Origin of the sequence: Pisciglobus halotolerans (genome assembly GCF_900113675.1) — a bacterium.
In the GTDB taxonomy this organism is placed as follows: Bacteria; Bacillota; Bacilli; order Lactobacillales; family Carnobacteriaceae; genus Pisciglobus; species Pisciglobus halotolerans.
Genome location: NZ_FOQE01000019.1, coordinates 1 through 44,224 on the forward strand (window position 1 = coordinate 1; position 44,224 = coordinate 44,224).

At 38.3% G+C, this 44,224-nt stretch carries 36 protein-coding genes and 2 other annotated features; of the genes, 9 read left to right on the forward strand and 27 right to left on the reverse strand.

Annotated elements, in window-relative coordinates:
- The first annotated feature begins 229 nt into the window (after positions 1–229).
- Positions 230–1,198 (forward strand): oxygen-dependent tRNA uridine(34) hydroxylase TrhO, encoded by a 969-nt coding sequence (trhO, locus tag BM057_RS07185; protein WP_092092520.1) that lies wholly within the window; start codon positions 230–232, stop codon positions 1,196–1,198.
- A gap of 166 nt (positions 1,199–1,364) precedes the next feature.
- A complete protein-coding gene (locus tag BM057_RS07190) occupies positions 1,365–4,190 on the forward strand; it encodes a transglycosylase domain-containing protein (RefSeq protein ID WP_092092522.1) in 2,826 nt (941 codons plus the stop codon).
- A 93-nt stretch (positions 4,191–4,283) separates the two neighbouring features.
- Here the strand turns inward: BM057_RS07190 and ccpA are convergent, their stop codons facing one another.
- Positions 4,284–5,291, reverse strand: coding sequence for a catabolite control protein A (gene ccpA / locus BM057_RS07195; protein ID WP_092092524.1), 1,008 nt, complete (start codon positions 5,289–5,291; stop codon positions 4,284–4,286).
- A gap of 217 nt (positions 5,292–5,508) precedes the next feature.
- Between ccpA and BM057_RS07200 the strand changes: the two genes are divergently transcribed.
- Entirely contained in the window at positions 5,509–6,606 is a 1,098-nt protein-coding gene (locus tag BM057_RS07200) for a M24 family metallopeptidase (protein ID WP_092092526.1), read from the forward strand.
- A gap of 57 nt (positions 6,607–6,663) precedes the next feature.
- Here the strand turns inward: BM057_RS07200 and BM057_RS07205 are convergent, their stop codons facing one another.
- Positions 6,664–7,239, reverse strand: a complete 576-nt coding sequence (locus BM057_RS07205) for a YtxH domain-containing protein (protein WP_047390380.1) — start codon at positions 7,237–7,239, stop codon at positions 6,664–6,666.
- 65 nt (positions 7,240–7,304) lie between these two features.
- Complete coding sequence (locus tag BM057_RS07210; protein ID WP_092092528.1) at positions 7,305–7,727, reverse strand: DUF948 domain-containing protein; 423 nt, start codon at positions 7,725–7,727, stop codon at positions 7,305–7,307.
- A gap of 308 nt (positions 7,728–8,035) precedes the next feature.
- Between BM057_RS07210 and BM057_RS07215 the strand changes: the two genes are divergently transcribed.
- Positions 8,036–8,938, forward strand: coding sequence for a mechanosensitive ion channel family protein (locus BM057_RS07215; protein WP_092092530.1), 903 nt, complete (start codon positions 8,036–8,038; stop codon positions 8,936–8,938).
- 527 nt (positions 8,939–9,465) lie between these two features.
- On the opposite strand, the gene cbpB is transcribed toward BM057_RS07215, so the two are convergent.
- The 6 genes from cbpB to BM057_RS07245 all read right to left on the reverse strand — a co-directional run bounded on the left by cbpB (position 9,466) and on the right by BM057_RS07245 (position 15,294).
- Positions 9,466–9,942 carry a cyclic-di-AMP-binding protein CbpB gene (gene cbpB / locus BM057_RS07220; RefSeq protein ID WP_092092532.1) on the reverse strand — a complete coding sequence of 159 codons (477 nt, stop codon included), beginning with the start codon at positions 9,940–9,942 and terminating at the stop codon, positions 9,466–9,468.
- Positions 9,943–10,065: 123 nt separating this feature from the next.
- A complete protein-coding gene (locus BM057_RS07225; RefSeq protein WP_047390375.1) occupies positions 10,066–10,581 on the reverse strand; it encodes a metallophosphoesterase in 516 nt (171 codons plus the stop codon).
- 31 nt (positions 10,582–10,612) lie between these two features.
- Positions 10,613–11,977: a ribonuclease PH gene (rph, locus tag BM057_RS07230; RefSeq protein ID WP_092092534.1), complete on the reverse strand. Its 1,365-nt coding sequence runs from the start codon at positions 11,975–11,977 to the stop codon at positions 10,613–10,615.
- A gap of 31 nt (positions 11,978–12,008) precedes the next feature.
- Positions 12,009–12,824, reverse strand: a complete 816-nt coding sequence (gene racE / locus BM057_RS07235) for a glutamate racemase (protein ID WP_047390372.1) — start codon at positions 12,822–12,824, stop codon at positions 12,009–12,011.
- 333 nt (positions 12,825–13,157) lie between these two features.
- The gene (locus BM057_RS07240) at positions 13,158–14,402 is read right to left on the reverse strand and encodes an ABC transporter permease (RefSeq protein ID WP_092092536.1); all 1,245 of its coding nucleotides are present in this window, start codon (positions 14,400–14,402) and stop codon (positions 13,158–13,160) included.
- Positions 14,395–15,294: an ABC transporter ATP-binding protein gene (locus BM057_RS07245; protein ID WP_092092538.1), complete on the reverse strand. Its 900-nt coding sequence runs from the start codon at positions 15,292–15,294 to the stop codon at positions 14,395–14,397. The genes BM057_RS07240 and BM057_RS07245 overlap by 8 nt, the downstream gene beginning before the upstream one ends.
- A 176-nt stretch (positions 15,295–15,470) precedes the next feature.
- Between BM057_RS07245 and BM057_RS07250 the strand changes: the two genes are divergently transcribed.
- Positions 15,471–16,193 (forward strand): Bax inhibitor-1/YccA family protein, encoded by a 723-nt coding sequence (locus tag BM057_RS07250; protein WP_092092540.1) that lies wholly within the window; start codon positions 15,471–15,473, stop codon positions 16,191–16,193.
- 61 nt (positions 16,194–16,254) lie between these two features.
- Here the strand turns inward: BM057_RS07250 and BM057_RS07255 are convergent, their stop codons facing one another.
- From BM057_RS07255 to BM057_RS07280, 6 genes are all read right to left on the reverse strand, one after another.
- Positions 16,255–16,521, reverse strand: a complete 267-nt coding sequence (locus tag BM057_RS07255) for a hypothetical protein (protein WP_047390364.1) — start codon at positions 16,519–16,521, stop codon at positions 16,255–16,257.
- Between the two features lie 308 nt (positions 16,522–16,829).
- Positions 16,830–17,141 (reverse strand): thioredoxin, encoded by a 312-nt coding sequence (gene trxA, locus BM057_RS07260; RefSeq protein ID WP_047390361.1) that lies wholly within the window; start codon positions 17,139–17,141, stop codon positions 16,830–16,832.
- 106 nt (positions 17,142–17,247) lie between these two features.
- The gene (locus BM057_RS07265; protein WP_092092542.1) at positions 17,248–19,620 is read right to left on the reverse strand and encodes an endonuclease MutS2; all 2,373 of its coding nucleotides are present in this window, start codon (positions 19,618–19,620) and stop codon (positions 17,248–17,250) included.
- A 75-nt stretch (positions 19,621–19,695) separates the two neighbouring features.
- The gene (locus tag BM057_RS07270) at positions 19,696–20,244 is read right to left on the reverse strand and encodes a CvpA family protein (protein ID WP_245741870.1); all 549 of its coding nucleotides are present in this window, start codon (positions 20,242–20,244) and stop codon (positions 19,696–19,698) included.
- A gap of 24 nt (positions 20,245–20,268) precedes the next feature.
- Entirely contained in the window at positions 20,269–20,559 is a 291-nt protein-coding gene (gene zapA, locus BM057_RS07275; RefSeq protein ID WP_047390358.1) for a cell division protein ZapA, read from the reverse strand.
- Positions 20,560–20,725: 166 nt separating this feature from the next.
- Complete coding sequence (locus tag BM057_RS07280) at positions 20,726–22,180, reverse strand: AcpB/EbpR/MafR family transcriptional regulator (RefSeq protein ID WP_092092546.1); 1,455 nt, start codon at positions 22,178–22,180, stop codon at positions 20,726–20,728.
- A gap of 634 nt (positions 22,181–22,814) precedes the next feature.
- On the opposite strand from BM057_RS07280, the gene rnhC reads away from it, so the two are divergent.
- Complete coding sequence (gene rnhC, locus BM057_RS07285) at positions 22,815–23,741, forward strand: ribonuclease HIII (protein WP_047390355.1); 927 nt, start codon at positions 22,815–22,817, stop codon at positions 23,739–23,741.
- Between the two features lie 211 nt (positions 23,742–23,952).
- On the opposite strand, the gene pheT is transcribed toward rnhC, so the two are convergent.
- The 7 genes from pheT to BM057_RS07320 all read right to left on the reverse strand — a co-directional run bounded on the left by pheT (position 23,953) and on the right by BM057_RS07320 (position 32,263).
- Positions 23,953–26,367: a phenylalanine--tRNA ligase subunit beta gene (gene pheT, locus BM057_RS07290; protein ID WP_092092548.1), complete on the reverse strand. Its 2,415-nt coding sequence runs from the start codon at positions 26,365–26,367 to the stop codon at positions 23,953–23,955.
- 4 nt (positions 26,368–26,371) lie between these two features.
- Positions 26,372–27,418, reverse strand: a complete 1,047-nt coding sequence (gene pheS, locus BM057_RS07295; RefSeq protein WP_092092550.1) for a phenylalanine--tRNA ligase subunit alpha — start codon at positions 27,416–27,418, stop codon at positions 26,372–26,374.
- A 135-nt stretch (positions 27,419–27,553) separates the two neighbouring features.
- Positions 27,554–27,780 (reverse strand) — a binding site (T-box leader).
- Between the two features lie 43 nt (positions 27,781–27,823).
- Positions 27,824–28,174, reverse strand: coding sequence for a winged helix-turn-helix transcriptional regulator (locus tag BM057_RS07300; RefSeq protein WP_047390418.1), 351 nt, complete (start codon positions 28,172–28,174; stop codon positions 27,824–27,826).
- 157 nt (positions 28,175–28,331) lie between these two features.
- On the reverse strand, positions 28,332–28,871 hold the full coding sequence (locus tag BM057_RS07305) for an HD domain-containing protein (RefSeq protein WP_047390352.1): 540 nt from the start codon (positions 28,869–28,871) through the stop codon (positions 28,332–28,334).
- 187 nt (positions 28,872–29,058) lie between these two features.
- Positions 29,059–29,823 carry a TrmH family RNA methyltransferase gene (locus tag BM057_RS07310; RefSeq protein ID WP_092092552.1) on the reverse strand — a complete coding sequence of 255 codons (765 nt, stop codon included), beginning with the start codon at positions 29,821–29,823 and terminating at the stop codon, positions 29,059–29,061.
- Positions 29,824–29,908: 85 nt separating this feature from the next.
- Positions 29,909–31,273 (reverse strand): peptidoglycan DD-metalloendopeptidase family protein, encoded by a 1,365-nt coding sequence (locus BM057_RS07315; protein WP_092092554.1) that lies wholly within the window; start codon positions 31,271–31,273, stop codon positions 29,909–29,911.
- A gap of 582 nt (positions 31,274–31,855) precedes the next feature.
- On the reverse strand, positions 31,856–32,263 hold the full coding sequence (locus tag BM057_RS07320) for a secondary thiamine-phosphate synthase enzyme YjbQ (RefSeq protein WP_092092556.1): 408 nt from the start codon (positions 32,261–32,263) through the stop codon (positions 31,856–31,858).
- Positions 32,264–32,666: 403 nt separating this feature from the next.
- On the opposite strand from BM057_RS07320, the gene BM057_RS07325 reads away from it, so the two are divergent.
- Positions 32,667–33,890 carry a carboxylate--amine ligase gene (locus BM057_RS07325; protein ID WP_092092558.1) on the forward strand — a complete coding sequence of 408 codons (1,224 nt, stop codon included), beginning with the start codon at positions 32,667–32,669 and terminating at the stop codon, positions 33,888–33,890.
- A 56-nt stretch (positions 33,891–33,946) separates the two neighbouring features.
- Positions 33,947–34,660, forward strand: coding sequence for an aspartate/glutamate racemase family protein (locus tag BM057_RS07330; RefSeq protein WP_092092560.1), 714 nt, complete (start codon positions 33,947–33,949; stop codon positions 34,658–34,660).
- Between the two features lie 327 nt (positions 34,661–34,987).
- Here BM057_RS07330 and pepV read toward each other — a convergent pair whose 3' ends face one another.
- Entirely contained in the window at positions 34,988–36,388 is a 1,401-nt protein-coding gene (gene pepV / locus BM057_RS07335) for a dipeptidase PepV (RefSeq protein ID WP_092092562.1), read from the reverse strand.
- 258 nt (positions 36,389–36,646) lie between these two features.
- Here pepV and BM057_RS07340 point away from each other — a divergent pair, with 258 nt between their 5' ends.
- Positions 36,647–37,480: an NAD(P)H-hydrate dehydratase gene (locus BM057_RS07340; protein WP_047390345.1), complete on the forward strand. Its 834-nt coding sequence runs from the start codon at positions 36,647–36,649 to the stop codon at positions 37,478–37,480.
- Positions 37,481–37,586: 106 nt separating this feature from the next.
- Here the strand turns inward: BM057_RS07340 and BM057_RS07345 are convergent, their stop codons facing one another.
- The 4 genes from BM057_RS07345 to BM057_RS07360 all read right to left on the reverse strand — a co-directional run.
- Positions 37,587–38,306, reverse strand: a complete 720-nt coding sequence (locus BM057_RS07345) for a pseudouridine synthase (protein WP_092092564.1) — start codon at positions 38,304–38,306, stop codon at positions 37,587–37,589.
- Between the two features lie 97 nt (positions 38,307–38,403).
- Positions 38,404–40,047 (reverse strand): putative polysaccharide biosynthesis protein, encoded by a 1,644-nt coding sequence (locus tag BM057_RS07350; protein ID WP_245741871.1) that lies wholly within the window; start codon positions 40,045–40,047, stop codon positions 38,404–38,406.
- A gap of 635 nt (positions 40,048–40,682) precedes the next feature.
- Complete coding sequence (gene leuS, locus BM057_RS07355) at positions 40,683–43,100, reverse strand: leucine--tRNA ligase (protein WP_092092566.1); 2,418 nt, start codon at positions 43,098–43,100, stop codon at positions 40,683–40,685.
- A gap of 70 nt (positions 43,101–43,170) precedes the next feature.
- Positions 43,171–43,404 (reverse strand) — a binding site (T-box leader).
- Between the two features lie 253 nt (positions 43,405–43,657).
- Positions 43,658–44,224: LysM peptidoglycan-binding domain-containing protein (locus BM057_RS07360; RefSeq protein ID WP_143074491.1), on the reverse strand; the 567-nt coding region annotated here is incomplete at its 5' end.

The window sequence follows — 44,224 nt, forward strand, 5'->3', positions numbered from 1 at the left end:
CTCATTGTCAAATCGTAGCACGTTTTAACCATACGTTAGCTGGAACAAAATTAAACAGGGTTCTATTCGTGTAACAAATGTTTGTGGTTTCTAGAAATTTTTATTGTCATTTTTCTTGACTTTACTTGCGTTCATTTCCATCTTTCGTTATAATTTACTGTTAGTATCACTATAGTAAATAGGTGAATGCATCACTTATTTTTAAGTTCGTATGTAGGAGGATTTAGAAATGTCTAAAGACTATCGAGTATTACTTTATTATAAATATGTCGCAATTGAAAACCCAGAAGCTTTTAGAGATGAGCATTTGGCATTCTGTAAAAGTCTAAATTTGAAAGGCAGAATTTTAGTTTCTGAAGAAGGACTAAATGGTACTCTTTCAGGAACAATAGCAGAAACGCAACAGTATATGGACGCTATGCATGAAGACCCTCGCTTTGCAGATATGATGTTTAAGATCGACGAAGCTGACGGCCATGCTTTTAAAAAAATGTTTGTTCGCTACCGTCCGGAAATCGTTTCTCTTAACCTTGAAGATGACGTCGATCCAAACAAAGTAACAGGTAAGTATCTGGAGCCTAATGAGTTCCGCGAAGCAATTTTAGATGAAGATACGATCGTGATCGATGCACGTAACGATTATGAATATGATTTAGGCCACTTTAGAGGCGCTGTTCGTCCTGATATTCGCAACTTCCGTGATTTGCCACAATGGATCAAAGACAACAAAGAAAAATTCATGGATAAAAAAGTGGTTACTTATTGTACAGGTGGTATACGCTGTGAAAAATTCTCAGGCTGGTTGCTAAAAGAAGGTTTTGAAGATGTAGGCCAACTACATGGCGGTATCCACCGTTATGGTACTGACCCTGAAGTCCAAGGCGATTTATGGGACGGTAAAATGTATGTTTTTGACGAACGCATCAGTGTACCGATCAATCGCAAAGAACATGTTGTGATTGGAAAAGATTGGTTTGATGGTACTCCTTGTGAGCGTTATGTTAATTGTGCTGATCCAACCTGCAATCGCCAGTTCTTAACATCTGAAGAAAATGAATACAAATATATGCGCAGCTGCTCTCATGAGTGTCGCATTTCTCCAGAAAACCGCTATGTCAAAGAACATCACCTCAGCCGTGAAGAAGTTGCTGAACGTTTGACAGCCATCGGTGAAAAATTGCCTGAAACAGTTGAATAATGGATAAAGCATGCTTTTGATGTTGATTTAAGCAAGGAAACGGTTTTTCCGTCTCCTTGCTTTTTTCGTTTTTCAGCAACAACTATTTTTTTAATGAATTTTATTTCCTTTTGATATTTGATATAATAAGCGGAGCTACATAATAATCAAATGGGGTGAACTGAATTTGAAAGATCCACAAAAAAATAAAGGCTTAGCCTTCTTAAAAAATGTTTCTAACACTGTTCATTCTTTTTTTCGAGAAAGTGGTCATCTTCTAAAAAGAGATTGGAATTTTCTCAAGCTGCATTGGAAACAATCCGTAGTTCCTTTCCTTCATCGTTTCTTTAGTAAAGTAGATGAAAGTACAAGACATCTCTTTCATCGGTTGCAAGATAACGTCATGCAATGGAAACAGCGCAGAAACAGTTCTTCATCAACGAAACCTGAACCTGAGTCTACGGAAGAATCTCTAGTTCTAGCTGAAGAAGAGAAGATAGACAAGGAGCCAAATAACCAAGAAGAAGCGAACGTACAAGAAGAAAAAGGGAAGTTCTCCTCTTCTCTCTGGCACTCATTTATATTTGGATTCAACGTGACTTATAATGTGATTCGAAACCTTATTCTGATCATCGCGATATTCTTGATCATCGGCGGCGCTTTTGCTGCTGGAACAGGCGCAGGATTATTTGCATCACTTGTTTCAGGTCAAGAGCCTCCTTCATATGAAGAGATGAAAACGGCTATCGGAGATGTGTCGCAAACCTCTAGCATGTATTATGCAAGCGGTGAAATGATCAGCGACTTTAGATCTGATTTAAAGCGGACATCCATTCCGCTCGATCAAATGTCGGATTACATCGTCAATGGAATCATTGCCACAGAGGACGAATACTTCCGTGAACATAAAGGTGTGGTACCAAAAGCGATCATGCGTGCGCTTGTTCAGCAAGTTATGGGCTCTAGTGTGACTTCTGGCGGTTCAACGTTGACCCAACAATTGGTCAAACAGCAAATTTTATCTTCTGAAGTAACCTTTGAGCGAAAGGTAAATGAAATCTTGATCGCTTACCGGCTTGAAAATTATTTTTCAAAAGACGAGATTTTACAATCTTATTTAAACATCTCTCCATTTGGAAGAAATAACCATGGAAACAACATTGCCGGTGTTCATGAAGCAGCTACAGGAATCTTTGGCGTTGAAGCAAGTGAACTTTCGCTTCCGCAAGCTGCCTTTATCGCTGGTCTTCCGCAAAATCCAATCGTTTATAGCCCTTATACCAATTCTGGACAAATAAAAGAAGATGTTACTGCAGGTTTATCTCGTAAAAATGAAGTTTTATTCAGAATGTATCGAGAGGGATATATCTCTGAGGATGAGTATAAAGAAGCTAAAGCCTATGATCTGACTCAAGATTTTCTTTCACGTGAAGATACAGACGCAAAAAACAAATCTTACTTGTATGATGAAGTTGAAAAACAAGCAAGAGAAATCGTCATGGAACAACTTTATACAGCAGATGGAAAAACAGCAGAAGACATCAGTAAGAACAAAGATCTATATGATAAGTATTATGAAATGGCTGATGATGATATGCGATTAAACGGTTATCAGGTGTACTCAACCATTGATAAACCGATTTACGATGCTTTCCAACAAGTTGCGGCTAACTATGGCTATACGTTAGGCAGAGACAAAACCGTTACTTATAAAGATAAAAATGGACGAACAAAAGTGAGATATGAAGAAGATCCTGAAACAGGGGAAAAAGTAGCCATGAAACGACCAGCCGAAACAGGCGTACAGCTGCTAGATAACACTACTGGTGCCATTATCGCTTTTGTCGGCGGTAGAGACTACGAATCGAATATGTATAATCATGCTTTTACGGCTCATCGTCAACCGGGATCCACCATCAAGCCGTTAGTTGTTTACGCTCCAGCGATTGAAGAAGGCATTCTTACACCAGCTTCAATCATTCCAGATACACGATTGTTTGTCAAAAATGGTAATGAATATAAAGAAATCACAAACGTTGGCAAGCGGGTTTCTGGAACAAATGTAGACGCTAGAACAGCTTTATCTAAATCTATGAATATTCCTACGACACGTATCTTTTTAGCAGCTCAAGAGTCAGGCGATCCAACAAAATATCTGCCTCTAATGGGAATCGGCACAGACTCCATACCAGAGAGTGATTATCAAAATGCTTCTCTTGCTCTAGGTGGTACGAGCAATGGTCCAACGATACTAGAACAAACGAGCGCATTCACGACTTTTGCTAATGGCGGTGTTCATACTGATCCTTACTTGATTGAAAAAATCGAAAATGGCAAAGGCGAAGTTATTTATCAGCACGAAACCAAACAAACCAAAGTCTTTTCTCCAGAAACTGCTTACTTAACACTGGATATGATGCGTGATGCAATGAATTCTGGAACGGGTAAAGGGACAAAAGATTGGCTAAACTTTAATGCTGATATCTATGGTAAAACAGGTACGACCTCAAGTCAGCGAGATATTTGGTTTATCGGCAGTACACCGAATATTACCCTCTCTTCTTGGACAGGCTATGATGATAATATGAGTATCGATACAGAAGGCGGTACAAGTGCAAGTATCCGCAACAGAAGATATTGGGCTCGTTTGATGAACGCAATCTATGAAACCAACCCTACTGTTTTAGGCACAGATCTGACTTTCAAACAACCTGAAGGAATCAAAACAGAGACCGTCTTGACTGAAACTGGTATGAAACCAGGAGAAGTAACTGTACCAAGTGGATCAGTTGCTGCAGCACAAAAATATGCTGAGCAGCGGAAAAAATCTCAGCCAGGTGCGCCTGATACTTCTGCCGGAACGTGGTTGCCGGATGGCACAAAGATCACGATCAACGGAGACACTAAACAAGACATCTTTTCTAGTCATCATCTGCCGGGGGTAACAAAATACAATTTCTTGATCCATGGACCAGCTGATGAACAAAATCTTTTCTGGAAAAATAAACGTTAAAACAAAAAAATAGGCAAAAAAAGGAGCTGGGATATTTCCCAACTCCTTTTTTTCATTTCATTGAATCATTATTTTTTCATTCTAAAAACTGATTTATTCGCCCTTAGTTGTTCCTCTATTGGCAATGTTATATGGCAAGACGATTGTTTTTTCATCTGTTTCTTCTTTGTTCATCAACTTGGTCAACAAACGCATCGCAACTGCTCCAATATCATATAAAGGTTGTGTGATCGTGCTGAGTTTAGGACGAACCATTTCAGTTAACTTAGAATTATTGGCTGTAAAAATCTCAAATTCTTCTGGTACTTGAACGCCTCGATCCAATGCACCGTTCATTAGACCAACAGCTAATTCATCATCTCCGACAAAAGCAGCTGTCGCTCCAGCTTCTTCTACTTTTTCGTAAATGGCTTCTCCAGAAATAAAGCTGTAGTCAGCTTCAAATACTAGACTCTCATCAAATGGAATATGTGCTTTTTCAAGAGCAGCTTTGTAACCATTCAAACGGTAAATGCCATTGATCGGTTCCATTCGGCTTCCTGAAACAAAAGCAACTCTTTCATTTCCAGCAGCAATTAAGTTTGTCACACTTTGTTCAGTTGCACTTTCATAATCGATATTCACACTACCGACCTGTTCATCTGGATCAACTGTTCCAGCCAAAACGACAGGCGTCTTCGAGCGTGAAAATTCTGCTCTCAATTCATCCGTGATTTTGTGTCCCATATAGATAATACCATCTACTTGTTTAGCAAGAAGTGTATTCAATACTTGAACTTCTTTTGGATCATTTTGGTCAGAATTTGCTAAAATAATGTTGTATTTATACATACTTGCAATATCATCTATCCCACGAGCCAAAGAAGAAAAATATAGATTCGTTACATCAGGAATGATCACACCGACTGTTGTTGTTTTTTTGCTGGCCAATCCACGTGCTACTGCATTGGGACGGTAATCTAAGCGATCAATCACTTCCAAAACTTTTTTTCTTGTGGTTGGTTTTACATTCGGGTTGCCATTTACTACACGGGAAACGGTAGCCATTGAAACATTCGCTTCTCTAGCCACGTCATAGATCGTAATTGTTTGTTTTTCCATTTATTCGTGCTCCTCTTTTTTTATTCTTTATCTTATTCTTGATAGTAACAATCTATCAAAATCAAAGGATAAATGCAAGCGTTTTATTTAAGTTTTCATGAAATTTTCACATATTTTTTCAAAAAGCGCTTCCTTTTTTTCTCCTTCTACATAGGTTTCTAGTCAGTGAAGTGGTACAATAAAGGAGTAAAAAAAGTAGGAAAGAAGGAATGTCCTGATGAAAAAACAATTACAACAATTTAAAACGTGGTTGATAGAGCAAAATATTGATGGAGCTTTTTTAAATGATCCGGCCACTGTTGCTTACTTAACAGGTTACCAGAGTGATCCACATGAACGCATTCTAGCTCTGCTGGTTTTCCCTCATGAAGCACCTTTTTTATTCACACCAGCATTAGAAATAGAAGATGCTAAAAACAGTGAATGGGATCAAGATGTTTTTGGATACTTAGACAATGAAAATCCTTGGGCTGTGATCGCCTCTCATATTAATGAGCGCGTTTCCGATTTTAAAAAGATGGCAGTTGAAAAAAACTTTCTTACACTTGATCGATTTGAAGCACTAAAAAATCTTTACCCTTCCGTTGAGGTTCAAGACGCTTCTTCTATTATTCAACAAATGCAGCTGATTAAAACGGAAGACGAAATCAAGAAAATGGTTGAAGCCGGCGAATGGGCTGACAAAGCTTTGGAAATCGGTTTTCAGTCCCTTGAGGCAGGAAAATCAGAACAAGAAATTGTTGCTGAGATCGAGTATCAATTGAAAAAGATGGGTATCCGCGAAATGAGTTTTGAAACGATGGTCTTGACTGGTGACAATGCAGCTAGCCCGCACGGTGTTCCAGGAGAAAGAAAAATTCAAAAAGGCGATTTGGTTTTATTTGACTTAGGTGTTGTTTGGAAAGGATATACAAGCGATGTTACCCGTACGGTCAGTTATGGTATGGCCTCTGAAGAAGCTGCACACATCTATGAAATCGTGTTAAAAGCTCATGAAGAAGCCCTTGCTGCAGTCAAACCGGGCGTCAAAGCCAGTACTTTAGACAAAATTGCTCGTGATATCATCACTGAAGCTGGTTATGGGGAATATTTCAATCATCGCTTAGGGCATGGATTAGGCAGCTCTGTCCATGAGTTTCCTTCTATCATGGAGGGAAATGATATGCTGATCCAAGAAGGCATGTGCTTTTCGATCGAACCTGGTATTTATGTACCAGGAGTTGCCGGTGTACGCATCGAAGACTGTTTGTATGTGACATCAGATGGCTGTGAAGTCTTTACCCATACACCAAAAACTTTTACAGTTATTGACTGATCAAGAAGATAAAAAAAGAAGCTGAATCACATCAGCTTCTTTTTTCGTTTTCGCTCCTTAGATACCAACATTTGTATTCGTTGTTTTCTTGTCTGTATCTTTATCTGCATTTTCAGTTGTTTGTTCAGAGCTTGTATTTTCTGTGCTATATTTTGGCTCTTCCCCTGCTTTTTTTAAGTCGTAATCAAAATCCATTGTTTTTTCTTCGGCTTCTTTTTTCATTTTATCTGTATTGAAGTCAGATTTAGAAGAAGATTTGTCATCTTTCATTTTTGATGCAGCTTCATCTTTCATATCTTTAGCCATATCTTTTTCGCCTTCATAAACTTTGCCGGCTGCATCTTTTACATCGTCAGTTGTAGAAGACAATTGTGACTTCATATTATTGGCTGTTTCTTTCAAGCTGTCTACTACATCGTCTTTTGCATCTTTAGCTGTTTCTTTTAAATCAGAACCTTTGTCACGAGCGACATTAGAATAATCTTGTACAGAGCCTTTTGCTCGTTCAACTTCTTGGTTTAAGTCTTTACGTAATTCTTTTCCTGATTTAGGAGCAAATAGTAATGCTGTTACACTTGCTGCAGCAGCTCCAATAACTGCACCTAACAGAAATCCGCTATTTTTTTTGTTCATTAAAAATCTTCCTTTCTATTATTTTGTTTCTTTATTCAACCCAGATTTAACATAAGCACTTTTTGTTATCTATCTTTACGTTTGCGATTCATATTCAAAGCAGTCTTCCCTACTTTTGTGACCACGCCAGTTTGTGCCGATCTTTTTGTCACTGTCGCAACACGATCCGTTAGATTACGCGTAGAAGCATTCAAACTAGAAACTGTATCTCCAAGATCTCCTATTGCTTGGAATAAAGGATCTGTCTTGCCCAATTTTCCGTTAACATCATCTAATGTTGTATTGGATTTATTTAACAATCCTTCCACTTCGATCAGCAAATTATCTGCATCTTTAGTGATGACGCGTAAACTTGAATTGGCTTCCTTAATGGTTTTAGAAACTTCCCCAACCGTTTTAGAAACTTTCATCAGCACGATCACCAGAAAGACAACCAGCACTGCAAAAGCGATCGCGGCAATTAATGCTGCAATTTCTCCACCTGTCATAACAATTCCTCACTTCCATTGATTTTTTTATTTTTAGAATAGGGTTTCACGCTACTCTAAATGCTTTCTTTGTTTTGCTCATTTCTAGAATACCATTAAAAAAAATGAACATCAAACAATATGAAATCGTTTGTCCTTTATTTTTTTATCATTTTTTCGCAAACTTTTCTCTATAACTTCCTTAACGTTTTTTTCTGTTTCAGCTCAATACGTTAAAAAAATTTTAAATCAGCCTTTTTCTATTTATTTTTTTCATTATTTTGTTACACTTGAAAAGATGAGTTAAATTGTTTAAAGAGGTGTTTTTTATGGATAGTTCTACTATGGACAGTTCTATTACAAATAGTGTTGTACAAGGCGTAGAAGAACAAACAAGTCTTTTTGCCAAGTTTTGGCACACGATCAATTGGAATCAAATCATTAAAATGACGATTTCAGCAGCAATTCAGATTATCTTCTTTTTGGCTTTATTTTTTATTGTTCGTAAGTTGGGAAACTTATTTATTGAGCGTACATTTAAAAAATATCGTGCGAAAAAGTCGATTTCTCCTAATCGTCTGAATACATTGAATTACCTTACGCAAAATCTCTTTCAAGGTATTCTAGGTTTCTTGGTGGTTTATGCTATTCTTTCGATCCTAGGTGTTCCAGTCGGATCCTTGTTAGCTGGTGCTGGTGTGATCGGGTTAGCTTTGTCTCTGGGCGCACAAGGTTTTGTCAGTGATATTGTGAACGGCTTTTTTATTTTGCTAGAAAAGCAGATCGATATCGGGGATGTAGTCGAATTGGATGAAGTCTCTGGAACTGTAGTGGACGTTAACTTAAAAACAACGCAAGTTAAAAGTTTTGATGGGACTTTAAATTTTATTCCCAATCGCTATATTACGATTGTCAGCAATAAATCTCGCGAAGATATGAGAGTCATGATCGAGATTCGTTTATACCCAAACTCAGATATGGAAGTTGTCAATCAGGTCATACAGTCTGTCAATGCGCGAATGGTTCCAGAATATCCTCAAATTACTGAAGAACCAACAAATAGTGGTCTTATTGATCTAGGGAGTGGACAAACAGGCATTCGTATTATCATGTATACATTAAATGGTCAACAATATGCCGTACAATATGCCTTTTTCCAAGAATATTTGAATGAACTGACAAAGGCTGGTATTAAGATACCGATCCACCAATTCAATATCACCCAGCCTTAATCTATCCTTTTAAAAGAAGGTTCTTCATCTTTTAATGTTGGTAAAGAAATTTCCCCTGACCGATGGAGCTACTGACGGAAAACCATGAAAACGCCTTGAGCCAAAAATCGCAGTTCAAGGCTTGCAAGTTTCAAACTTAATATAAATGGCTAAAACCTAACGCGATGATCATTCACATCGCATCTTTTTTCATAACTAGTAGTAGCCCTATACGCCTCCTGAGATTTCTATAAATGGGATTTTAACAGGTTGAGTTATGTAAAAGACATCATTTTTTACTGACCAACGTTAAATATTGTAAAATCTAAAAAAGAGCCAAATTTGTCTATTTCTACAAATTAGCTCTTTTTTAAGTTGTTCTATATTCACTTGTTTATCAAAGCTTACTTCTGAATGAAAAGGATTAGCTCATTCATTTTTCGCTGATAGACTCATACCTGTCATCATAAAAATGCTGTTTCAAACTGGCTAAACAACGATTTACCTTAACAATGGAATACAGCTGCTTAATATGCAGATTCCATTGTTTAATTAAGTTGTTCTGCCTTTTCATGAACTTCATACAGATTTTCAAATTCATGAGCCAAGCGATTAGTGGCTGCTAAAACAACTTTTCTCGTAATGATCCCTTTAAAGCTTCCACTGTCATCTGTGACACATACAAAAGGGTTGTCTACGAGCAGATGTAAGACATCTTCCAGTTCATAATCTTCTTCTACTTGAGCAAAGTCTGTTTTCATCACTTCAGAAACAGACAAGTCGCTTAATTGATCAAAATGGATATCCTTCAAACCCGTAATAGCTTTCATGATCACCGGCATCGAAATCAATCCTTTAATATTACCATGATGATCTAAAACCGGAATAATCGTATAACCAATATTGGTCAATACGAGCAATGCATGATCTAAGTTATTGTCTACTTGCACATTAGCAACCCGATCTGCCGGAATCAAAAAGTCCCCGTTATCCTCAAGCATTGCTTTAATTTTATTTCCAATCATCTCTACTTTCCTCCTTGATGCCACGCACGATAACCATCTTACTTTATTCTACTTTAAGTCGCAAATGATTAAAATGGTAATGAAGAAATTTTAGAAAAACGTTAGAAACTTACTTAAGGTTCTTTATGAACGCGTAAAATGTGCTTGCAATCCAGGAACAGGATCAAAACGGCGATTGTAGTAAGTGATATTGACTTCTTTACCTTCCGTTTCAACGATCACATACGTTGGAATTGGATATTTGCCACGCGGTAACAAGATACTTCCTGGATTAAGCAACACAATCCCCTCTTGCATTTCTGTCCCAAGTTCATGAGAATGTCCAAAGAAGGCAAAGCTGGCGCCTGCTTCAGAAGCAGCTGTCAGTAAAGGCTCCATAGTCATTTTAACTTGATGTTGGTGCCCGTGAATCATAAAAATACGTTCATTTCCTATATCCACTGTTTGGCTAAGCGGCAAATCAGGATCAAAGTCCATGTTGCCTTGCACAGTTTTAAATACATCCCAGACTGTATCTGTGGCTTCAAGTTCAGAATCGCCACAATGAAATAGACCATCGACTTTATCTTGGTACTCTTTGATCAAAGCAGTTAATATGTCACGGTCTCCGTGACTATCGCTGACAACTAATACTTTCACTTTTCCCACTCCTTACCGATCACATGGAAGATTAATGGTTGATCCATTCATCCCATGCAGTTTCCAGTTTCTCTAATGCTTTAGCACGATGACTCATTGTGTTTTTCTCTTCTTTTGTCATTTCAGCTAACGTTTTTCCTTTAGTTTCTATATAAAACAACGGATCATAGCCAAAACCATTTTCGCCTTTTGGAATCGATAAAATTCTTCCAGGAATCTCTCCACTCACAGTTAAGCTTTTCTTACCTGGATAAGCCAAGGCTAATGTACAATGAAATTGTGCCGTTCGTTTTTCTGGCGGAATATCTGTTAACTCATGTAATAACTTGGCATTGTTGGCCGCATCACTCTTCATTTTTCCAGCATAACGAGCTGAATAAACACCGGGATTTCCGTCCAATGCGTCGACTTTTAATCCTGAATCGTCTGCTAAAACCATTAACTGAAACGTACGAGCAATGGTTTCAGCCTTTAACAGTGCATTTTCCTCAAATGTTGTACCTGTTTCTTCCACATCAGGAATCTCAGGATAATCAAGTAAAGTCTTGACGGTGACCCCTTTTTTAGCAAACATCGCCTCAAATTCTTTCGCTTTACCTGCATTGCGTGTTGCGATCAAGATTTCATTTGTGGGATGTGTATCATTGATAACCGATTGTTCTTGCTCTAATATCGTTCCTTCAACAATCGCTGCATGTTGTACATCCATCAGCTCATCGATTCCTTTTTTTCCTAATGCAAGCAGTACATTCAACTGCTCAGGTGAAAAAGTTGCTTCTTCACCTGTTCCTTGTATTTCAGAAAACTGTCCATCAGAAGTCATGACGATATTCATATCAACTGCTGCAGCACTGTCTTCAATATAATCTAAATCTAAAACAGCTTCTCCATCCTCTAATATACCTACACTGACAGCAGCTACATTTTCTCTGATGGGATTTTCTGTCAGCATTCCTCCTTGCAGCAGTTTATCCACTGCTAGACGCAAAGCAACAAATGCACCTGTAATACTAGCTGTTCGCGTTCCTCCATCTGCTTGGATCACGTCACAATCTACTGTGATCGCTCGTTCACCAAGTTTTTCTAAGTCTACGACTGAACGCAAGGACCGAGCGATCAAGCGTTGAATCTCCATTGTTCGACCGCTGACCTTTCCTTTTGCCGCTTCCCTTACTTTGCGCGTATGGGTCGCACGCGGCAGCATACTATATTCCGCATGTACCCAGCCCTTTCCTGTACCTTTAACGAACCGAGGAACTTGCGCTTCAATCGTGGCCGTACAAATGACCCGCGTATTCCCAAATGAAATCAGTGCTGACCCTTCAGGATGGATCAAATAATTCGGCTCAATCGTGATTTTTCTTAATTCATCGTTTTTTCTATTGTTTCTACGCAAGTTATTTTCCTCCCTTTGTTATAGCCTCTTCTCATAATCCCGTTCCTAATCGAATCTGTTCTACTTCTAGGTGATCCATATTCAACCATTCAGAAGCAATACCATGAAACATTTGTTTAGAACCAGTTGTGTAAAATTTACGCTCTGCCTTTGTTTTTGACTCGCTAGATTCAGCTAAGTGGAAGTAATCTAATAAAGTGCTGACTTCACTGACTGTTTCTGCACCGGAATCGATCAATTTGACATGATCTCCCATTACGTTTTGAATAATTGGTCTGAGCAGAGGATAATGTGTGCACCCCATGATCAATGTATCCATATGGTTGTTTTTTAGTGGCGTCAGCGTCTCAGCTACTACTTTTTTTGCGATAGCACTTTGATATTCGTTACTTTCCACTAATGAAACAAACTTAGGACAAGCTAATGGCGTTACTTGTACTTCTCGATCTTTTTCATGCATCATTTTTTCATACATACGGCTTTTAATGGTTCCTTCTGTTCCAATGATCCCCACTTGATTATTTTGTGTAGCTTTAATAGCTGCACGGCTGCCGGGCAGAATCACACCGACGACAGGGATACGTAATTTTTTTCTAATATCTTCTAATGCTACAGCAGTAGCTGTATTGCACGCAATCACAAGCATTTTTATGTCTTTATGCAGCAAAAAATTGGTCATTTCCCATGTAAATTGTAAAACTTGTTCAGCTGGTCTGGGACCATATGGACATCTTGCAGTATCTCCTACATAATAAAACGATTCATTCGGCAATTGGCGCATCGCCTCTTTGACGACTGTCAATCCACCTACTCCTGAATCGATAAAACCTATTGCTTGTTTTTCCATCTCTTTAACAACCTTTATTTAGTCTATGATTAATGAACAGTTCTATTTTCCCTTTTTTTCAACAAAAATTCAAGGAAATTTGCCTTATTCTTTCGGTCAGTGTCTCCCTTATTCTTTTTTCTGTAATGATAAAAAAAGAATAAGCTTCTTGGAAGAAACCATGTATAATAGTTAGCGAATTAAATGAGATGAAGAAGCGGAACATAACTACAACCATTGAGTCTTGGTGCTGATATTAGCAGAAATAAAGTCTCTTTTTGCAAACAAAATAAAGAGGAATCGATTTAACGGTTCCTCTTTATTTTTTTGCTCGCGCAAACTTTAGGTGACTATTTAGGTCTTTTTCAGCCCTTTCAATGACGTTTTCATCGTTTTGAACATTCCCGAGTCAGAATAAATCAATACGTTCGATCGATAAAGGACAGCGGAAACGCCTGTGGTGATAAGCGTAAACAATAACAGGACTAAAACAGAGACCATAATGCCTGCAGTCGAAACAGTATCACTAGCGATTCTAAAAGGCATCACAAATGGAGTGAACAAGGGGATATAAGAAGCGACTTTAACGACAAGATGATTCGGACTGTAAAAAGCAAATAGCCCAGCATAGAAACCGCCTAATGCAATAAAGACGATTGGTGAAACTGCCTTAGAAACATCTTCGATCTTTGTCACTAATGAACCTAGAAAAGCGGCAATAACAGCATAAAGAATCACTCCAAATAGGAAGTAAACCAAAGAAGTTCCTGCTAGACCTTTAAGCAGAGCTATTACGTCCACCCCGGCAAGCAACTCTTTAACAAAAGGAAATTGAAAAGCAATCAATCCTATGACGGCGTAAATCCCGATCTGCGTCAAACAAATCAGGAAGATACCTGTTAACTTTCCAAAAAAATGAACGGTTGAAGATACACTGGACAAAATGACTTCCATGATTCTTGTTCCTTTTTCAGATGCAATCTCTTCTGCAATAATACTAGAATAGGTCATGATAAAAACAAATACCGCGATTCCAACTGCATATGCACTTCCCATTTTTATTGCATCTTCTACGTTGTCCGTCGTGGTGATCCCACCGCCGCCTCTGAATTCAATACGCGTTTTTTTCAACTGCGCTGGGGTTAGTAAGGTCTCTACCGCTTCTTGAGACAAATTCAACTCCTCTGTTTGCTGCTCAAGCTGAATCTTGCTGAGCAAGTTGGTCAATTGCTCGATATCTACATCAGCACTTTGTGGAGTGTAAACATATTCTCCTGTATACAGCCCATTTTCTTCAGTCAATTGCAGATAACCATCGAGTTTTTCTGCTTCCAGATCCGCTTTTGCTTCTTGCGGCGTTTGATATGCAGTCGTTATCGTCATTTCTTCATGCGGTTGTGATGTTAAAGCCTCAACAACTTGCGGCTCGTCAGAAAAAACAGCAATTTTAGGAATTTCAGATTCTGATTGGGCAACAAAATAAATGATGACAGCAACAACCAGCAAAATAATAATAGGCGATAACACCATGGAAAGGAATCCCATCGACTTGACGTTCTTTTTATAAACTTGCCCAACAATAATCCAAAATTTATTCATGTTGTTCACCTGCTTTCATTTTGAAAATTTCTTCCAAAGTAGGCGGTTGCTGACTAAAAGTTGAAATGTATCCATCCTTGGTCACTTGTTCAAAGATCTCTTTTCCATAAGCCGCATCTTGTAGTGCTAAGACTTTTACCCCATCTCTCGTCAAGTGAACGGACTGCACACCTGGCATCAGCGCTAATTCCTCTACCGTCTTAGGTGTTTCTAAAAAGAGCTTTTTACGGCCGAATTGCTCTCTGATTTGATGGATCGTTCCGTTTAAAACCATTGCCCCATCTTTTGCCATAACGAGGCGATCACAAATTTCCTCAACGTTATTCATGTTATGACTTGAGAAGATCACACATGCCCCTTTTTCTTTTAATTCCTTTATCCCTTCTTCGAGCAATCCCGCATTCACCGGATCAAGTCCGCTAAAAGGTTCATCTAATATCACCAATTTGGGTTCGTGTAACAAAGTCGCGATCAATTGGACCTTTTGTTGGTTCCCTTTCGATAGTGATTTAACTTTGTCACTTTTCTTTCCTTTTACTTGAAACTTTTCCATCCATTCATCGATCAGCGGTTTAACTTCTTTCTTCGTTTTTCCTCGTAAACGAGCAAAATAAATCAATTGATCCTCGATCGTCACTTTAGGATAGAGCCCTCTTTCTTCCGGCAAGTAACCAACAGCATCATAGTCTTTTTTTGTCAGCGGCTTCCCGTTCCAAAGCACTTCCCCTGAATCCGGTTCTAAAAATTTCAACAACAGACGAAACGTAGTGGTTTTGCCAGCACCATTTTGACCAATCATACCCAATATTTCACCATCATTTATTTTAAAACTGACGTCATTAACAGCTGTCAATGTTCCAAATTTTTTTGTTAAATGTCTTGCTTCCAACATCCCTTTCTCCCCCAATCTATCCTTTTTTATGTATACTTTTATTCTAGCATAGACTGGAAATATAACCGAACCATTTTCTCTGTCTTATTCTTATCCTTCACTGTTTATTGACCGCCTACTCTAAATCCGCTAGAATGTAATCAGACTTTAATACTTTTTTTATCAGGAGGAATAAAATGAACAGATATTCAAATGGTGCACAAGAAGTTCAATCTCAACAATCTTTTTCCCGTTTTATGTCTGGTATTTATGCTTGGGTAGCCGGCGGGTTATTGATCAGTGCACTAACCGTATTTTTCTTGATGTATTCTTATAATCCTGTGTCTGTTGCTTTTTGGGACTTGATCGTTGCAACAAACGGCATGGTAATATACGGATTCATTATTTTAGAATTGGTGCTTGTTTTTACTTTCCGCTTTAACCCAGAAAATATCAAAAGTAAGGCTAATTACGTCGTCAAATATTTATTATACGCAATGGTGAATGGTATCACACTTTCACTCGTTGTTTTCTCTTATACGGACACCAGCGTATTTAATGCCTTTATCAGTACGGTAGGACTTTTTGCAGTTTTAAGCGTGATTGGGTTTACCACAAAGAAAGATCTTTCTAAGTTAGGCGGCATCTTGCTCAGCATGCTGCTCGGTCTGATCATTGCCTCGCTTGTCAATATTTTTTTCTTACACAGTTCTGTCGGCGATTTGGTTTTATCTATTATTACTGTAGTGATTTTTGTGGGTTTGACAGCTTACGATACACAAAAATGTCGTTATTTGTATCAAGAATTCGCAGGAAGTCCCCTTTTAAGTCGCCTAAGCATTGGCCTGGCCTTAGAATTGTATTTAGATTTTATCAATCTATTTCTCAGTATTTTACGTATCTTTGGAAAAAGAAAATAATCTATTTATTGCTAAACCAACAAAAAAACCGAGGCATTTTCGCCTCGGCTTTTTTGTTGCACTATAAATTAATGTTTAAACTGATTTCATTCAAAACGGTCTCTTGTTCCCCTTCATACTTGACAAACAAAGCACGCGTGGGAGAAAGACCATTTAGATCTCCAAACGTCAAATGGTGTTTGCTCAACACCGCATCTAAGGGACAATCAATTTCACCATCTGCATTTTCAATAATGTCATTGCGACACACTGAAAATGTTTTTTTCATCTCATTGCCTTCAATAACATATGCATAGGTTTCTTTTAAATTTTTCATTAATTGACTCATCTTTTTTCTCTCCAGAAAATGAAATTATAGTTATGTGTTGTTTCTTACAATGTCTATATCCTATACATCTGCATGACTGCCGTTCTCTAACTAAAACTACTGCTTTACTTTGGCATGAAATACCACCTTAAAATAAGCTATGACTTATTTTATTGACCATATTATAGCAAACTATGAAGAGAAAAAAAGTTAATTTGTCTTAATGTCACACTTTTATAGAAAAAATGTGAACAAGATTTGGCTAAAAAAATACCCTTTTTCATAAAGGGGGATTTATGAAAAAGGGTATGACGATTTGTTTATGCTGCTTATTTATATTTAGCTAATACTTCTTCTACTTGCTCTTTAGAATGGTAGCCAATCAATTTTTCTTTGACTTCTCCATCTTTTTTGACCAATAAAGTCGGAATGCTCATGATGCCAAAAGCAGCCGGTGTTTCTTGGTTTTCATCTACGTCCATTTTGACAAATTTTACTTCATCACCGATTTCGTCATCTAGCTCTTCCAAAACAGGAGATTGCATACGACAAGGTCCACACCAAGTAGCCCAAAAGTCCGTTACAGATAATCCATCTTTTGTTTCTTCTTCAAAGTTTGCGTCTGTGATAGCTTTTACCATTTCTATTTCCTCCTTTAAATATCTGCTTACTCCTTCTTAACTTATTATTAGTAAGCTACTCTATTTTCATTATAGCAAATATTTTGATGATTTGCCATTCTTTTGCTTAGTTTTTAAACTCTACGATCGTTGCGCCATTCCCACCTTGATTTGCAGGTGCATAGTGGAAGGATTTGACTGAGCGATGTTTTTTAAGTGCTTCTGTTACGCCTTTTCGTAAAGCTCCAGTGCCTTTTCCGTGGACGATCGTGACTTGAGGATAATTAGCCAATAATGCAGCATCAAGATAATGATCCAATTCTGCAAGTGCATTTTCATAGCGTTCTCCTCTCAAATCCAGCTGCGGCCGAACATGACTTTGAGAAGCAGAATGAACCGTGGTTACTTTTCGTTTGGGTTCTTTTTCAGGTTCAGTTGGGGTCAGATCACTTTCAGGCAATTTCATTTTCAACATGCCCATTTGTACGATCCACGCGTGTTTATCCGCCTTTTCAACCAGTACCCCTTTTTGGCCAAATGATTCCACTTTAACATCCATGCCTTTTTTAAAAACATTTTTTTCTTTTTCTTTCCTCAATACTTTATTCTTAGCTAATGCTTCTTCTTCTTGATGATGAAGCTTAGCTAAATCAGACCGTGCTTGGATCAGTTGATGTTCTTTTACTGTGTCACTGGTCGTTGCTTGAAGCTGCATCCGACGCAAATCAGTAATGATTTGCTCCGCTTTTTCTTGAGATGATTCAACAATTTGATTGGCTTTTTGTTCAGCCGATTTTATTAACTCTTCTCTTTCTGACCAAAATTGCTGAACCGCCGTTTTTAAATCAGCCAACAAGTCTTGTGCTTCACGAACATCTTCGCGAACTTCCTGATATTCCATTTCAGTCATCTTACGACTATTTTCTAAGTCAGCGATCATTTCATTCAAGTTTTGTGTTTCTCCGCTGATCAACTGACGCGCACGCTCAATAATTTCAGGAGCGATCCCTAGACGTTTTGAAATTTCAAAAGCATTGCTTCGTCCAGGCACACCAATCTGCAAACGGTAAGTCGGACTTAAGGTATCCACATCAAATTCCATGCTGGCATTGATCGTTCCAGGCCGCTCATAACCATAAACTTTCAACTCAGGGTAATGAGACGTCACAAGTACTGAACTGCCGGCTATGCCGATTTGATCTAATATAGAAATCGCTAAAGCTGCTCCTTCTTGAGGATCTGTTCCAGCACCCAACTCGTCCAAGACGATCAAGCTCTTGTCATCCATTTTATCTAAAATGGAAACGATATTGGTCATATGAGATGAGAATGTACTCAAGCTTTGCTCAATCGATTGTTCGTCCCCAATATCTGCAAATATTTCCTTGAAGACACCGATCTGGCTTTCTTCAACAACAGGAAGCTGCAAACCAGATTGTCCCATTAACTGCAACAACCCTAACGTTTTTAAAATCACTGTTTTACCACCAGTATTCGGTCCTGTAATAATGACAGCTTGGTGTTCTCCACCAATAAAAATATCATTTGAAACGACTGTTGCTGGATCTAATAACGGATGACGTGCTTGGTACAATTTCACATCATTTGCTTCGCTGATTTCTGGACGAACAGCTTGTATGCTTTTGGCATAGGCAGCTTTTGCTCCAATAAAGTCTAGTGTACCTAATAATTGCATGTTATGGGCGATTTCGTTACTAAACGGCGCAATGTCATTAGATAATTCTGCCAAGATGCGGTCAATTTCATGTCGTTCTTCGATTTGCAGCTGACGCAAACGATTATTTTGTTCTACTACACTTCTCGGTTCAATAAACAAAGTTTGTCCACTTGAACTTTGATCATGAACAACCCCGCCAAAATGTCCGCGATACTCTTGCTTAACAGGGACAACATAGCGGTCATTACGAATCGTAATGATTGGATCACTCAAATAGCGTGCGCTTTTGCCACGAATGATCGATTCTAATTTTTCTCGAACAGCTGATTCACCTTTTTTGATTCCGGTACGGATTCCTCTTAAAGCTGGACTGGCATCATCTAGTACATTGCCCTCTTCATCTATCGTTTCTCTGATGCGTTGATTCAGAGATGGGGTCTGTGCCAGTTGGTGAATGAGCTGGTATAACCGTGCAAATTCAATACCCGTTTCTTCCAATTGTTCAAAAAATCTCCGCACTTCTGTTGATGTGCGTAAAATTTTTCCGATCTGTGCAATCTCTGCTCCGTTTAAAACAGCTCCAATTGCTAATCTTTTTAAATGCGGTTGTACATTTTCCAGTTGCGGTATTGGCATACTACCGCGCAAACGGATAACTTTTACACCATCATCTGTTTCATCTTGCCATCTTTGTACTTCTTCAACAGAAGAAGATGGTTTTAATGACATAACTTTTTCTTTTCCTAGGATAGAAGCTGCAAAGGATTTAACTTCATGCAGTATTTTTTGATAATCCATCATTTGAAGTATTTTTTCGTTCATGGTTTCACCTCTCAAACTATTCCTTTACACCACAAGAAATCGTTTCTTTTTTAAGAGAAACGATTTCTTGTGGTGTTAATGTCTTATACTACTATTGACCCACCATTCATAAATCTGATGAGAAATTTTTGGTGTATGTTCTACGATCGACTGTGCTAATGCATTATGGGCAAATTGTTCTTGAATAAAGCCAAGCGGCAGCATCGTCAAGATAAATAACAATAAAAAGACAGCCACATAAGAAACAACTCCGCCAAGCACTGCCCCGCCAAGTTTATTCACTTGTTTGATGATTGGTAAAGCTGTTACCCCATTTAACAATCCGCCAACAAATCGCGTCAACAACCAGCCGATACCTAGCAGCAGTAAAAAGGAAATGCCATTGTAAAAAGCATCATCCAAATGCAGGGCGATAGCCTGATCATAATAAACAAATGTATCATTTAAAGAAGCTTGCGGATAAGGAACCAGCAATTTTAAATGATTTGCAGCTTTTAAGTAATATTGGCTGGCAAAATAATAAGAAACTGCATAGCCCACTGTCAATATCAGCTGTAAAACTAACCCTCTTCTGGCACCGCTATACATTCCAATAAAAAGTATGAATATGATTCCTAGTGTCATCCACATATCTTCTTGTCATCCTTTTTAATCAACATGTTCCATGTTTGATTCTCTTAATTTTTGTTTCAGTTCTTCAATCTCTTTTTCCATTTTTTGCATGTTAATTTGCATTTCGATTTGATCAGAGACAGCATTGACTGCTGCCAAAACGGCTCTTCTTTCTGGATCCAATCCGCTCGTCAATGCTTCAATTTGTCTTAACTGTTCATCGACTGTCTGTTCTACAAGCTGCAAATGTTTTTGAGAGCGTGCCCCTATAATGGTATAGTTTTTTCCAGCAATTTTTGCTTTATACCGTATTTTTTTATCAGACACTATCCATCCTCCTAAAATTCGCATTTCTCTTATTTTAACACGAATGACGGTAAGAATGCGAAAAAAATTTAGGAAAAAATCTGTCGATTGATAGAAATTTACGACAGAAAGTTTCCTGAATACGCGGTATCATTTTAAATGCTCTCCAAAATGTTTTATAAGCAAGTTATCTCTGTTGCTTTTCTACCTTTTCCAAAACTGTGCGAATATGATGCCAATTGCGATGATTGGGGGCATATTCGATACTAACGACAGGAACAGTATGATCCGTTTGTTTTTGCAGAAAAGGATCGATTTTCATATCCGTTATCACCATATCAACTTTTTTTTGCAGCTTTTTTACTTCTGATAAAGGATAACATTCTAACTTATTAGGGAATTGATGGATCAATAACTCAGAAATAAAGTATTCATGATCGACCCCAAACTGGGAAACAACTTCCACACAAATCTTTTTTTCTTTTTCAATGATTTGTTGTGTCAAATTTTTCCATGAAACAGCTAAAGTATATAAGAAACTATAAGGCTCTTCTTTCATTTTTTTAGTCCAAGGCTGCTGCCACTGGTCTAATGTCATAAGCGTTTGATCAATAAAAGAAGCATAAACATCTACTGAATGAAGTAACGTTTTTCGTGTTGGATTCCAAAACAAATCATTTGGCCCTTTAAAAGCTTCTTTATAAATATAGTGTTTAAACAACTTATCGTTGACATATTCTTTATTACTCATCTGAACTTCCTGTTGATAGGTCAATTGCTCTAAGAAACGCCCTATATCCGTATAGGTTTCCCACAAATTTGAATGGGCTTTAATGGACTGTATATCTGTAAAAGCAAAGCGATTCATAAAATAAAAACCAAAAAATTCTTTCTCATTTGCTGGTAAAGAGAAGGATAAAAGCTTTTCACTTTCGTCAATCAATTGTTTAACGGACTGGGAAACAGGAACAATTGGAGCATATTCTTTCAAGAGATACCCTTTTTGGATACGGTCCAAACAAACTGCTGTCCACACAATCATTTTGCTGATGATCACTGTTGAAAATGATTCTTGTGAAGAAGTCGTCAATTGTTGAACAAATGCCGTTGCTTCATCAATAAAAGGAATGTCCAATTCTGAAAAATTCAATCCTGTTAGCTCCCAAAAAAAGACACAATAGAAAAAGCGAATTTGCTCTTCTCTTCCCTCTAAAGCAACGGGTTTTGTTTTTATCGATAAATCAAATTTTTTCAGTGCTTCTTTGATTTGCTTCATGCTGCGCGTAACTGAAGAAAGACTGGTGTATAAGTAAGCTGCATAGTCTGTCAATGTATGTAACTGTTCTTCATACAATAAACTGAGCAGCTGAACATTGAGATTTTCTTTTATAATTTCTTGGTAAATCGTATTTTGTTCAAAAAAGTCAGGTGTGATCAGCTGAATGCCATTTTTTTTGGAGGTTTTTATAAATAGATCTTCTTTAAAATAGTGTTCGAAAAACTGAATATCGCTTTTGATACTACGCTGTGAGCAATCTAGTTGTTTTGCAATATTTTCAATCAAGAGCCAACCATCTTGGGATGCCAATATTTCAAGCAATTGTAAACGTCGCAACGAGCTTGAATCTAATAACAACCTCATTGTTTTCACCCCTATGTGCCATTTTCTTCATTATACCATAATATAACATAGGTGAGTTATTGATATCTTTGCTGAAAAATAAAAAACTATCTGGAAGACAGATAGTTTTTAAGAGAGGAAAAAATGAGGATAAAATCGGTGAACAATAAAAAAATTAAGCGAGGACAATAAGAAAGATGATACTATGCACGCTGTTTTCTCAAAAACAACTGCCACTATTCCTGTTTTGAATAGATGGTTTCTTTCATTGGGGGTGTTTTTGAGTTATAGTTTCCATATCCATTTGCATATATTGAACAAAAGCACTGGTTTTCTATTTTATAGGAGCGCTAGTAATCACGGGAAAAACAAAAGGGACGCAAAACAACTGAAACAATAGACATTTTTTTTGTGAATCCCTCCCCATTTTTTATTACCCTTATCATACCAAATTTACTTTCTTTGTGGGTTCCAATTGCTGCCTTTTGTCGTGCACTTTTTGACACGTTCTAAAGGCTTAAGGGCTTATTTTGTCGTATGTGACACATTTTGTACAGCTTTTCTCTTTGAACACAAGAAAGTGATTGGTCATTTAAAGCGAAATGGTATAATAAGAGGCATGGAAAGTTTTTTTAAGCATGAAAGGAGTTTGTCAATGGCAAACGAAGTACTAAAAGTTTCCGCTGAAACGATAAAAGAAATGGAAACATTTTATCAGAACCATTTAAAACAACCAGCACCTCCAGGAAGTGTATTTGCTGCTAAAAAAGGCCCTGTCAGCATCACTGCTTATCGATCAGGAAAAGTTCTGTTCCAAGGCAGCCGCTCAGAACAAGAGGCTGAAATATGGCAAAAAGAGGCAACAACTCAAGCGCCTAAAAAAAAGACCGTAAAAGCTACTCACTTGCCAAAGGACTTTTCAAATTGGTCCGTCATTGGGAGCGACGAGGTTGGCACCGGCAGTTACTTCGGTCCATTAACCGTTGTCGCCGCCTATGTACCTAAAGAAAAGATTGCTTTAGTAAAAGAGCTGGGTGTGCGAGATTCTAAAGATATGCGCGATACCGAGATCATCAGCGTTGCCAAAGATTTGCTGACATTTCTTCCCCATAGTTTGTTAACAGTGATGCCGGAAAAATACAACGCTATTCAACCGAGCATGAGCCAAGGGAAAATGAAAGCTATCCTTCATAATCAGGCGCTGAATCATCTGATGACAAAAATTGCTCCTGACCAGCCAGACGGCATTTTGATCGATCAATTCGAACTGCCTAGTACTTATTTTAAACACATTCAAGATCAACCGATCCAAGTTCGCGAGAAAGTTTTTTTTGAAACAAAAGGAGAAAGTCATCATCTTGCTGTAGCAGCTGCCTCGATCTTGGCTCGCTATGCATTCCTAAAGGGGTTAGACACTTTAACAGCAAAAGCAGGCCTTACTATCCCTTCCGGTGCTGGAAGCAATGTCGATTTAGTTGCTGCCCGCTTGTTAAAAAAAGGCGGTCTGTCTTATTTGGGTCAATTTGCTAAATTGCATTTCGCTAATACTGAAAAAGCCAAAAAAATCGCTGGATTTAAATAATTCTTTTGTTTTATCCGCCGAAGAAAACATATTTACCAACGTTAGAAGATAAAGAACCAAAAAAGAAGACAACCGTTAACCTGCTTTGGCCTGTTAGCCCTCCTACCAATTGAAAGATGGTAGGAAGGATAACAAACTCAAGGTTACCAGTGTCTTCTTTTTTTACGCTTCATGTTTTTGTTTCTTTAGTATCTGAAAAGCTATTAGAACATTAACGAATTTCTGCTTGTACTTGTTCAACCAAAGCTGATTGTACTTTATCAAATGCTTTGCTGACTTCTTCCTCAACCAAGGTAGCTGTTGGGTTAAGATAAGAAAGTGTATAAGCTAACGATTTTTTACCCGTTTCGATATTTTCACCTTGGTAGACATCAAATAGATGCACAGCCGTTAAATACTTGCCGCCATTTTCTTTGATCACTTCTACTATTTGTTTATTAGAAACGGTTTCGTCTACCATTAACGCAATATCTCTTGACATACCTGGATACTTCGGCACCGGTTGGTAAATTGTCGCATGTTTTTCGGCATTTACGATAGCCTGGAAGTTGAATTCAAAAACATAAGTTTCTTTTAAGTCTCGTTCTTTAGCAACTGATGGATGAAGCTGTCCGGCAAAGCCAATCATCTCATCGCCCAACATAATTGCAGCTGTTCTTCCAGGATGCAAAAGCGGGAGATCTGTTCGCTGAACAAAAGTGATTGGTTCAACCAAACCATAAGCAGCAAACATTTCTTCTAAGATTCCTTTTATGACAAAGAAATCAATTCTTTGTTCTTTTCCTTGCCAATCTGCCTGCTGCAAAGAACCTGTCAAGGCACCTGCTACATGTTCTTCTTCGATCGGAAGCGTTTGTTCTGAACTTGTGTAGAATACTCGACCATTTTCATATAAGGCAACATTTTGATTGTGATGAGCGATATTATAAGACAAGTCATCTAACAAACCGCTCAACAGACTCATCCGCAATGTGCTATGATCTTCACTCATCGGCATTTCAAGTTGAATCCTATCGCTTTCTCGCATAGAAAAGGCTGCTGCTTTTTCAGGCGTTGTCAATACATAACTGATGGCTTGTGATAAGCCGCTGCCTTCAAGAAAATGCTTCGTATGACGGGTCAGGCGTTGCTTTTCATTTAAATACCCAGGATGAGAAGCGCTGATCGGTAAAGTAGAAGGTAGATTGTCATAACCATAAATACGAGCTACTTCTTCAATCAAATCTGCTTCGATTGCGATGTCCCAACGTCTTGGCGGAATGATAACGGCAAAAGTTCCATTTGAAATCGATGCGTCAAAACCAAGTTGATCAAAAATGCTTGTCACTTCATCCTCAGACAACTCAGTTCCAAGCGCATGATTGATCTTTTCTAAAGTGATAGAAACAGTGACATCTTTTGCTTCAACAGAACGAGCTTCTGCTATTCCTGAAACGATACGACCACCAGCCAGTTCCGCCATCCACGCTGCTGCTTGCTTACCAGCTTCTTGAACAGTAGCTAGATTAATGCCTTTTTCAAAACGAGCACTTGATTCACTGCGTAAATTTAAAGCCTTTGCTGTCTTACGAATCGAAATAGGATCGAACAATGCAGCTTCTAAAGCAACCGTTACTGTTTCATCTGTAATATGGGAATCAAGCCCTCCCATCACTCCTGCTAAAGCAATCGGCTTTTCGCCATTTGTGATCACAATATTTTCTGGCGAAAGTGTTCTTTCCTCTTCATCTAAAGTGACGATCTTTTCTTCAGCCTTAGCCCGTCTCACATAAATTTCTTTTGAGCCTAATTTATCGTAATCAAAGGCATGAAGCGGCTGACCATATTCCAGCAAAATATAGTTCGTGATATCAACAATATTATTCACTGGACGAATACCTGCATTCATCAATTTCGTCTGCAGCCACAACGGACTTTCTTTCACTGTTACATCCTTAATGATTTGGATCGAATAAATCGGTGTGTCTGCTGGATTTTCAACAGACACTTGCATGTCTTGTTTGATATCTTCCGATGGATCTTCAACATAATCCAGTTCAGGGAACGTCACTTTTTTGTTATAGATCGCTCCTACTTCATAAGCCGTTCCACGCATACTCAAAGCATCCGCGCGATTAGGCGTGATCGACATATCTAAGATCGCATCATCCATCGACAGATAAGAAAATACCTCTTCTCCTGGAACAGCTTCATTCGGTAAAACATAGATGCCTTCTGCATATTTTTTAGGCACGACATGATCAGTATAACCTAACTCCTCAAGCGAACAGATCATACCATTTGAAACGACTCCGCGCATTTTTCCTTTTTTGATCTTTTTGTTCCCGGTGATGCGTGAACCAGGCAAAGCAACGATAACCTTTTGTCCAGCCGCAATGTTTGGCGCTCCACACACGATTTGCAGTACTTCTTCTCCGACATCTACTTGGCAGATATGCAAGTGATTGGAATCTGGATGATCAACGACTTCTACCGCGTGCCCGACGACGATTTTCTTCAATCCTTCACTTGGATAATCGACGCCTTCGATCTCGATTCCTGTACGACTCATTTTTTCAGCTAATTCATCTGGTGTGATGCCTTCTAAATCGACATACTCTGTCAACCACTTATATGATACGTTCATCCTTCTACTCCTTTACTTTGAACTGGTTTAAGAAACGAATATCGTTTTGATAAAAACGACGAATATCTTCAATGCCATATTTCAACATGGCGACGCGATCAGGTCCTAACCCAAATGCAAATCCACTATATTTATCGGTGTCGATCCCAGACATCTCTAAAACATTAGGGTGTACCATTCCTGCTCCTAAGATTTCGATCCAACCCGTATGCTTGCAGACGCTGCATCCTTTTCCGCCGCATTTGAAGCAGCTGACGTCAACTTCTACAGAAGGCTCAGTAAAAGGGAAGTAACTAGGACGAAGACGAATTTCACGATCTGCTCCAAAAAGCTCTTTAGCAAATACTTCAAGCGTTCCTTTCAAGTCAGCCATTGTAATATTTTCAGCTACGACAAGTCCTTCAATTTGATGGAATTGATGCGAGTGAGTAGCATCATCATTATCACGGCGATAAACCTTTCCAGGGCTGATCATTTTTAATGGTCCCTTTGAGAAATCATGTGTATCCATGGTTCTCGCTTGAACAGGAGACGTTTGCGTACGCAACAAAATATCATCAGTGATATAGAAAGTATCCTGCATGTCTCGTGCGGGATGGTCTTTCGGCAAATTCATGCGTTCAAAGTTGTAGCTGTCTTCCTCAACTTCTGGACCTTCTACGATTTGGTAACCCATGCCCAAAAACAAGTCTTCGATTTCTTCCATGATCTGTGTTAAAACATGACCTTGACCTTTGGCCACCGCTGTTCCCGGTAAGGTAACATCGATCGTCTCAGACATCAATTGTTCTTGCAGAGCTTGTCTTTCTAGTTCTTCTTTTTGTTTGTCCATTTCTTCGGTAATGGCTGTCCGTACATCGTTGACCATCGCGCCTACTACTGGTTTTTCTTCAGAGGGCAATTTTTTCATTCCTTTTGAGATCTCTGTGATCGGACCTTTTTTCCCTAAATAATCTATTCGAACTTGATTTAATGCTTTTAAATCATGTGAATCTTTGATTTGTTTCATCGCTTCTTCTTTTAAAGAAGTCAGTTGTTCCTTCATTTCCATATTGCTGCTCCTTTTCCTTTTTTCTAAAGTTCCTTTAGCTAAAAATCTATCTGATGCTCTTACGATTGATGCTTAAACTCGTTTTCCTTTCAAATAGTCTTTTTTGATCTAAAAAAATAAAGACCCCGCCCCTAAAAAAGGGACGAGGTCTTCGCGGTACCACCCTAGTTTAGATCCTATTACAGATCTACACTCTATACTAGTAACGGCTAGCACCGGAACTTTATTCATTACTTGCGTAAATTCCAAAGTCGACTCAGGAAGTGAATGTTCAGAAAAGTTGAAATACGACTACTTGCAGCCGATGATAGTCGCTCTCTCTATTTCACGCTTAACTTACTTTTTTCCGTCAAAGTCTTTTGATGATCTTATTCATATTTAGTTTACCGGATTGAGCATTTAAACTCAAGCTTGATTTTTTGCCATGTCTTCAGCGCAGATCCAGTCGTCTGCCCAATGTTGGATTTCTTCCATTACACCTTGGAGGGCTGTACCTTTTTCAGTCAAAGCATAAGCCACTCGCATAGTTGCTTCAGGATCGACTTTCCGCATGACAATTCCTTCTTTTTCTAATTCTTTCAAACGTTCTACTAACACACGATCACTGACTTCAGGAATTGATGCTGCAATATCTTTAAAACGGCGAGGTCCTGTAAGCAATACATCGATAATAAGCCCCATCCATTTTTTCCCTAAAAAAGTAAACGTATGTTCAAACTTCGGACAAATGACTTTTGCTTTTTCGTTACACGACATAGTTTTTTCCGTTTCATTTTTAACGGATGTCATTGTTTCTCACCTCTTTTGAACTTATTATATCACATTTGGTTATTTTTAGTAAGTGAATCACGTGAAAAGACATAAAATAATCCTCACGCATCAAGGAGTGAGGGCTTGAAGATGACTGCGTTGTTTACACAGTTAATGGCTTTAAACGTGTCCAAATCTGTTTTGCTTTATGTTTTGCTTTGCTGCTGATCATTCCAGGCAGTGGTATAACAGCTTCTTTTGTTGCACAGTACTTATCAACCATTGTAACCACATAACTTTCTTTATATCTTGGCAATTTCATACAACCAGGAGCTGCAAGCCACATGTGTTTTTCAATAATGTCACATTCTAATTCGCTCAGTGCTGTAATTTCTTTAGCATTTTTCAAAGCTATTTGTGGATGCATAGCAGCGTGTGAACAGCCAGCATAATGTTGTTTAAACATTTCTCGATCTTCATGGAAAAAGTCATGCAATAAACCTGCACGGGCAATTGCACTACAATCTAAATTTAGTTTTTTTGCGATTTTGTAACTGGTGTAGGAAACACTAATGGAATGTTCCAATCGTGTTGAAAAGTGATGTTGTGTAATAGTTTGTAATTTTTGCACTGCTTCACTTGCCATTAAATCTTCAACCAATTTAACATACTCAAGATCCAGTCTCCAACTTGTTTCAGTCATGTAAAAACTTCCTTTTCATTTGTTGGTAGTGCTTTTCAACTTGTTTCTTATCATACAAGGTTTAATAGGAAAAATAAAGCTGAATGGACCTTTTTTTAAAGATTTCAAAAAAACTTAACATTTATAGTTTTATTCAATTTGTTTTGCTTGCTTTTTTAAAAAATAGCGCTTTGTGAGAACAAGGAGACTAATTTTGCTGATACAATGCGAACATTAAAATACCAGCAGCAACCGCTACATTTAAAGATTCTGCATTTCCTTCAATCGGAATGTAAAGATTTTTGTCTGTTCTCTCCAACCATTTTCTATTCATGCCATTCCCTTCATTTCCCATTACTAAAGCAAAACGGCTCGCAGCAGGAATCTCGCGATAAGAAGCAGCATCTTTATTTAATTCTGTTCCATAAACAGGAACATGCTCATCTTTAAACCAATCAAACCACTCTCCTAAGTCATTTTGAAAAACAGGAAAATGAAAATGACTGCCTTGTGTTGAACGCAATACCTTACTATTATATAGATCAACTGTTCCAGAGCCTAAAATAACTCCTGCAAAGCCTGCTGCATCCGCAGTTCGAATCATTGTCCCCACATTACCTGGATCTTGGACCTGATCTAACAGCAAATAGGGCTTTTCCGGAGTTTCCGGTTTTGTTGGTTCCTTTATCTCCACAACTGCAAAGAATCCTTGGTTTGTCCCCGTCTCGCTGATCGTTTGCGCAATCTCTTTTGATACAATATAAAGCTTATCATGAGGATATTTATTTTTATCTTCTTGTGCGATTGTTTCTGACAAAATGTATTCACGAACAGGTGCTTGATGTTTAATGGCTTCTTCTACCATATGGCTGCCTTCGATCAAGTAAGCTCCAGCCGCTGTCCGACCTTTCTTTGTGAGGAGCTTTTTCCATTGTTTTACACGTTCATTTTTTTTCGATAAAATTTTTTCCATTGCCTTCAGCCTCTCTGAGTTGTTCATGATTTTATTCTATAAGAAAAGCTGCTCCTGTAAAAGAGCAGCTTTTTTCTTCTATCAATTATAGGCCTAAATAAGGTGCCGGATTGACACGTGTGCCATTTTTATAAACTTCAAAGTGCAAATGAACGCCTGTTGAAGAACCAGTTGTTCCCATTGTTCCAATTTGCTGACCTTGAGATACTTTTTGTCCAGGTACAACTGTCAAACTACCTGCTTGCATATGAGCATACAATGTTTGAATGCCGTCTCCGTGGTCGATCTTAACGTGGTAACCCCATGAACTATGGTACTCTGCTTTCACAACGACACCACTTTTAGCTGCTACGATTGGACCGCTGCCGCCAAAGTCAATTCCGCCATGTAATTTTTTGTGTCCAGTTATCGGATGAACCCGGTAACCAAAATGAGAAGTTACATAACTGCCGCCTGGACGGATAAATCCAGAGCTAGATGTTGTTTTTTGACTAGAAGAACTGCTTGAGCTTGAAGAACTGCTTGAAGTTTTGGTAGAAGCTTCAACCGTTGTTTGTTGATCAGCTGTCTTCTGTTCCGCCGCTCTCTGTTCAGCTGCTTTTTGTTCAGCTGCTTTTCTAGCTTCTTCTTCAGCTTTCCGTTGTCTTTCTTGTCTTGCAGCTTCTTCAGCTAAAATGCGTTCTTGTTCTTTTTTCATATTGGCATCCAATGTACTTGTACGTTGTGCCACTGTTTCTTGCTCTTGTACAAAAGAATTCTTTTCTGATTCTGTCATATGATAATTTTGTGCCACTTGCACGATTTTATCATCTAATTCCGCTTTTTGTGCCAACAAGTTATTGCGGCTCACTTCAATTTCAGCTTTCAGTTTTTCAACTTCAGCTTTTTCTTTTTGTGCTAAAGCTTCTTTTTCTTCAAGCGCTTTTTCGTCGTTCATTTGTTGTGTGACAATATCTTGATTAGCTTCTACTAATTGAGAAATGACACCGATTCGTCCAAGCAAATCTGAAAAGCTATCAGAAGCAAGGATTAAATCTACTAGGTCAGTCGTATTTGCATCTTTTTGAACAGATCTAGCTTGATTCGCCAACTTTTCTTTACGTTGAGCAATCAATTTCTTTAATGCTTCAATTTCTTCTTGTAACTTCTTAATTTTTTCTTGTGTTTCTGCTAATTTCTCTTCTTGTGCTTTTAACTTACGCACAACTTCATCAATTTTTGTTTGGAGTGTTTTAACATCATTCTCTAGAGAAACTTTTTCTTCTGCTAAACTCTTCATTGTTTTTTCAGAAGCTTCGATATCTTTTTGCAATTCATTTTTTTGCTGTTCTAATGCGCTTTTTTCTTGCTTCATTTCATCTAAAGAAGCAGCATCGGCTGTTATCGGAGCCATTAAGGGCCCAGCCAACAAAGATAAAGCCACAAAGCTTGTAAGTACCCTTTTTTTCACTTTCTTCTTACTCTCCCATCAATCATTTTCATTTTATGATTTATTCGTTTATTTTGAACATCGCTTTTCTGTTTTTCGCAACAGTAAAAGAATATCACATAAAAAGGAACAGAAAAATGTAAGTTGTGTAACAAATTACCCAGTATATTACAACCATATTACTGAAAGCGCTTTTTGTTGTTTTCAGGTCAAAAAAGTCAATAAAAGACTGCTTTCTTGTTTTTTCATTGTTTTCTAAAAGCCTTTCGCTCAATCGCTTTCAAGTACGATTGTTTCACAGTATTTTCAATAGCTAAACCCGTTTTTTAATCAGCTTTCTTTAAGTTTTTCAAGGAAAATAGAGTTCGTTTCTGTTGTCTATATTTGTCACATTTAGTTCAAATCTCTCTCATCAATTCTCACTATTTTCTAATATTTGTACATTTAGCCAAGAAAAAAGAAGCGATTATTTTTTATTTCGTCCATAATTGGATACTAAAAAAAGTTTTTCTCAAAAAATGGAGAAAAACTTTTTCGTTTGAATCATTTAAAAATATTTTTTTACATTAAAACCTGAACTGTTCTAAACAATATTGTGTACCTTTATCCTTCTACAATTTTAACAAAAAAATGCCGGTTCCGCGGACCATCGAAATCCCAAAAATATAAACTTTGCCAGGTGCCAAATAATATCTTTCCATTTGTTAGGATAACCATTTCGCTAGTGCCAGTAACGGAAGATTTCAAGTGTCCATCTGAATTTCCTTCTTGGTGAACGAATGCTGCTCTGTTCGGAAAAGTTTCACGATAAGCTAAATCCAGATCACGTTGTACATCAAGATCTGCATTCTCATTGATCGTGATGGCTGCGGTTGTATGCGGACAGAAAATCAGCACGATCCCATCTTCTATGCCGCTTTCTGTCACTGCTTCTTCAACAAAATGGTCAATATTTGTTAAAGATTGTTTCTCTTTCGTTTCCATTTCGATTTTTTTCAGAAAAGGTTTCATTTTCTTCCTCCTATTTGAATGCCTTTTATTTGTCTATTGCCCACCCTTTTCAACTGTATTAAAAAAAGGATTATTTGACCAATCAAAGCACTTTTTATTTGGCCTCTTTCCTTGACTCTGCTGTTTCCCCTTGCTTCTTCATTTCGCCAAACGTTCGTTATCTTTTATTGTTATCATGAACATAGCTTTTCGATGAAAATAGTATGCGGAACCATTCACTCTAAATGCTCTGATCCTATAGAGTTAGTGTGTCATTCTATATTCGTATATGTTATACTTTTTTTGAAAAAGAATACTATCAAAAAAAGATTCGTCTGATCTGCTTCTTTATTTCTTATGCAACAAGTTTCTATACAAAAGCAATAGATCAGTCAAATGCAACGCACAATGAGGAGGAAATGAATTGGATACATCGATCTCTAAGCAGACTTTTATTCCTGTGATACTAGGTGGTAATTTAGGAGGGTACAGCACAGCTCGTTCCTTCTATGAAGCTTACAACGTATCTTCAGTTGTTGTTTGTTCCTTGGTTACGGGAGCCATTGATCACTCTGTTTTTATCGAACCATTTGTCAGCAAAAATATGATGAAACCTGATGATTTTATTCAGACTTTAAAGGAACTGGATAAAAAGTATGGAGATAAAAAAATCCTGCTGATCGGTAGTTCGGATAACCATGTAGAGCTGATCGTTCAACACAGAGACCAAATACCGGCTAACTGGATCGTCCCTTATATAGATGAGCAAAAGTTCTATTACGGAACAAACAAAGAAAGTTTTTATGAAATCTGCGAACGTATTGGTGTGCCTTATCCAAAAACAAAGGTCATTCATCAGTTGGATCTTGATCTGCCATTTGATTACCCTATTATTATCAAACCAGCAGACAGTATGAAATGGCATGAAATATCATTCCCAGGAAAAATGAAAGTCTATTTATGCGAAAATGAAGAACAATACAAGAAAATCGTACAAGACGTCTATGATAATCATTATGAAGGTTCATTAATTTTACAAGAATATATTCGCGGTGATGATTCTGCTATGGGTGTGGTCACCTGTTATAGCGACAAAGACCAACACGAAGTCAAACTGATTTCATTTGGACAAACCTTGTTAGAAGACCACACACCTTCAGCAATCGGAAATCACTTGTCTATTTTGACACGCGAAGAAATACAAGTCACTGAAGATGTTAAAAAGTTATTGGCTGAACTTCAATGGACTGGTTTCTCAAATTTTGATTTAAAATACGATGAACGCGACCAAACATATAAGTTTTTTGAATTAAATGCCCGACTTGGCCGCAGCAATTATTATGTGACAGCTGCAGGTGCAAATACAGCTACTTATTACGTTCGAGACTTCATTAAAGAAGAACCGATCCCTTATCAAGTTTCTAGAGAAGAGATTCTTTATTCAGCTGTTCCTAAACGTCTATTGTTAGCAAATATTCAATCAACCAAGACACAACAAAAAGTAAAAGAACTTTATCGACGCAAAAAAGTTTTCCATCCGTTAAATAGTCCTCAAGAACCACAATGGAAACGAAAACTTTATGTTAAAATGGCTACAATGAATTACTTTAAAAAATTCAAGCAATATCCTCAAAATCCTGATTTCTAATCATCGGAATAAGCGCATTGCCAAACAGTGCTATTAGGGGATGAAAGGTGAATAAAATGAAACATTTTTTTGGTATTCTGGGCGGAATGGGTTCAGTGGCAACGACAAACTTCTTGATTGAACTCAATAAGCGTTATCACCCCGGAAAAGATCAAGATTATTTTAACTATGTTCTATTTAACCATGCGGAAGTGCCGGATCGCACAGCTTATATCCTTGATCGATCTAATCCTGATCCTTTGCCTCCTTTATTAGAATCGATCGAACAACTTAGCAAATTAGAACCAGCTTTTATCATTCTCCCCTGCAATACGGCTCACTATTTTATGCCGTCCCTAAAGGAAAGTACTTCGATTCCAATCATTGATATGATTGAAGAAACACTGATTTGTTTAAAGCAACAATTTGGTGAAAAGAAAACGATTGGCCTAGCTGGAACAGAAGGAACGATAAAAAGTCGGCTATATCAAACGCCTTTGGAAGAAGCTGGTTACACGGTAACTCTTCCGCCAGAAAATTTACAAAAAAAAATAAATGAACTAATCTATACACAAGTCAAAAATGAAGGATCCGTTTCTTTGCCTTTTTATTATGATATTCTTCGCTCTTTCATTGATATGGGATGCGACGCTGTCTTGCTTTGTTGTACAGAAGTTTCATTTGCAAACAGTCAAGACGATGAAAAAATTTATCCAGTGATCGATACCGAAAAAGTATTATTAGAAAAAACGATCGCTTTAGCAAAACAATTAAAAGAAAAAAACGAGTAGCCTTTTTAAAAGGCTGCTCGTTTTTTTGGGTCTTCCTCTTTTAACGTTGGTAAAGAAATTTTCTACGGTCGATGGGCTACTGATGGAAAGCTAAGAGAACACATTGAGCCGAAAATCGCGTCTCAATGCTTGCAAGCTTCAAACTTAGTGTAACGGTTAAAGTCTAACACTAAGTGATTCACATTGCATCTTTTTTCATGGCTATCAGTAGCCCTATGCGCCTCCTGAAATTTCTAGAAATAGGATTCTAACGAGCTTAGCATTAAAAAATTGATATTTTACAGACCAACGTTAAATATTGTAGAACCGTTTTTTTCTTTTAGTCGCTTATTTAATCAATTCATAAATGGCTTCTGCATAGATCGCGCATGCTCGCGTCAAATCTTCCAAAGCAATAAATTCATTGGCTTGGTGCATCGTATCAATGCTGTCAGGGAACATGGCGCCATAAGCTACTCCACGTTCAAGCAATCGGCCATATGTCCCGCCGCCGATAGAATGTTCTTTTGCTTCTAGACCTGTTTGCTTGTGGTAAACGTCTAACAAAGTTTTTACAAGCGGATCATCAGCTGGTACATAATGAGGTGTTTTAGCTTTTCCTCGTTTGAACGTCACATCATATTCGGCTAATTTATCTTCCATTTTTTGTTCAATACTTTGGAAATCCATACCGCGTGGGAAACGGAAATTAACGGCAATTTGGCCGCCTTCTTCAGGTGTAAATGAAAAGACACCTGGGTTCATCGTTAAATCACCCATCACTTCATCTTCGAAGTTTAGCCCTAACTGTTCTGCTCTTGAATCTTCATGCAAATAGTTAGCAGTTAATTGAATAAAGTTTTGCGCGTCTTCGCCAAATTTGAAATTGCTTAAGAAAGCTGCTAAGTAAGTTCCTGCGTTAAAACCTCCACGCGGTTCCATTCCATGAGCTGCTTTTCCAACAACTTTAATGGTCACTTTATTCTTGTCTACTTCAACAGTACCGTCAATTGGAGAAGTGTCTGCAAAATCATAAAAAGCTTTTTCAATCACTTCAGCTTCTTGACTGTTAAAGACCGCAATAGCATCTTGCGGTACCATGTTTTCACGCAAACCAGCTTCAAAGCGGATCAATTCATTCTTGCCGCCTTTATTGCCGCCATGGACATTAACGTAAACAGTTAAGTTCCCTTTTTCACCATTGATGATAGGGAAATCTGCATCTGGCGAAAAACCAAAGTCAGGCTTTTCTTCTACAGATAAGTAGTGATCCATGCATTGCCAATCACTTTCTTCATCTGTACCAATAATGAAACGAACACGCTTAGAAACGGGCAGTCCAAGTTCCTTAATGATCTTGATAGCATAATAAGCAGCCATTCCAGGACCCTTATCATCACTAGCACCGCGTGCATAAATTCGATCATTTTTAATGACTGGTTCAAATGGATCTGTTTCCCAGCCGGTACCAGTAGGCACGACATCAACGTGCGCCAGCACACCCATCAGTTCGTCACCTTCACCGTATTCAATGTGTCCGGCAATATTTCCTGTTTTTTTGGTTGTAAAACCGTCTCGTTTCCCAATTTCTAGAAAAGCTTCCAGTGCCTTTTTCGGTCCAGGACCAACCGGTGCATCTTCAGATACTTTGCTGTCATCACGAACACTGTCGATACGCAATAATGTAAACAAGTCTTCCAACATGTCATCTTTGCGTTTTTCTACTTCTTTTTTCCAATCTATTGCCATTAAACAAACACTCCTTCCAATCTTTTAACAGTACTATCATATCATTTTTGAAGGGTGAACCCAAAATAAACTTTTTTCTGTTTTACCAGTTGCTATGTTAGATCGCGTCTCAAATGATAAGTTTGCTTTGCCTTTCTTCACAATGGTCTAATCGCAAAAGAGACATTTCGTGCAATACATTCTTTTCCCTTTTATAATACTATTAGAATGATAAACAAGATACATTTGGACATCTTGTTATATTTAGGAGGGCTTTATTTGAAGAACATTACAGCAGATATCGTTCAGCAATTCATCCCTAAAAGAAAAGAAGACAGTTATAAAGGAACTTATGGTAAAGTTCTTGTTATTGGCGGAGATCAAAATATGGGTGGAGCAATTATGTTAACTGCTAGTGCTGCAGTATATAGTGGCGCAGGACTCGTGACGGTTGCAACAGACCCCAAAAACCATACTGCATTGCATGCTCGTTTGCCGGAAGCGATGGTCCTTGATTTGTGGGATGCAAAAAGTTTAGAAGAACAAATTAAAAAAGTTGATATTGTGGTGATGGGTCCCGGCTTAGGGTTATCTGAACAAGCAGCTGAAGTAGTCGAACTTGTGTTTCAACATATTCATAAAGAACAACAGCTGATTTTAGATGGAAGCGCGATTTCTTTGGTTGCTCAAGAAAGCTTGTCTCTTCCAGAAACGCACCTTACTTTTACCCCTCATGCTGGTGAATGGAAAAAACTCAGTGGGATTTCTAAAGAAGATCAAACAGTTGAAAAGAACAAGCAAGCCCAAAAAAAATTAGATGCGACGATCGTACTAAAAGGTTCTCGAACAGAAATTTATTTCTGCAATGACGATTGGAAAAATACAACCGGCAATCCTGCAATGGCAACTGGTGGAATGGGCGATACACTGGCTGGAATGATTGCCGGCTTTACAGCTCAACTGCCAGATAAAGAACAAGCCACTTTAGCTGCAGTTTACCTGCATAGTTACATTGGAGATGCTTTGGCAGATCAGCAGTATGTTGTACTGCCTTCTCAAATTATCGAAGCTATTCCTTCATTTATGAAAAATTTTGAACAGCAACGTTTATGAGAGTCATTTATTTTCTTGCAGGGATTTCTGTCAGGATCTTCCTATCAAAGTAATGAGAACAAAAACAGCTGCTGCCAGTTAAACTATTGGCAGCAGCTGTTTTTGTTTATTTCTTTTTTAATGTTTCGATTTCTTCTTCAGTCAGAGGTCTGTATTGCCCCAATTTTAAGTGCTGATCAAGTTTTAAAGGCCCCATCGTTGTTCTTTTTAAGTAAACAACTTTCTTATCCACCGCTTCAAACATCCGTTTTACCTGATGAAACTTTCCTTCTCGAATCGTCACCTGAACAGTAGACCTTTTCTTTTCTGTTTCTGTTTTTATGATCGTTAAGTTGGCTGGCTTGCAAAGATAACCATCATCTAGCTGGATTCCGTGTTGGAAAGCCTTCTGATCTTCTTCAGTGACCAGGCCTATTATTTCAGCTTCATACAGCTTATCAACATGCTTTTTAGGCGACAGCAGATCATGCGCTAATGCTCCATCGTTTGTCAACAAAAGCAAGCCTTCAGTGTCGATATCAAGTCGACCAACTGGAAAAGGTTCTTGTAATTGATCTTGCGGTTCTAATAAATCAATGACAGTCTCATGAAAATCATCTGTAGTCGCACTGATGACTCCTTGAGGTTTGTTCAGCATGAAATAGACAAATTCTTGATATTGAACTTGCTCTCCCAGAACTTGGATTCGATCATTTTCTTCATCTACTTGACGCTTTCCGTCTTTTTCAGTTTCGCCATTTACAGTCACAATACCTTTTTTAAGGAGTGCTTTTACTTCTTTTCGTGTACCAAAACCGGTATGAGCCAACAACTTGTCTAAGCGCAATTTTTTTCTCCTTTCTAAATGACAGATATCGAACAGGTTGTGCAAAACCTTCTAAAGGGGATGCACACATTGTGTCAACTTTGCTGTCTATTCCGTTTTAACGAATGTGCAGTTTGACACGAGCTCTTTTTGCCATATTCCCCAACAACTTTTCAGCTAAGCGTGTTTTTAAGATCAAATAGCCATACGTAAGTACACCTACAACAGCAACTACTCCCACAACGATAACTGATCCAGAACGGCTGCTTTCATCAATAAACAGCCACATGATCTCTCTCGTCAACCAAGTAACGAGCATCATCGTCAATGAAAGCAATCCAATCAGCAAAATGCGTTTTGATAACAATTTAAAATCATATTTCGTTGAAAAGTACATGGAGCGCATCATAAAGTAGGCAGCCAGTCCAAATCCTATCATGTTGGCATATAACATACCGTTTGTTTTAAATAATATCAAAAGCGGTGCTTGAATGATCAACTTAGCTGCCAATCCAAACATCAAAGCTTTTACAGCGGCTCTTACTTTGCTTGCTGCCAAAAGATTTGAGCCTAGAATGGTGTAAAGGCCTAAAAATAGTGTCATAATAGCGGAGATTTTTGTCATTTCTGTCCCGAAATCATTTTGCCCATAAAACAAAGAATATAAAGGTGAAGCGACCACAAACATCCCTACTGAAGCTGGAAATAACACTAGAAACAGCAATTGGATACTATTATTGAACTGTTTCCCTACTGCTTTCATGTCACCTTTTGCAACCAAACTACTGATCAAGGGCACAGAAGTTGCAGCCATCGCACTGCCCAAAGATAAAACGATCATAATCAGTTTATGGGCGTTAGCTGCTGCAATACCGTAGAATTCTTCAATTTCTTTCGGTGTCCATGCAGTTATTCTAGACATCACTGGTTCATAAGTATATTGGTCGATCAATTGTGATAAGGTAATACCCGCTCCTACCATAACAAATGGAATCGCAGTCTTGACAATGGCAACAAAAATTTTATTGGTTTCTACTTCTTGGTGATTGATGCTATGTTCAATTTCTTCTTCAAGTGCAGCTCGTTTCTGCCAAACTTTATAAGCAAGATACAAAATACTTGCTAACGCTCCAACAAATGCAGCAAATGTAGAAAGAGATACGGCATTGACCATCGATCCATTAAACATGACGCGGATGATATAGACGGAGACCAGCATAAAGATAACACGAACAACTTGTTCAAGAATTTGTGAAATCGCAGAAGGAGCCATCGTATTGTGTCCTTGAATATAACCTCTCGTCACACTCATCATTGGGATGATCAATAAAGCTGGTGTCAGAGAACGAATAACTTGAGTACCTTCAGCAACAGAAGCAGCTGGACTTGCTTCTGCCAGCACTGGAGCCAGTAAAAACATTAAGGAAGCTGAGATAACTCCCGTGATTCCCATAACTTGCAGTCCTTTTTTATAAATCTTCTGCCCAGTTTTAAAATCACCGATCGAATTATAATAAGAGACTTGTTTTGAAATGGAAGACGGCACACCAGCTGTTGCAATACTTAAGAATAATGCATACGGCGTATAGCCAATATTGAACAATGCATTCGCCGCATTAGCTGTTGACTGATCTCCCATCCAAGACATCCACGGAATGATATACAGTGCGCCTAGCAGCCTGGAAACAACACTGCCGATACTCATCCATGCTGAACCAGCTACCATAGTCTCTTGTGAACTTTTTTGTTTTTTCTTATTCATACGCTGACCCATTTGTTTATTTCTTACTTTTATAGAATCGTTTGTCATATCATTATTAACCTACTCTCATGGTTTTACATATCAGCCTCTATTCTACTTTTTATACCTTACTGTTGCAACGCTTAAATCCGTTCTGCTACATAAATTTAACAAATTTTTAAACCCTCTCCTGCTTGTTTTTTCGTTTGCCACTTTCAACTAAATACAAACAAGACCTCAGCAGTTGCTCAGATCTTGTTTGTATTTGCATTTTATTCAGCTTTTGCTGTGACTCTTGCGATTTTAATCGCTTAGAGGCATGATACACTTTGCCGAAACGGCAACAGTGCTTCCGATAATGATATTAATTTTCATTTTCCTGTCGCCTCTATCGACCTCGCTTCGCATCCTTTTAGTTGAGCTGCGCGAGGTAGAGGCTCGGGTAAAATTCAAAAGTCGCTCGCATGCGCGGGATGCTCTGCGCCGCGCTTTTTCATTTTCCTGTCGCCTCTATCGACCTCGCTTCGCATCCTTTTAGTTGAGCTGCGCGAGGTAGAGGCTCGGGTAAAATTCAAAAGTCGCTCGCATGCGCGGGATGCTCTGCGCCGCGCTTTTTCATTTTCCTGTCGCCTCTATCGACCTCGCTTCGCATCCTTTTAGTTGGCTACGATGTTGACGAGTTTTCCAGGTACGACAATGACTTTGCGGATTGTTTTTCCTTCTAGAAGTTCTTGGATTTTTTCATCTGACATCGCCATTTTTTCCAAGTCTTCTTTGGAAATTTTTCTAGAAGCTCTTGTTTTTGAACGCAATTTTCCATTTATTTGGAAGACAACTTCTACTTCGTCTTCTATCAACATGGATGCATCATATACTGGCCAAGGTACATAAGAAATGCCTTCGTCGCTGTCAGTTACTCTTTCCCAAAGTTCTTCACCCATATGTGGTGCGATCGGTGCAATCATTTGGATCAAGCCTTTAATGTAATCGACAGGCAATGCTTCTGCTTTATAAGCTTCATTAACAAAAATCATCAATTGGGAGATGCCAGTATTAAAGTGAAGATCTTCAAAATCTTCCGTTACTTTCTTCACGGTTTGATGATAAACAACGTTTAATTTACCATCGTTAAATGTAGTAATACGATCACGCACTTTACCGTCTTCGTCAATGATCAAGCGCCAGACACGGTCCAAGAATTTACGGCTGCCTTCCAGCCCATCTTCATTCCAAGCGATCGAAGCATCCAAAGGACCCATAAACATTTCATACGTTCTTAGTGTATCAGCACCATATTGTTCCACTACATCATCAGGATTTACAACATTTCCTCTTGATTTAGACATTTTTTCATTATTCTCGCCTAAAATCATTCCTTGATTGTACAATTTTTGGAAAGGTTCTTTATTCGGCACAACACCTAGATCGTATAAGAACTTATTCCAGAATCGTGCGTAAAGCAAATGCAATACAGCATGTTCTGCTCCACCGATATACATATCAACTGGCATCCATTCTTTTAGTTTTTCAGGGTCTGCAATTTGTTTTTTATTGTGCGGATCTATGAAACGTAAGAAGTACCATGAGCTGCCTGCCCATTGTGGCATTGTATTGGTGTCTCTTCGTCCTTTTTTGCCGGTTTCCGGATCTGTTACATTGACCCATTCAGTGATATTAGCTAATGGAGATTCTCCTGTACCACTTGGCTTGATCTCATCTGTTTTAGGAAGCAACAAAGGCAATTCATCTTCAGGAACAGCTGTCGTTGTACCATCTTCCCAATGAATGATTGGAATAGGTTCACCCCAATAACGTTGGCGGGCAAACAACCAATCACGCAAACGATAAGTAACCTCTTTCTTACCCACACCATTTTCTTCCAGCCATTGGTTCATTTTGTCAATAGCTTCTTCTTTGTTCAATCCATCTAGAAAACCAGAGTTGATGTGTTTGCCATCTTCAGTATAAGCTGCTTTAGTCACATCTCCGCCTTCCAAGACTGGAATAATCTCTAATCCAAACTTAGTTGCAAAAGCCCAGTCCCGCTCATCATGAGCGGGAACAGCCATAATGGCTCCTGTACCATAGGAAGACAGCACATAATCTGCGATCCAAATTGGAACTTCTTTTCCATTAACTGGATTGATCGCATAAGCACCAGTAAAGACACCCGTTTTATCTTTATTCAAATCAGTTCGGTCTAGGTCGCTCTTTGTACTAACCGCTTTGATATAAGCTGAAACAGCTTCTTTTTGCTCTGGTGTTGTAATGCGTTGCACGATATCTGCTTCTGGCGCAAATACGGTATAAGTTGCACCAAACAAAGTATCTGGACGAGTCGTGAAAACAGTGAATGTTTCATCTGTTCCTTTCACTTTAAAATCAACATTTGCTCCCACAGACTTGCCGATCCAGTTGCGTTGCATATCTTTAATGCTTTCAGGCCAATCGACCAATTCTAGATCATCCAGCAAACGGTCTGCATAAGCGGTTATTTTAAGCATCCATTGTTTCATCGGTTTGCGGTAAACAGGATATCCGCCGCGCTCACTTTTGCCATCGATCACTTCTTCATTTGCTAGAACTGTCCCCAATGCCGGGCACCAGTTAACCGCAACTTCCGCTTCATAAGCTAGCCCTTTTTCATACATTTTTGTAAAGATCCACTGTGTCCATTTGTAATACTCAGGATCTGTTGTATTGATTTCACGGTCCCAGTCATAACTGAAACCAAGTGACTTAATTTGTCGTGTAAAGTTTAGAATATTTTTTTGTGTAAATTCAGCAGGATCGTTTCCTGTATCTAATGCATATTGCTCAGCCGGCAAACCAAAAGCATCCCATCCCATTGGGTGCAGCACATTATAGCCTTGAGCTCGTTTCATTCGGGACAAAATATCGGTTGCTGTGTAACCTTCTGGATGTCCTACATGCAATCCTTGGCCGGATGGGTAAGGAAACATATCCAATGCATAGTAATTTTCTTTATTTGGATCTTCCTTTGTTTGAAATGTATGATTTTTCTCCCAATACATTTGCCACTTTTTTTCAATACTCTTGTGGTTAAAGCTCATCGTACTCGCTCCTTTTCCTTTTTTAAATAAAAAAAATCGCCCTATAAGATTTAGCAAAATATGCTAACGCTCATAGGACGGCTTGATTTCTCTAGACGTGGTACCACCTAATATTTTCTGTCTTTTTGATAAAAGCTGCAAGACAGACTCTTCCTACCCTTAACGCGGGCGAAACGTCTCTGCCTACTCTTTTCAGCAAAGCGACTCCAAAGGCGAGTTCGATCAGTTCTTTTGTACATTTACACCAGCCATGCACTCTCTAGGAAAAGAAATCTTCTCTACTACTCCTCATCATTGTCTTTCAACGATTGACTCTATTCTATCAAATTCTGATAAACGAATCAATCCTTAAAGAAGTGAACGTGATGTGTCTATCTTTTCTAACATTGATCTATTATCGAGCAAGTAAACTTTTTTCATCGGTCTTGCTACAATTAAAGTACTTTTAGATGCAGATTATTTGAAACTGACATTCATTTAAACAGAGTATTTTAAACAAACAAAAGCATAAGTCCAGTTCCAATAGACTTACGCTACTTTGTTTGTGATGCAACTCTTTACTTAACCGTTAAACTTTGACCAACAAAAATAAGGTCAGTGATTAATGTATTCCATATCTTCAATTGAGACACAGTCGTGCCATACACTTTTGCGATTCCAGATAAAGTATCGCCACTTTTAACAGTATACGTTTTTGTTTGCTTTGCAGCAGTTGTAGAAGAAGATTCTTTTCCAACGTTAACAGATAATTTTTGATTTACATAAATGGTATCAGAGGAAAGCTTATTCCACACTTTCAAGTTTGCTACTGTAGTACCGTAGTTTTTAGCAATTTGTGATAAAGTGTCGCCGCTTTTTACTGTATAAACGACATTTAGGTTTGAAACTGTATCTTTGCTTGAAGATGAGCCTGTTTCTTTTCCAGTTGAACCGCCTTTTACAGTTAAAGATTGACCAACATAGATCGTATCAGAAGACAATTTATTCCAGGCTTTCAAGTTGGCAACAGTTACACCGTATGCTTTTGCAATCTTCGTCAAATTGTCGCCGCTCTTCACTTTATAAATCGAAGTGTTGGTATTGGTTGTTCCATTTGTATTGCCAGACGTTGAACCATTTGAAGA

Bases quoted from the DNA above. Each gene is read 5' to 3' on its own strand.
- trxA (WP_047390361.1), bottom strand. From the start codon at position 17,141: ATGGTAAAAGCTATCACAGACGCAAACTTTGAAGAAGAAACAAAAGAT.
- BM057_RS07350 (WP_245741871.1), bottom strand. From the start codon at position 40,047: ATGAATAAGAAAAAACAAAAAAGTTCACAAGAGACTATGGTAGCTGGT.
- BM057_RS07215 (WP_092092530.1), top strand. From the start codon at position 8,036: ATGGATAGTTCTACTATGGACAGTTCTATTACAAATAGTGTTGTACAA.
- pheS (WP_092092550.1), bottom strand. From the start codon at position 27,418: ATGGAAATGAAGGAACAACTGACTTCTTTAAAAGAAGAAGCGATGAAA.
- BM057_RS07265 (WP_092092542.1), bottom strand. From the start codon at position 19,620: ATGAACGAAAAAATACTTCAAATGATGGATTATCAAAAAATACTGCAT.
- BM057_RS07255 (WP_047390364.1), bottom strand. From the start codon at position 16,521: ATGAGTCAATTAATGAAAAATTTAAAAGAAACCTATGCATATGTTATT.
- ccpA (WP_092092524.1), bottom strand. From the start codon at position 5,291: ATGGAAAAACAAACAATTACGATCTATGACGTGGCTAGAGAAGCGAAT.
- pheT (WP_092092548.1), bottom strand. From the start codon at position 26,367: ATGAACGTATCATATAAGTGGTTGACAGAGTATGTCGATTTAGAAGGC.
- trhO (WP_092092520.1), top strand. From the start codon at position 230: ATGTCTAAAGACTATCGAGTATTACTTTATTATAAATATGTCGCAATT.
- BM057_RS07305 (WP_047390352.1), bottom strand. From the start codon at position 28,871: ATGACTGAAACAAGTTGGAGACTGGATCTTGAGTATGTTAAATTGGTT.
- pepV (WP_092092562.1), bottom strand. From the start codon at position 36,388: ATGGCAATAGATTGGAAAAAAGAAGTAGAAAAACGCAAAGATGACATG.
- leuS (WP_092092566.1), bottom strand. From the start codon at position 43,100: ATGAGCTTTAACCACAAGAGTATTGAAAAAAAGTGGCAAATGTATTGG.
- BM057_RS07240 (WP_092092536.1), bottom strand. From the start codon at position 14,402: ATGAATAAATTTTGGATTATTGTTGGGCAAGTTTATAAAAAGAACGTC.
- BM057_RS07280 (WP_092092546.1), bottom strand. From the start codon at position 22,180: ATGAGGTTGTTATTAGATTCAAGCTCGTTGCGACGTTTACAATTGCTT.
- BM057_RS07210 (WP_092092528.1), bottom strand. From the start codon at position 7,727: ATGACAGGTGGAGAAATTGCAGCATTAATTGCCGCGATCGCTTTTGCA.
- BM057_RS07245 (WP_092092538.1), bottom strand. From the start codon at position 15,294: ATGTTGGAAGCAAGACATTTAACAAAAAAATTTGGAACATTGACAGCT.
- cbpB (WP_092092532.1), bottom strand. From the start codon at position 9,942: ATGATTGGAAATAAAATTAAAGCAATGCTTGAGGATAACGGGGACTTT.
- racE (WP_047390372.1), bottom strand. From the start codon at position 12,824: ATGGAAAAACAAGCAATAGGTTTTATCGATTCAGGAGTAGGTGGATTG.
- BM057_RS07310 (WP_092092552.1), bottom strand. From the start codon at position 29,823: ATGGAAAAAATTTTATCGAAAAAAAATGAACGTGTAAAACAATGGAAA.
- BM057_RS07205 (WP_047390380.1), bottom strand. From the start codon at position 7,239: ATGAACAAAAAAAATAGCGGATTTCTGTTAGGTGCAGTTATTGGAGCT.
- BM057_RS07330 (WP_092092560.1), top strand. From the start codon at position 33,947: ATGAAACATTTTTTTGGTATTCTGGGCGGAATGGGTTCAGTGGCAACG.
- BM057_RS07320 (WP_092092556.1), bottom strand. From the start codon at position 32,263: ATGAAACCTTTTCTGAAAAAAATCGAAATGGAAACGAAAGAGAAACAA.
- BM057_RS07250 (WP_092092540.1), top strand. From the start codon at position 15,471: ATGAACAGATATTCAAATGGTGCACAAGAAGTTCAATCTCAACAATCT.
- rnhC (WP_047390355.1), top strand. From the start codon at position 22,815: ATGGCAAACGAAGTACTAAAAGTTTCCGCTGAAACGATAAAAGAAATG.
- BM057_RS07270 (WP_245741870.1), bottom strand. From the start codon at position 20,244: ATGACACTAGGAATCATATTCATACTTTTTATTGGAATGTATAGCGGT.
- BM057_RS07200 (WP_092092526.1), top strand. From the start codon at position 5,509: ATGAAAAAACAATTACAACAATTTAAAACGTGGTTGATAGAGCAAAAT.
- BM057_RS07300 (WP_047390418.1), bottom strand. From the start codon at position 28,174: ATGTCGTGTAACGAAAAAGCAAAAGTCATTTGTCCGAAGTTTGAACAT.